The following is a 41,660-nucleotide window of genomic DNA, read 5'->3' on the forward strand; positions in this document are numbered from 1 at the left end:
ACTGGGACGACATCAGGATCTTTCGCGACAAGTGGCCGGGGATTCTGATGCTGAAGGGCATCAACCGGGTGGACGATGCGCTGAAGGCGATCAGCTACGGCGTGGACGGGCTCATCGTGTCCAACCATGGCGGCCGCAACATGGACAGCGCCGCCGCCACCCTGGACATGCTGCCCGAGATAGCCGAAGCGGTCGGCGACAAGGCCACCGTCATCCTGGATTCCGGCGTGCGGCGTGGGTCGGACATCGTCAAGGCACTGGCATTGGGGGCGAAATGCGTGCTGACCGGGCGCGCCACATTGTACGGCACCGCGGTCGGCGGCGAGGCCGGCGCCGGCAAGGCGATCGGCTTCATCCAGACCGAAATGGACAAGACGATGGCCTATACCGGCTGCAACGGTGTCGATGAGATCAGCACCGATATTTTCTTCCGCGACCGGGAAAGCAACCGGCTGATGGTGGAGTAATGCCAGGCCGGCAGCGATGCCGGCCAATCCGTGGTTCCTTCCGCGGCGGTTCCGTCCCATCATGGCGGGCGCAGGCCCGCTGCGGGCGTCAGTCCCGGTCCGCAATCCCCGCTCCGCAACCCCAGGCGAGCTCGACAAGGCGCGGGTGGTGCCGGCATGGCCCCCCTGCCGGGAACCGGCGAAAGTGCCTGCCGGGAACCGGCGAAAGCGACCGCCGGGAACCGGCGAAAGTGCCCGCCGCGCTGGCTCCCGCGCTCGCCCGCTGGCGCTGTTTCCGCCGCTGTGCCGATCAGTCGGCGTGGCGATCAGTCGGCGTGCCGATCAGTCCCTGGCCCGCGTCGGGAACTGCATGCAGATCAGGTCCGCGCCGCCGGGCCCGGCCAGCAGCGTGGCGGCTGCATCGTCCGGCGCCACGAACACCACCGACTGCGCCGGCAGCAGCGCCCCGCCCGGCAGGCCGGCGGACCCCGACGCCACCAGCCAGAACTGCCCCCCGCCGGTTGCCGGGTCCGGACCGACCACCGACCCGTCGGCGGGAACGGTATAGCGCCAGGTGCCGACACCATCAGGCGCTTCCGCGATCACCGCCATCATCGATGGCGCCGTCAAGGCAGCCAGCTCGGCGTCCGTCAGCGGCGGCAGCGGACCGCAAGTGGCCTCCCGGTGCTGATATTTCGCCCGCGCCTCCCGCAGCTGGCGGCGATGTTCGGGCATGTAGCGCGCGCCGGGGTCCCAGGCGTTGCGCAAGGTGAACCAAGCGACGCCCTCCTCGGCCGCCACGATCGGGCCGTAGGCGGAATAGGCATCCGTATAATGCACGGCGACGCTCGCGATATCATGGATGCCCAACCGGCCGGACCCTTGCACCACGACCTGATACTGGTCCGCCTGGTGGAAGTGCGGATGCACGACCGCGCCGGCCTCCTTCTCCACCAGGAAAGCCATCGGGTAGAGGCCGTCCGAGGACGGAACGGCATCGCCTTCCTTCAGCGTGTTGCGGTTCTGGCCGATATAGGTCGTGTGCCAGCCATTATGGGTTTTGCGCCGTGCCGTCCGGTGCGCGACAACGCTGTCTGCCGTCAGGATCATGCGGATATCTCCTTTGCGGAAAGTCTAGGCACAAAGCCGCCTGACCGCCAAATCCGGCCGCCGCGCCCATTGCCCCGGCCGCCGCAGGTGGTAGACAGCCGGGACGAAACGTCAAGCAGGAGATGCCATCATGGCCTACAGCCCCTTCGATCTGACCGGCAAGGTCGCGCTCGTCACCGGCGGCAACAGCGGCATCGGCCTGGGCATGGCCAAGGCGATGGCCGAGGCCGGCGCCGACATCGCCATCTGGGGCACCAATGCCACGAAGAATGCCACCGCCGCCGAGGCACTGAAACCGACCGGCCGCAAGGTGCTGACGCTGGTATGCGATGTCGGCGATGAAGCGGCGGTCGAGGCCTCCTTCGCGCGCACACTGGATCATTTCGGCCGCATCGATGGCTGCTTCGCCAATGCCGGCGTGTCGGGCCGCGGCGGTCATACCTTCCTGGAAATGACCAGCGACGAATGGCACCGCGTCACGCGCATCAACCTGGATGGTGCGTTTTATACCTTCCGCGCGGCGGCGAACCATATGGTGAAGCGTGGCGGCGGCGGAGTGCTGGTCGGCACCGCATCCCTCGCCGCGATCGAGGCGGCACCGCGGTCGGAGCATTATGCGGCCACGAAGGGCGGCCTGATCTCCATGGTCCGCGCCATGGCGGTGGAATTCGCCCGTTACGGTGTTCGATCGCACGCGATTTTGCCGGGCTGGATCGAAACGAACATGACGGCGAACGCGGTCAATACGGAAGGGTTCCAGAAAAAAGTGCTGCCGCGCGTGCCGATGCGCCGCTGGGGCGACGGCGACGATTTCGGCGGCATCGCAGTCTATCTCATGAGCTCGGCATCGAAATATCATACAGGTGATACCTTCGTGATCGACGGCGGGTATTCGCTGTTCTGATATTCTCTGTTCCGCTGGCGGACCGGTCGGCATGGGTGACTGGCGCCATCGCCACGGCCATGGCGGGCGCCAGCCCCACCGGTCCGCCAGCCGTTATCCCAACGGCGACATCCGGTACGCCGCCTCGACCAGCCGTACCGCCGCTGCATTATCCGACAGGTCGGCGATCGGCTTCCGTCCGTCCCGCAGCCGCCGCAGCGTGTCACGCACGAAGGTCGGATAGAAATACACGTTCGTCAGCTTCATTTCGCGCGTGCTGCGCGTCCGGTTGTTGGTGACGATCTCCAGCATGGAATCGTCCCGCGCCGCGAAATAGTGATTCTCGGTCCGGATGCTGTAGTGCAGGTCGAACACCGAGTTCGGCGCCGGATACAGGTATCCCGTCTCCACCATGCAACTCGCCCCGCCGCCCTGCATCAGCACCACGGCGTGGTCCTCGATCGACAGATGTGCCTGCCGGTTCGACATCATCGCGCCCGTGACAGCCAGGTCCGCGCCGCCCAGCAGCACACGGCTGAGATCCAGGAAATGCACACCCAGGTTCAACAGCGGCCCGCCGCCGGATCGGGCGCGGTCCGTGACCCACTCAACCCGTTGCTGCGCGTAACGATCCACCATGCCGCCGATGAACTTGAACGTCGCGTACTGCACCGGCTCGTTCCGAGCGACCTCGCGGATCGTTTCGAGAAGCGGGCTGTAGCGGATGACATACGGCACCGCCGCGAACACCCCCGCCGCCTCGGCACGCGTCGCGATATCCGCGGCCTCGGCGGCATTGATGGCACAGGGCTTCTCCATCGCGAACGGAATGCGCTGGTCGATCAGAAAGCGCGCGAGCTCCGCCATGTCGCAGTGCGGCGCCAGGGCAAAGGCGAAATCCGGTTTCAGGCGCAAGCACATTTCCCGGTAGTCGCTGAACGCCGGGCAGCGCGCCTTGGCCGCGGCCGCCTGCGTCCGGCTGATATCCGGATCGCTGACGCCCACCACCGATACATCGGGCAGCGCCAGGCTCGGGTCCAGAAAGAACGGTGTGTGCCAGTGCGATACACCGATCATGACGATGCGCATGATGTTTTCCTCCTGCTGCCCCACTGGTGCTTGCCCCACTGGCGCTTGCCCCACTGGCGCTGCCCCATTGCGTGGCGCATCCTGGGCGGGGGCGCAAGCAGCGGGACCAGCATGATCATCTTGTCGGAAAATTTCAGGGCGCTGTTCTATACCCCATTCTATGCCGCCCACGCGATCGGCGCCTACCGGGCCGAGGGCGTCGATGTCCGGCTGCGCGAATCCAGCAGCCCGGAACGCACCGCCGCGGCGCTGAACGCGGGCGATGTGGACGTGATGTGGGGCGGGCCGCTGCGGGTGCTGCTGCAGCATGATGCCGACCCGGCCAGCGACATCGTCTGCTTCTGCGATGTCGTCGCCCGCGACCCGTTCTTCGTCATTGGCCGTGCGCCGCGTCCCGATTTCCGCCCCGCGGACCTGACCAAGGTCCGCCTGGCGACGGTCTCCGAAGTCCCCACGCCGTGGCTGTGCCTGCAGGACGATATCCGGCGCGACGGCGCCGATCCCGCCCTGGTGCCGCGCATTGCCGGCGGCACGATGGCCGGGAACGCCCAGGCGCTGCGTGACGGCGCGGTTGACGCGGTGCAGCTTTTCCAGCCTTACGCCGAGGAACTGCTGGCCTCCGGCGCCGGTCATCTGTGGTACGCCGCGGCGTCGCGCGGCCTGACCGCCTATACCACGCTGAACACCCGCCGGTCCGTCATCGCGACGCGGCGCGACGAGTTGCTGGCGATGGTGCGCGGCATGCGCCGCACGCTACGCTGGATCCGTGCCACGCCGGGGGCCGGGATCGCGCGTACGCTGCACGGATACTTCCCCGACCTGTCCCCCGCCCTGTTTGCGGCCGCCATTGACCGCTACAAGGCGCTGGACCTGTACGGTCCCGATCCCCTGATCCGCCGGGAAGGGTTCGACCGGCTCGTCGCCGCGATGCGGTCCGGCGGCGCGCTGAAGCGGGACATCCCCTTCAGCGCATGCGTCGATACCAGCCTGGCCGAAGAAGCGCTCGCGTCCGGCGGATGAGCCGCCGCCGGGCCCGACGCCTGCTACCGTTCGATGATCGTCGCCTGCTCGATGAACCGCCTGGCACCGGCCGCCATCACCGCGCCGTCGGCCACCGCCTTCAAGGTTCGCTCTTCCGCCGCCCGGATGGCGGCCAGGCGCTGTAGTACCCGTTCCGCCTGCGCGACGGGTACCACCACCACGCCATCGGCGTCGCCGACCACGATATCGCCCGGCTCGACATGCACGTCGCTCAAGGTGATCGGGGCGCCGACCACGCCCGGTCCGTTCATGGCCGGCGAATTCGGCTGGATGCCCTGGCAGAACACCGGCAACCCCGTGGCGATGATGCCGGCCTTGTCCCGCGCCAGGCCATCGGTGACAAAGGCCGCGACGCCCTTGTTCTTCATCATGCCGGCGGCGATGTCCCCCAGCACCGCGGTGCGGGTGAATGCGTCATTGGCGACGATGATCACGTCACCCGGCTCCGCTTCCGCCAGCGCGCCGAACACCGCCATGACATCCGCCGGATAGGCGAAGGCCGTGATGGCAGGGCCGGCGAAGATCGCGGTCGACGGGTCCAGCGGCTTGATGCGGTAGTCCAGCGCGCCGCGCCCGTCCATCGCATCGGCCAGATGCGAGGTCTGCGCGCCATGAAACCGATCGATCAGCTGCTTGTCCGCGCGGCGAAAGCCGCGATGGATCGTCAGGACGGGTGGGTTTTCCAGCATGGTCCGTTCCCCTTGGATCGCGCATCGCCGGCGCGCGATGCGCGGCTTTGCGACTGTGCGGTTTCTGAGTCACGCCAATCTGGTTCATGCAAAGAAGCGCGGCCCCATCCGGCGCGCGCTCCTTCGAAATCGAATACTGGCGTGTGTTGAGCGGAAAGTGTCGCGGTCGGGGGACCGCGGCAGATGCCTCAGCTCTTGTCGGCCTTCTCGGCCAGCGACTTGACCTCATCCATCGCCTCGGTGAAGCGGTGGTGCAGCAATTGCAGCGCCTCTTCGTTCGACTTCTGGATTATATCGCTGAGTTCCTTGATGTTCGCGACCGACCGCTCATAGGCCTGTTTCAGCAGCTCCGCCTGCCGCGATGCGCGTGCCTGCGGGCTTTCGGACACGGCGAAGGACCGCACCGCGTCGCTGATGTCGGACATGCTTTGCTGCACGATCTCCATGTGCCGCCGAGCGACCGCCTGGGCGCCTTCGAGGGCGACCTTGTTGGCGGCGGTAAGGGTCTCGATGTTCCGGCGGCTGGCCGCAACGAAGGCATCCATGTCGGGCATGGCAGGAAATTTCAGATCGGCGAAGATTTTGGTAAAGTCGCCGAAGTCGGACATCTTGGGCGGGAACGCCATTCTAGCCTCCTGTTGCTGGACCGGTGCAGCAATGTCAGTCAGGGTAGTGCGTCCAGACTGGAAAACCAAGTTGTCCCATGCCGGCGGCTCCGTGGCTTTCCATTAATTTTTAGGGAGGCGATCCGATGGATGACAGCATGCCCAACGGCGACATTCGTCAGGGTGGAGACACTCGTCAGGGTGAAGTCTGCGGCCCCGACGGATGCGCGGTGCCGGCGGCCGAGGCGGCGCCACGGCCCGCCGTCGCCACGGCCGGCACGCGGATCGACATCGTCTCCGACGCGGTCTGCCCATGGTGCTATATCGGCAAGCGGCAGTTGGAGCGTGCGTTGGCACAACTGGCGCAGGAAGGCCTGACATTCAGTGTCCATTGGAATCCATTCCAGCTCAATCCCGACATGCCGAAGGAAGGCCGCGACCGCACCGCCTATCGCATCTGGAAGTTCGGCAGCGCCGAACAGGCCGCCGCCCTCGACGCCCGGATCACCGAAGCGGCGGCCGGCGTCGGCCTGGACTTCCGCACCGACTTGATGACCCGCACGCCGAACACGATCGACGCACACCGGCTGGTCTGGTTCGGCGGCCGGAAGGGCGTGCAGGACGCGGTGATGGAAGCCGTGTTCAAGGCCTATTTCACCCAGGGCCGCGATATCGGGGACCGGGAGGTCCTGGCCGATTGCGCCGCCGAGGCCGGCCTGGACCGCGCGGAAGCGGCCACCTTCCTCGCCTCCGGCCTGGCGGATCGGGAGATGCGCGCCGCCGATCAGGCCGCGCGAGAGGCCGGCGTGAACGGCGTTCCCGCTTTCTTCCTGGACGGCTACGGCCTGTTTTCGGGCGCCATGCCGGCCGAAACGATCGCCAGCGCGCTGCGCCGCGGCCGCACGGCGCTGCGGCAGAAGGAGGCAGCCGAATAGCGGCCGGCGGATAGCGCAAGCCGGCGCGGCGGCGGATTTTCTCTGGCGCGCCGGCGCAGGAGACGGAGTTTACGTCGCCACGGTCGGCACGGATCAGAAAATTTCGCTGCCGCACCGGAGATTTACGTCAGCCCTGCTTTGCCTATAGTGCGCCCCCCATCCCGGTCAGGAGGCCAACGAGATGACCATCAGCAAGCACCCGGAGACACTCGCCCTGCACGCAGGCTGGCGCCGCGACAGCGCGACCAACTCGGTCGCCGTGCCGATCTACCAGACCACGTCCTACCAGTTCGACAGCGCGGAGCACGCGGCGAACCTGTTCGCGCTGAAGGAGCTGGGGAACATCTACACCCGCATCATGAACCCGACCACCGATGCGCTGGAGCAGCGCCTGGCGGCCATCGAGGGCGGCGTGGCGGCGCTGGCGGTGGCGTCCGGACAGGCGGCCTCGGCGTTCTGCGTGCAGAACCTGGCCCGCGCGGGAGACAATGTGGTCGCCTCCACCGACCTGTATGGCGGCACCTGGAACCTGTTCGCCAACACGCTGAAGGACCAGGGGATCGAGGTGCGGTTCGTCGATCCGAAGGACCCGGAAGCCTTCGCCAACGCCACCGACGACAAGACCCGCGTGTATTACGCCGAGACGCTGCCAAACCCGAAGCTGATCCCGTTCCCGATCGCCGAAGTGGCCGCCATCGGCCGCAAGCAAGGCATTCCGCTGGTCATCGACAACACCGCCGCCCCGCTGCTGGTGCGCCCGTTCGAGCATGGGGCGGCCGTGGTGATGTATTCGACGACGAAATATATCGGCGGCCATGGCACCTCGATCGGCGGCGCGATAATCGATGGCGGCAATTTCGACTGGGAGGCCTTCCCGCAGCGCCAGCCGGCCCTGAACACGCCAGACCCGTCCTATCACGGCGCCGTCTGGTCGCAGGCGGTGAAGCCGCTGGGGCCGATCGCCTATATCCTGAAGATGCGCGTCACCCTGCTGCGCGACCTGGGCGCCGCGATGTCGCCGTTCAACGCCTTCCTGTTCCTGCAAGGCATCGAGACCCTGCCGCTGCGCATGCGCGAACACAGCCGCAATGGGCTGGCTGTCGCCAATTTCCTGGCCGGGCGCAAGGACGTCAGGCGCGTCATCCATCCGGCGCACCACCAGGGGTGGGCCGCTGAACGCTCGGCCAAATACATGCCGAAAGGCCAGAGCGGACTGGTCGGGTTCGAGCTGGCCGGCGGTCTGGACGCCGGACGGCGTTTCATCGACGCGCTGAAGCTGTTCTACCACGTGGCCAATATCGGCGACGCGCGCAGCCTGGCGATCCATCCGGCCAGCACCACCCACTCGCAGCTGACGGAATCCGAGCAGGCGGCGACCGGGGTGACGCCGGGCTATGTGCGGCTGTCGATCGGGCTGGAGCATATCGACGATATCCTGGGCGACCTGGCCCAGGCGCTGGACGCCGCCGGCCGGTAACGCGCGCCCGGTGATCAGGACAGCAGCATGACCGGTGCGTCCGGCCGCGTCGCCCTGGTCACTGGCGGTGCCCGGGGCATCGGCGCCGGCATCGCCTCCCGGCTTGCCGCGGATGGCTGGCGCGTGGTGGTGGCGGACCGCGACCCGGCCGGTGCCGCCCCGATTGGCACCGCTCCGATTGGCACCGCTCCGGCTGGCGGCCGTTTCGTCCTCTGCGACGTCGGCGATGAGGCGGCGGTGGCGCGTCTCGTCGCCGATGTGGATGGGACGGAGCAGCGGCTGGACGCGCTGATCTGCAATGCCGGCTTCATGATCCGTAAACCGGTCCGCGACCTGAGCTTGGCGGAATGGTCCTCGGTGCTGGCGACCAACCTGACCAGCATCTTCCTGCTGGTTCGCGGCTTCGAGACGATGCTGCGCACCGCCCGCGGCGCGGTGGTCACCATCGCGTCGACCCGCGCACATATGTCGGAGCCCGATACGGAGTCCTACAGCGCGTCGAAAGGCGGCGTCGTGGCGCTGACCCATGCGCTGGCGGTCAGCCTGGGGCCGGAGGTACGGGTAAACTGTATCAGCCCCGGATGGATCTTCACCAAGGGCCCGCAACCGACACCGGAAGAGCATGCGTTTCATCCCGCCGGGCGGGTGGGGACGGTGGAGGATATCGCCGGTCTCGCCGCTTTCCTGATCGGGCCGGAGAGCCATTTCATCACCGGCGCCGAGTTCGTCGTCGACGGCGGCGTCACGCGGAAGATGATCTATCCGGAATAACATCGGCGGCGGCGCTTGCCGCCCCTTGCCCACGGCGCCCGCTCACGGAATCGTGAATGGCCCGCGCGCCTCTTTATGCGCCTCCCGAACGTTCCGGTAGAAGCCGCAGTTCCCTGCGAGCCGAACAACAAGCACGAAGCGCCAAGGGGGCACGTTCATGAGCCAGGCAAGCCAGCCAGCAACAGCGGTTGTCGTTGATCCCGTCAGCAACGTCCTGAAGTGGGTCCTGCTTGGCACCGCAGTGGTGTGCTTCGCGCTGTTCGCCTGGGCAACCGTCCTGACTTATGAGCGTGCCCCGCCGGAGCCGGAGCGGCTGGTCTCCGCCGCGGGTACGACATTGATGACGGACGGGGATATCCTGGCCGGCAAGGGCGCCTTTCAGAAGGCCGACCTGATGGATTACGGCAGCCTTTACGGAATGGGGTCGTACTACGGGCAGGATTACACCGCATGGACGCTCGTGCGCCTGGCGGGGCTGGTGGAGGACGGTGTCGCCACCGCCACCTATGGCAAGCCATACCGCGCCCTGCCGCCCGACCAGCAGGCGGCGGTCAAGGACGCGATGCGGTCCCAGCTCCAGGGCATCGACCTGACGCAGTCCACGGTGACGGTCTCCGACGCCGTCGCGGCCGCCATTCCACAACTGCGGGACACCATCGCCAGGGAACTCGGCACCGCGGATGTTGAAACCGGCTGGACCCCGGCCTTCAGCCTCACACCGGATGAGAAGCTGCAAACCGCCAACTTCCTGATCTACAGCGCGATTACCACCGTGGCGCGCCGGCCGAACGTGGCATGGTCGTGGACGGAGAACTGGCCCTATGAACCCGAGGTCGGCAACACGCCGACGGCCAACACCTTTATCTGGACCTGGGCCAGCTTCTGTTTCACCTTCCTGGCCTTCGGCATGGTCCTGTTCGTTTACGAAGCGTGGCTGAACCATCCCGACGACGCGCCGATGGACCCGGTGCTGGCCAATTTCGGGCCGCTGACGCCGAGCCAGTGCAGGATCGGCAAGTATTTCCTCGTGGTCGCCATCGTGCTGCTGCTGCAGATCGCCGCCGGCACGATCATGGCGCATGCCTACTACGACCGGCGCTCCTTCTACGGCATCGAGTTGCAAAACTGGCTGCCGTTCAATTTCCTCCGCGACGTGCACATCCAGTCGCCGATCATCTGGATCGGCGTCTCGTGGATCGGCTCCGGCCTGTTCCTGGCGCCGGCCATCGCCGGCGGGCGTGAGGCAAAGGGCCAGGCGTTCCTGGTCGACGCCCTGTTCTACGTCACCCTGCTCATCGTCGCCGGCGCCCTGATCGGCAACTGGCTCGGCATCATGGGCTATATCGACAGAGCGTGGTTCTGGTTCGGCAACCAGGGCCTGTCCTATATCCAGCTCGGCCGAGCCTGGCAGATCGGCTTCTTCCTCGGCCTGATCATCTGGAGCGGCCTGATGTTCAGGGCGCTGTGGCCGACCTGGCCGATGCTGCGGCAGGCGACATGGCAGTTCTGGACCGGCCGCATCCGGCTGGAGAACCTGATCTGGGCGGCCACGATCAACATCGCCGTCCTGTACGTGTTCGGCATGATCCCGCTGACCGGCGTCGGCCGGTCGTTCACCATCACCGACTTCTGGCGCTGGTGGGTCGTTCATCTCTGGGTCGAGCAGTCGTTCGAATTCTTTGCTGCCAGCATGAGCGCCTATCTGCTGATGGCGGTCGGCCTGGTCTCCCGCAAGCTGGCGGAACGGGCCGTCTATTTCGAGCTGATCCTGATCTTTCTGGGCGGCGTGCTGGGCACCGGCCACCACCTCTACTGGGCCGGTGGGCCGAGCATGTGGGTGCCGCTGGGCAGCATGTTCTCGTTCATCGAGGTGCTGCCGCTGGTGCTGCTGATCATCGAGGCGATCGGCCAGTACCGGCTCATTCGCGCGCATCGGACCTTCAACTACCGGCTCGCCTACACCTACATCATCGGCGCGGCGTTCTGGAACTTCGTCGGCGCCGGCGTGTTCGGCGGCGGCACGCTGAACGCGCCGTTGATCAACTACTATGAGCACGGGACGTTCCTGACGCTGAACCACGCACACACCGCGCTGTTCGGTGCGTTCGGCCTGCTCGCGATCGGCCTGGTCTACTTCTGCCTGCGCTACGTCGCGGCGGAGCGGGATCCCTTCAATGAGCGGGTGGGGATGTGGGCCTTCTGGCTCTACAATGCCGGCCTGGTGCTGTGGATCCTGCTGAACTTCTTCCCGATCGGCTGGCCGCAGCTGAACGCGGTGTTTCAGCATGGCCTCGCCTATGCCCGCAGCGTGGCGTTCTACAACACGACGCTGGTCTGGCAGTGGCTGCGCCTGCCGGGCGACGTGCTGTTCGCCATCGCCGCGCTGCTGATGGCGTGGGACTTCATCGTCAAGCTGCGCCGGTTCTACCCGGGCCTGGCGTCGCGGATCGGCCGGGTTCCCCCGGTGGCGCAGCCAGGGGAGTGATGCCAGGACCCGTCGCGCCGGAGCCGGGAGCGCCCGTCACCGCCATGGTGGCCGAAAGGCCACCATCCATGCCTTTGCGATGGCAAGCTGGTTGTAGCCCGCCGGGGTTGGGGGCAAAGACGTGGACGGCGGGCCGGCGCCCGCCATGACGTGGGCGCAACACCCATGGGTCGGACTCACGCGCGGCCTGGTGGGTGTAAGCCCGCTCAGCCGCGCGCCGCCTGCACTTTTGCCCCCGCTTGCACCTTTGCCCCCGCTTGTACTTTGGCCCACGTATCCCGCAGCGCGACCGTCCGGTTGAATACCGGTTTCCCCGGCGCCGAATCCGGATCGGCGGCGAAATAACCGGTGCGCTCGAACTGCACCGCCTCGCCCGGCTTCGCGTCCGCCAGCGCCGGTTCGACCAGGCAGCCGTTCAACACGTCCAACGAATCCGGATTCAAATCCGCCAGCGCATCGCCATCGGCTCCCGGATCTGGGCGGTTGAAGAGGTGCGCATATAGCCGCACCTCGGCCGGCACCGCGTCCACCGCCGACACCCAATGGATCGTCGCCTGCACCTTCCGCCCATCCGGCGAGTTGCCGCCACGCGAGGCCGGATCATACGTGCAGCGCAGTTCGACCACCTCACCGGCCGCGTCCTTCACCACGGATTGGCAGGTGACGAAATAGCCGTAGCGCAGACGCACCTCTTGGCCAGGCGCCAGGCGGTAGAATTTCCTTGGCGGATTCTCCATGAAATCGTCACGCTCGACAAACAACTCGCGGCTGAACGTGATCGGACGCGTGCCGGCGGCTGGATTGTCGGGGTGGTTCTGCGCTTCCAGTGTCTCCGACCCGCCTTCCGGATAGTTCTCGATCACCAGCTTCAGCGGCCGCAGCACCGCCATCCGCCGCTCGGCGATCGGGTTCAAGGTGTCGCGGATGGCCGCGTCGAACATCGCCACATCCACCACGCTGTAGGCACGCGCGACACCGACGCGGCGGATGAATTCCCGCAAGGCCGCGGCGGGGACGCCACGGCGACGCACGCCGGCCAGGGTCGGCATGCGCGGATCGTCCCAGCCGCGCACATGTTTGTCGGCCACCAGCCGGGTCAGGTGGCGCTTCGACAGCACCGTGTAGGTCAGGTTGAGCCGAGCGAACTCATACTGGTGCGGACGAGACGGCACCGGCAGGTTTTCGAGCAGCCAGTCGTATAGCGGCCGGTGGTCCTCGAACTCCAGGGTGCAGATCGAGTGGGTGATGTGCTCGATCGCGTCCGACTGGCCATGCGCGAAATCGTAAGTGGGGTAGATGCACCAGGCATCACCGGTACGCGGATGGGTGGCATGCAGGATGCGATACAGCACCGGATCACGCAGGTTCATGTTGCCCGATGCCATGTCGATCTTCGCCCGCAGCACCCGCGCGCCGTTCGGGAACTCGCCCGCGCGCATGCGCCGGAACAGGTCGAGGTTCTCCTCCACGCCGCGTGTCCGGAACCGGCTGTTCTGGCCCGGTTCCGTCAGCGTGCCGCGCTGCTGGCGCATCTGATCCGGCGGCGTGTCGTCCACATAGGCCTTGCCCGCTCGGATCAGGTGCTCCGCCCAGTCATAAAGCTGCTCGAAGTAATCCGAGGCGTGATGCAAATGCACGCCCCAGTCGAAGCCCAGCCAGCGGACATCGCGCTGGATGGCGTCGATGAAGGCCTGCTCCTCCTTCGTCGGGTTGGTGTCGTCGAAGCGCAGATGGCAGCGGCCGCCGAATTCCTGGGCGACGCCGAAGTTCAGGCAGATCGCCTTGGCGTGGCCGAGGTGCAGAAAACCGTTCGGTTCCGGCGGAAAACGGGTCACCACGCCTTGCACGCGGCCGGCATCGACATCCGCCTGGACGATATCGCGGATGAAGTCGCGTCCGGGTTCAACGGCAGGCGTTACGGTATCCACCATTCTCGGCTCCAGAGGTCCGGTCCTTCCCTACACAACGAGCGGGCCGGTGTCATGGCCGCGCTGTGGCGCGGCAGGCTGGGGAATCGCCTATTCCAGCGCCCGCAGCGCATCCGCCACGCCCAGATCGCCGGGCAGCGCGCCACGCGGGAACAGGCGCGTCACATGACCCATCTTCCGCCCAGGCGTGGCGGCATCCTTGCCATACAGGTGGGGGATCAGCCCCGGCTGCGCCACGGCCTTGGGCCAGAGAGCCATACCCTCCGGGCCGATCAGGTTCTTCATCACCGCATCGGAATGGCGCACCGCCGGCGGCAGCGGCAGGCCGGCGATCGAGCGGATATGCAGCTCGAACTGGCTGGCCGGGCAGGCATCGATCGTCCAATGACCGGAATTGTGCGGGCGCGGCGCGATCTCGTTGACGAGCACCTGGCCCCGGGGATCGACGAACATCTCGACCGCCAGCAGGCCGACAAGGTCCAGTGCCTCGGCGACGCGGCGGGCAATCGCCTGCGCGGCCTGATCGACCGGCGGCATGATCCGGGCGGGGGCGAGAGTGAGGTCGAGGATGTGGTGGCTGTGGCGGTTCTCGACGGTATCGAAGGCCGACAGGCCGCCGTCGGCGCCACGGGCGATGACCACGCTGATCTCGCGGGCGAAATCGACGAAGCCTTCCAGCACCAGCGGCTTCGGCGACAGACGCTCGAAAGCCGGCGCGAGATCCTCCGGCGCGCGCAGCATTGCCTGGCCCTTGCCGTCATAGCCCAGCCGCGTGGTCTTCAGCACCGCCGGCAGGCCCAGCCGCCGCGCCGCCGCCTCCAGGTCGGCCAACGTCTCCACCGGCGCCCAGGGTGCGGTCGCCACCCCGGCCCCATTCAGAAACGACTTTTCGGCGATCCGGTCCTGGCTGATCCGCAGCACGCTCGGCGCCGGCCGCACCGGCTTCATCGAGGCCAACAGGTCCAGCCCCTCGGCGGAGACGTTCTCGAACTCGAAACTGACCACGTCCACGGCGCTGGCGAAGGCGCGCAGGGATGCCGGCTCACTGTAATCGGAGATCGTCACGGCGTGGGAGACCTGGGCGGCCGGGCTGTCGACTTCCCGCGTCAGGATATGGCAGCGATAGCCCAGGCGGGCGGCGGCCAGGGCGGACATACGGCCCAGCTGGCCGCCGCCGACCAGGCCGATCGTGGCGTTGGGCAGTAGCGGAAACGTTGTCATCCGGCGGTTGACGCCCCATCGGGTTCGTCGGCCACCGCCTGGGTCTGCTCGGCGCGCCAGGCATCCAGGCGGTCCGCCAGCAGCGGATCGGTGACCGCCAGGATGGATGTGGCCAGCAGCGCCGCGTTGATGGCGCCGGACCGGCCAATCGCCAGGGTGCCCACCGGAATGCCGGCCGGCATCTGGACGATCGACAACAGGCTGTCCATGCCCTTCAGCGCGTGGGACTCCACCGGGACGCCCAGCACCGGCAGCGGCGTCCAGGCGGCACACATGCCCGGCAGGTGCGCCGCCCCGCCGGCGCCGGCGATGATCACCCGCAAGCCGCGTGAGCGGGCGGAACCGGCATAGGCGCGGAGCCGATCCGGCGTGCGGTGGGCGGAGACGATCCGCGCCTCATAGGGCACCGCCAGTTTCCGCAATGTCTCGGCGGCATGCGTCAGGGTCGGCCAGTCCGACTGGCTGCCCATGATGATGCCGACCAGGGCCCGCCCCTGCTCCTCGGGGGATGTGCGGATGCGGGTGTCGTTGGATCCGGTCGTGGCCATGGGTCAGGCGATGCTGTCGGGAATCAGGCGGCTTTCCAGCCAGGCAATCTCATCGCGCAGCATCAGCTTGCGCTTTTTCAGGCGCTGCAGGTGCAACTGGTCTCCGGCCCCCTGCTCCGCCAGCCGCGCGATCACGGTGTCCAGATCGCGATGCTCGCTGCGCAGCCCATGCAGTTTACGGAGCAGGGTGTCGCGGTCGCTCAACATGGAGGCAGCCTGTCATGAAGGGAGCGCGTCGGTCCAGCGCCCCGCCGAGTCACCGCGCAGCCTGGCGCGGTTCGGGTCCCGGCGACACGATCCGGGGCCACGCGGTCCGATGCGGTACGGCCCGATGAGACATCGGCCAACGAGACATCGGCCAATGAGACATCGCCGCATGAAACCTCGGCTCGGGCGTGAACCAGGCATGCGTGCTCCGCCGGTCCCGGCACGCGGCGGTAGGCTTCGCCGGGGCTGCGAAACAGCATGACATCGCGACGCGCGGCGTGTTGCAAACCAACACTGGCGTCGCTGGTGAAAACGGCGTTACAGTTCATTGCCGTGCTCGCCGCGGCGGGCATTGGCAGCCAACCGGTTGAAAACGGAGGTACCAAGTCCATGCAGGATAGTCCGCGCCTCGCCGCTCTGAAAGAGCGGCATGATATGCTTGAGGGCAGGATTTTCGACGAAGACCACCGTCCACGACCCGATTCCGACGCCTTGACGCGACTGAAACTGGAAAAGTTGCGGGTGAAGGAAGAAATGGAGCGGCTAAGGGCCGCCATGACCTGACGGAGTAGCCCATGCGACCCCGCCACGCCGGTCAGGCAGCTTCGTCTGCTTCCGGCGGTGGCGGAAGCGGAACCGTCCGGCCTTCCCGTTCCAGACGCTCATTTGCCTGGGCGACCGCCGCATTCAGGTCGGTCTGGCTGCACAGGCCCAGAATGACCGGATCGCGCGGCTTGATGTTCTGGCTGTTCCAGTGCGTGCGCTCCCGCACCTTCTGGATCGTGTCCTTCGTGGTGCCCAGCAGCTTGCCGACCTGTGCTTCCGACAGTTGCGGATAGTTCCGCAGCAGAAACGCGATCGCGTCCGGCCGGTCATTGCGCTTGGCCACCGGCGTATAGCGGGCGCCGCGCAGGCGCTTCGGCGCCGGCAGCGAGGTAGGCGCCAGCTTCAGCCGCGCGTTGGGATCGGCCTCGCAAGCGCGGATGCTTTCCAGCGTGGTCTGGCCGTTGGCGACCGGGTCGTAGCCGACGATCCCCTGCGCCACCTCGCCGTCCGCGATCGCCTGCACCTCCAGCGGGTGCATGCCGCAGAACTCGGCGATCTGGGTGAAGGTCAGCGCCGTTTTTTCGATCAGCCACACCGCGGTGGCCTTGGGCATCAATGGCAGCGTCATGTGCTCAGTTATCTCTCTCAGCCGGCGCCCGGCGCGTGTCAGGCTTGCTTGCCGCAAGCAGGCCCAGAACCGATGACCGTGGACCGATGACCGTGAACCGATGACCGTTCCCGTGAGCAAACGCCGGCGACAGGATTATATGGCAGCCGAAGCGGGGGATATGACAAGCCCAATCCGATGGGTCAAGCTATGGTTCACGGTCACAACCCATGCGCGGGACGCACCGCGGCAGCAGACAGGGAACAGACATGGCGCAGGACGAGGATCTGCCGCTCCGCAAGCGGCACCGGCTGGAACCGCTGCCGCTGGACAGCCTCGGCGTCGAGGAATTGCACGAGTACATCCAGGAACTCCGCAACGAGATCGCCCGGGTCGAGGCCGATATCACGCGCAAGCAAAGCCACCGCAGCGCCGCCGACGCCTTCTTCAAGCCTCGTTGAAGGCGCGGACCGAGGACCGGAGACAAAAGGGGCCGGATCGACCGGCCCCTCATCATCTGCTCCCGATATGTCCGCCCCCGATATCTCCGCCATCGATCCGCGGAACCAGGGATCCCGGCCGGGATCAAGCCGCCTGGGCGGCGTCCCGGGGATCGTTCGCGATCACCTGCGGTGCTTGTGCCGCGGTGCCGATCGCGATCTTCCGCGGCTTCAGCGCCTCGGGGACGACCCGCTTCAGACCGACATGCAGCAAGCCATTCTGCAGGTCGGCACCCTCGACCACGATGTGGTCGGCGAGGACGAACCGACGCTCAAACGCGCGGGCGGCAATGCCGCGATAGAGGACTTCGGAGCGCTGCCCCTCCTCCTTCACGCGACCGCTGACGATCAGGCTGTTGTCCTGCACCGTCATATCGAGCTCCTCCGGCCGGAAGCCGGCCACCGCCATGGTCAGACGATAGGTGTCCTCACCGGTCTTCTCGATATTGTACGGGGGATAGGACTGGGCTTCGGACGCCGCCGCCGCATTGTCCACCAGCCGGGCGAGCCGATCGAACCCGATGGCGGTACGGAACAGAGGCGCGAAATCAACACGAGTCATTGTACCAAACCTCCTGCAAAGCAAGGTTATCGCATGGGCCGCCCGAACGAGCCGGCCCGAACCACATGCCGAAGACCCCAAAAAGAGGGCGCCCACGGCACTGCTGGAGTTGGTCAATCCGCGCCGCCGGTTCAAGAGACCGGCGGCAACAGCCTATTTCTTTTTCAGGCCAAGGCCGGCGAACTTCTTGTTGAACTTCGCGACCTGGCCGCCGGTATCCACGATGCGCTGGACGCCGGTCCAGGCCGGATGCGACTTCGGGTCGATGTCCAGGCGCAGCGTGTCACCCTCCTTGCCCATGCAGGAGCGGGTGGTGAACTCGGTGCCATCCGTCATCACGATCTTGATCTCGTGGTACTCGGGGTGAATTCCGGCCTTCATCTCTCTTGTCCCTGTCAGGCGCCGCCGATACCGACCGGCCGCGCGAAACGGCGCGTATAGCGGGGTCACCAGCCGGGCTCAAGCACCAACGCGATGGATCACCCGCCGGCTGGCCTCACGACAAGGTCATACAGCCATGCCGGCACCGCCGGGCCGGAATCGTGGACCCGGTTCCCGCCAGCCTGTATCCGGGTGCGGCCCACTCCGCCCCAGCGCTCACTCAGCCCCAGCGCTCACTCAGAAAGACACCCCGACGCAATGCTGCTGCGCCTGCTGATTGGACTCGTCGATTCCAGCCGCCGCCATGCGCTGGCCTTCTTCCTGGGCGGCATCCTGCTCGCCGCCTTCGCCGGCTGGTACGCCTCCGGCCATCTGGGGGTCAGCACCGATACCGACCTGCTGTTCTCCCCCTCCCTGCCCTGGCGCAAGCAGGCGGCGGAGATGAACAAGGCGTTTCCGCAGTACCGCGACCTGCTGGTCGCCGTGGTGCAGGCCCGCATGCCCGAGGAGGCGGATGCCACCGCCAACGCGCTGGCGCTGCAACTGAGCCAGGACAAACAGCATTTCCTGACGGTGCGGCGGCCGGATGCCTCCCCCTTCCTGCAGAAGGAGGGGCTGCTGTTCCTGTCGCCCGCCAAGCTCTCCGCGTTGATGGACCAGACCATCGACGCACAGCCCTTTACCGGCCAGCTGGTCGCGGACCCGACGGCGCGCGGCCTGTTCTCGGCGCTGTCGCTGCTGGGGATGGGCGTCACGAAAGGCGACGCCGACCTGACCCCGTACCTGACCTCGATCGAGAATTTCCACAAGGCGATGGATGCCGCGCTGTCCGGCCATCCGCAGCCGCTGTCCTGGCAGAGCCTGCTGGGCGGCGGGGTCGCCGACCTGGCAGGACCGTATCGCTTCGTCCTGGTGCAGCCGAAGCAGGACTACGGCGCGCTGGAACCCGGCGGCGCAGCGACCGAGGCGATGCGCAAGGTCATCGCCGGGCTGGACTTCGTGAAGTCGGGCGACGCGCAGGTGCGGATCACCGGCCAGATCGCCCTGGCGGATGAGGAGTTCGCCACTGTCGCGGAAGGCGCGGTGGAAGGACTGATCGGCAGCGTCATCCTGATCACGCTGTGGCTGTTCCTGGCGGTGCGCTCCTGGCGGCTGATCGTTCCCATCCTGCTGACCCTGTTCCTGGGACTGCTGCTGACCGGCCTGTTCGCCGCCATCGCCGTCGGCACCCTCAACCTGGTCTCGGTTGGCTTCGCGGTGCTGTTCGTCGGCATCGCGGTGGACTTCGCCATCCAGTTCTCGGTCCGCTATCGGGAATACCGGTTCGAGACGGGCAATCCCGCCGCCGCGATGACGGAAACCGCACGCCGGGTCGGCGTGCAGATCCTGATCGCGTCGCTGGCCACCGCGGCCGGCTTCCTGGCCTTCGTACCGACCGATTTCTCGGGGGTGGCGGAGCTGGGCCTGATCGCCGGCGGCGGCATGATCCTGGCCTTCATCTGCACCATGGCGTTCCTGCCGGCCGCCATCACCCTGTTCCGGCCACGCGGTGAAAGCGTCGAGGTCGGCTTCGCCTGGGCCGCTCGGTTGGACCCGGTGATCGTGCGGCGCCGGCTGCCGATCCTGGCGGTGTTCGGCGTGCTGGCGGTGGCCGCCGTCGCATCCGCCCCGTTCCTGGTGTTCGATTCCGATCCGCTGGCAACGAAGAACCCGAACACCGAGGCCATGCGCACCTTGCGGGACCTGATCAACAACCCGCTGACCAATCCATACACGATCGACATCCTGGCGCCGAACGCGGCGGATGCGGCCGCGATCGCGGAAAAGGTGGAGAAGCTGCCCTCGGTCGCCAGCGTACTGAGCATCAATACCTTCGTGCCGGCGGAGCAGACGCAGAAGCTGGCGGTGATCGCCGACGCCAACAACCTGCTGGCCGCCACCCTGGCACCGCGCAGCCCGGCGGCGCCGATCACCGCCGCCGATATCCGGCTGGCCGCGAAAACCGCGCTGGCGCAGATCGAGCCGGCGCTGGCGAAGCTGCCGCCGGACCATCCGCTGGCGGGGATCGCACAGGACCTGCGGCGCGTGGAGACCGCGCCGGACGCCGTGCTGATGGCGATGAACGCCGCCCTGACGCGCTTCCTGCCCGATCAGCTGGATCGCCTGCGCACCGCGCTCGGTGCCGAACCGGTCACCCTGTCCAGCATCCCCGCCGACTTCGCCCGCGACTGGGTCCTGCCCGACGGGCGCGCGCGGGTGCAGGTGAACCCGAAGCCGGCCTACCACACGCCGGAAGGGTTGCGGGACTTCGTCCGGCAGGTGCGCGGCGTGGCCCCGGATGCCGGTGGATCGGCCGTCACCATCGAGGCGACCAGCGACACCATCATCGGGGCATTCGAGTCCGCCGCGATCTATGCCGTAATCGCCATCGCCGTCCTGTTGTTCCTGCTGCTGCGCCGGCCGCTGGACGTCGCGCTGGTGATGGCGCCGCTGCTGCTGTCGGGGCTGCTGACGCTCCTGGTCGCGGTGTGGCTGCCGCTGCACCTGAACTTCGCCAACATCATCGCCCTGCCGCTGCTGCTGGGCGTCGGCGTATCGTTCAACATCTATTTCGTGATGAACTGGCGTGCCGGCGCCGATGAGCCGCTGGGCAGCGCCACCGCTCGCGCGGTTTTGTTTTCAGCGCTGACGACCGGGACTGCCTTCGGTTCCCTCTGGCTGTCGGCCCATCCCGGCACCGCCAGCATGGGCGAATTGCTGCTGATCAGCCTCGGCTGCACGCTGCTGGCGACGCTGGTATTCGTTCCGGCCCTGCTGGCGACCGTGCGAGTCCCGGCGCGGGAGGTTGAACACACAGGCATTTGAAGCATCCTGTCCTTCTCGATCCTGCAACGACACCCCATCAAACACAGGGTGACTTTGGAAAGGATCGACTAGATGCGCGTGCTTCTGCTTCTGCTTGCCCTGCCGCTTGGCGGCTGTCTGAGCTTCAGTTCGGCGCCGCCGCCCAGGACGACGGTCGTGGTGCCGCCCGGTTCGGCGGTGACCTGCGCCAACGGCCTGGCGCCACCCTGCTGATGTCGCGGCTGAACCGATCATTCCGGGGCGGGAGCATGCGCTTCCGCCCCTTCCCTCGCCCCGCCCCTGCGTCCCCCCTGCCTGCCCTCCGCGTGATCGATGGCCGGCCGGCACGGCATGGGGTCAGGTCGACCCGGCTCTATCACCTCCTTGATTCAAGAGCGCGATTCACGCTCTCTCACCGCCGGCTTCAGGCGATCTTTGGTCCCTCGTCCGCTGCTGAAATGCCTCGGCCAGCAGGCACAGGATTTCGAACAGGATGGACGCGCCGTTGAAGGCGGTCAGCGTGCCGACATCGAAGGACGGCGCCACCTCCACCAGATCGCCGCCCACAAGGTCCAGGCCTTGCAACGATCGCAACAGACGCAGCGCCTCATGCACCCCGATCCCGCCGGCCTCGGGAGTCCCCGTTCCCGGCGCCTGGCTGGGGTCCAGGCTGTCGATGTCATAGGTCAGATAAACCTTGCCGGTGCCGGCGATCCGCCGAGCCTCCTCGGCCACGGCGCGCCAGCCCAGATCGGCGAACTCGTCCATCGAAACGACCCGCATGCCGCTGCGCTGGCTGAACCCCCACATGTCGGGATCGTTGGTGGTGCCACGGATGCCGATCTGGATCACCCGCTGCGGGTCGATCAGGTTTTCCTCGGCGGCGCGGCGGAACGGGGCGCCGTGGTGGAAGCGCGAGCCCAGGTAGTCATCGCCGGTGTCCGAATGCGCATCGATATGGATCATCCCGACCGGCCCGTGCATGGCCGCCACGGCGCGCAGGATCGGCAGGCTGATCGAATGGTCGCCGCCGACCGACAGCGGCACGATGCCGGCCGCGGTGACGATGCGGTAGAAGGCTTCGATCTCCGACAATGCGGTGATCAGGTCATAGGGCCGCTCGATCCAGCAATCGCCCAGGTCGCGCACACGGGCGGCGGCGAAGGGCTGCACCCGGGTGGCGGCATTGATCCGCCGCAGCAACGTCGACTGCTCGCGCACCGCCCGCGGACCATGCCGCGCGCCGGAGCGGTTGGTGACGCCGCCGTCGAAAGGCACGCCGATCAGGCCGATATCGGTGTCGGTCAGGTCCTGCGATGGCGGCGCGCGGAAGAAGCTGGCGATCCCGGCATAGCGCGGGCGCGCCTGCGGGTCCTGGAGATCCTGATACGCGGTCGGCTGCTTGATCATGCACCCCCCTGTCCGTGCGTCCGGCGGGACTATACGCGCGGGAGCGGAGTCTGTCGCAGCGCCCGTCGCGGCCGGCATGCGGATCGGGCCAGGCCCTTGACCATCGACGCCGGCGTGGCCGCGCAGGGCGCCGATGCCGGCGCGACGGTATGGAAACCGGGATCCTGACGGGATCGGCGTCTGCAATCGCACAAAATGTCCTCGAGGCATGTCCTTGAGGCGTTCTGTTCATGGCTCCGCCGCGCATCGCGTCGCGGAAAGCCGTTCCTATCCGGATCACCGCGGTCGAATGCCTGCCGATCACGCGGCTTGCTGATCGGTTCTCCCTGCCACGCGGGCAACATCAGATGGTCCAGGACAGCCCGGCCGTTCGGCGGGCACGGCATTTCATGTCCGCGACGCTCCCGTCCGCAGCCCGCGGTAGTAGTCGTCCAGCGCATCCCGAATCGCCCGCACCAGCACCCGACGGTGCGCCGGCTGCTTCAGCAGCGCCTCGTCCCGCCGGTTGGAGATGAACCCCGTCTCCAGCAGCACGCTGGGGATGTCGCGCGCGCCCAGCACATACAGATGCGCGGCCCGCGCCGGAGCGCCGACCATTTTGATGTCGTCGGCCAGTTGCTCGATCATGCTGTATTGCAGCCAGGCCGATCCCGGCGCCGGATGCGGTTCCGCGGCACTCAGCGCCGCCGCGATGCCGCCGGGATCCTGCGCATTGGCGGTCAGGCCGCCGCCACGGGAACGCCGCACATAGACGCTGGCGCCGCGCGCGTGCCGGTCGGGCGAGGCATCGGCATGGATCGCGATCAGCATGTCGGCATCGTGTCGCCGCGCGAAGGCCAGACGATCGCCCAGCGATACGGTGCGGTCCGTGGATCGGGTCAGCGCCGTGCGATACCGGCCCGTCGCGTCGAGGGATCGTTTCAACTCCTGCGCGATGGCCAGGGTGATGTCCTTCTCCCGCGTGCCGCCCGCGCCGATCGCCCCCGGATCAGTGCCGCCATGACCCGGATCGATGACGATCAGCGGCCGGTCGGCGGCAACCGCGGGCGAATGCCGGCCGGGACGTGAAGCCGGCGGACGCCGGAGCGGATGGCTCGCCGACGACGCCATCTGCAGCTTGCGTACCCCCGCCGGACGCCTGGCCGGCGTCGATACGGCCCGGCCCTTGGAGCGCGCCGATGCGGCGGACGCCATGTGCCTGCCATGCGGCCTGGACGCCGTCACCGGCCGCCCCGCGGCCGGGCGCGTCTTGGCGTGCGTCGGCCGCGCCGGCCTCGCGGCGGCGGCCGTCGCCTGGCGATGCGCCGCCGCGCCGGAACGGGCCTTCGCCGTCGCCTGACTGCGCGTCTTGCCGGGCGCGGTTTTCACCGCCGAGGTCGTCGGGTGGGCCGTCTTGGCCGCCGCCTCGGTCAGCGGTGCCACCAGCAGCCCGCCACCCACCACCGCCGCCAGCACGCCCCGACACAGCCTCGCCGCATGCCGCATCCGTTTCCCCCGGTCCGAACGCCAATCGAGGGGGTTCTAGCGGGCACGGAAGTTCTTTCAAAGAGTTGAAAAGGTTTCCTAATTTTTCATATCAGGTTTGACGGAAGGCATTCAACCGAGCGGGGACATCGGCGATGGCGTCGAGATCGACATTGGCGAAGGCCAGCCGCAGATACCGGTCCTGGCCCGGACCGAAGAACGGGCCGACCAGGGACAGCAGGCCGCATTCCGTGGCCAGGGCCTCACCCACCGCCATCGCGTCCCGCGCGCCCTCGGGGATGCGGATATAGGCGAAATAGGTGCCCAGCGCGTCGATCCGCCAGTCGGGCAACTGGCCGACACCCGCCCGGAACACGCGGGCCCGTTCGGCGATGATGGCGCGGTTGCCGGCCTTCCAGTCGTGCAGGTTGTCGATCGCCCAGGCCAGGCCCGGCAGCGGGCCGCGCGGTGGGCAGATCTGCATGGTGTCCAGCACCTTGTTCAGCTCGGCCCGCACCCCCTGGCCGCAGGCGACGGCGCCCACGCGGTGCCCGGCGATGCAGTAGGATTTCGAGAACGAATACAAGTGCACGACGTAGTCGCCCCAATCCGGGTCCTGGAACAGCGTGTGCGGCGGCAACGCCGCCTCCGGCAGGAAGTCTCGGTAGGATTCATCGACGATCAGCCAGACGCCGCGCTCGCGGCACAGCGCGGCAAAGCGGGCGATCACCTCGGGCGGATAGATCGCGCCGGTCGGGTTGTTGGGGCTGATCAGCACGATCGCCCGGGTGCGCGGAGTCAGCAACGCCGCCGCCTGCTCCGGGTCCGGAACGAAACCGGCTGCCGCCGGGCAGGGCAGCGGCAGCACCTCCAGCCCCTGCATGGTCAGCGCCATGGCATTGTTGAAATACCACGGCACCGGCAGCATCACCTGGTCGCCGGCGCCGCACAGCACGGTGATCACCATGGTGAAGGCGAGGTTCGCACCGGCGGTGATGGCCACATCGCCCGCAGCGAGGCCGGCGCCGTAGACACGGTTGATGTCGGCCGCCAGCGCCGCGCGCAGCGCCTCATCCCCATCGATGGTGCCATAGCGGGCCTGCACCGGAGAGGCCGCGCCCTCGGCCAGCCGCGCGGCGAGGTCGGGATGGGTCGGATAGCCCGGCACCGCTTGCGTCAGATCAATGGTGGGGCCGGCTCTGCCATCATAGCGTGTGGCCCAGGCCTTGGCGGTGGGAATCGGCGCGGCGAATGTGTCGCGGATGCGGGCGGAGAGCGGCGGACGGATCATGGACGTCTTATTGCCGGGATATGTCCGGGAGGTGAAGCGTCGCTCGGCCGGTCCAGCGGTTTCGTCTGCCCGCGCGGCTGACAGAGCCGGCGGGAGACACTACATCGCCGCTGCAACGCACCAGGAGTGACACCGTGACGTTGGACGATCTGACCCCGCCGCCGGGCCTGAAACTGGCCGAGGCCCTGCCACCGAACGAGGCGCGCATCGCCGCCGCCGACGCCGCCGCCCGCCATTGGGACGGCAGCGAGCCCGGCAGCGTCGCGATCGGCGGGGACGCCCACAAGCGTCTGACCGCGGCGATGTTCCGGGAGACGTTCAACCCGTACAAGCCATCCATCATCGACTGGCCGAAAATGACACCGGAGGCGACGGAGCGGCTGGTCAACCTGCCGATCTGGGACATCGCCGTGCAGACCGAGGACAAGGCGATGATGCGCATGGCCGCCTATGCGCGCTCACTGACGGATCCGGACTGGCATGATGCCATCACGCTGAACGGGTGGGAGGAGGGCCGGCACCGGGTGGTGCTGTCGAACCTGGTACAGGCGTATGGCATCCCGCTGGAAAAGCCGCCGGTCTACAAACCGCCGCGGGACACCGAATGGGCCTATCTGGTCACCGGGTTTTCCGAATGCATCGACAGCTTCTTCGCCTTCGGCTTGTTCGCCCTGGCCAAGCGGTCGGCATTCTTCCCGCCGGAACTCGTCGATACCTTCGAGCCCGTCATCCAGGAGGAAGCCAGGCATATCCTGCTGTTCGCCAACTGGCTGGCCTGGCATCGCCGCAACCTGCCCATCTGGCGTCGCCCATGGTTCGAGTTGCGGGTCTGGGCCGTCTGGGTGTTCCTGGCGTGGGAGCGGATGGGGATCGCCCGCGGCATGGATGAGGGCGGCAAGCCGGCCAAGGGGCAGGACAACAACTTCACCGTCACCGGCAGCAAGGCGGTCAGCGACGTGGAGATCAGCGTCCCCGACCTTATGGCGCTGTGCCTGGCCGAGAACGACCGCCGCTTCGCCGGCTATGACATGCGCTTGCTGCGCCCCACCACGACCCCGTTCCTGGTCGCCACCGGGCTACGGGTGCTGAATGCCTGGCGGCGCCTGCGGGGGCGGCAGCCGGCGGTGGCATGAGGCCCGCCACTCCGGTTGGTCCGTGATTCGGCCTGGAGGCTCATTTTACCCCTTCCGGTCACCTCATCTGGCCGCCCGCCTCAGGCGACCGTACTCGGCCGCCGCTGATAGGCCAGAAGGTCGAAGGACTGTGGCTCGCGGACCCCGAGGATGGTCAAGCCGGCATGCGCCTGGCCACGGTGATGCGCCTGGTGGTTGAACAAATGCGTCAACGCCGGACCCAGCGCCTGCTGGAACAGCATCCCGGTGGAATTGCGGTATTCCAGCAGGCGATTGTAATCCCTCTCTGTCAGGCCGATGACGAAGCCATGGATCCGCTCGTCCTCGGCCACCCGCGCCGCCCGCAGCTCGGAGAAATCCTCATACAGGATCTGATCGAGCCGAGCGGGCTGCGGCCCTGTGCCGGTCATCCGCCGCAACCAGATATAGTCGGCGACCAACAGGTGGTTCAGTGTGCCATGCAGGCTCTTGAAGAACAGGCCGATCGGGCGCTTGCGGGCCTCGTCCGCCAGGCTGGCGGCATCCTCGTAGAGCCGCGCATTGACAAAGCGGTTGTATGCCGCCAGCTCATCGAAACGGTCCTTCAACATGGCATGGCTCCCTGGCAACATGGCGTGGCTCCCTGGCAACATGGCGTGGCTCCCTGGCTGGTGCTGCGGGTGACGGATTCTGGCCCGGACAGCGCGGCGATGCTACTGAGAAGGCGGCCCGTGATCATGAGGTTCTCTCAATAGCCGCTCCATCCCTGCGCGCGCTGAAGGCATTTGCCGAGACGGTCAGAGCCGGCAGCCTGACCGGCGCGGCCGCGGTGCTGCACATCACGCCCTCGGCCGTCTCACACCTGCTGCGGCAGCTGGAGGATACGCTGGGTGTCACGCTGTTTGCGGAACGCGCGCCGCGTATCCGGCTGACCGAGGGTGGAGAAACGCTGGGACGCCGCCTCGCCGCGGCGTTCGATACGATCGACGGCGCCATCGCCGAGGTCCGGCACCGCGCCAGCGACATCCGCGTCTCGACCCTGTCCAGCTTCCTGTCGTTGTGGCTGCTGCCGCGGTTTGGCAGGTTCCAGGCGCGGCATCCGAACACCCGCCTGCTGTTCAGCACCGGCATGCGGCCGGTGGACCTGGCAACGGAACCATTCGAATGCGCGATCCGCTGGGGCACCGGCGGATGGGCCGGGCTGGACTGCACACTGCTGTTCCGCGATCGGCCGGTGCTGGTCGCCAATCCGCGGCTGCTGGACTCCATCGCGACTGTGCCGCGCCTGGCCGCCGGCAGCAGACCGGAGGACTGGCCGCTGGTCGCCGCCGCGCTGGGCCTGCCCGACACGCCGCCGGCATTGACGTTCGAGACACGGGCCCAGGCGGTGCAAGCAGCGGTGGCCGGCATGGGCGCGGCGGTGGTGGACCGCAACCTGGTCACCGGGCTGCTGGCCGACGGTCTGCTGGCGGAACTGGCCCCCGAGCCGCCGGTGCTGGCACCGCAGGGACATTGGTTCGTCTGCCCGCCGAACCGGCTGCGCATCCCGCAGGTGCGTGCACTGCGGGACTGGCTGGTGTCGGAGGCAAGCGTTCTCCCCGTTCAGGCAAGACCCGCGATCGGCTGAGCCTCGCCAGCGACACCTGTCCGGCTCGCGCCGGCCACCGCCCGATCTGAAATCCCGTCTTTGCTTGTTCGAACCCGGCTGCCTCGTGGAAGGCGATCGTCGAGGGTCTTTTCGATCCGGTCATGAGCGTCACCTTGTAACAGTCCCGATCCCATGCCCGCGCCACCGCCGCCGCCAGACAGGTGGCGTGCCGGACAGGCGTACCGGACAGGGGTGATCCCATCGGACGCCCAATGGCGCGGATACCGCTCCCGCCGATTCCGAGGGCGGCTTGCAGCGCCCGAAAAATCCCCCGCTTCCAGCCGCCGCAAACCACGCTATACCGGAGGCCGATGTTCGGCTTCATCGCCTCCAGGATCCTGCAAGCCATCCCGGTGCTGCTGGTCGTCGGCTTCCTGGCCTTCGCCCTGTTCACCTATGTCGGCGATCCGATCGCCATCATGCTGCCGCAGGACCATACCGAGGCGCAGCGGCTGCAGCTGATCCACGACCTGGGCCTGGATCAGCCCTTCATCGTCCAATACTGGCATTTCCTGCTGAACGCCTTGCACGGCAATTTCGGCAATTCCTACCGCATGGCGCAGCCGGTGCTGACCCTGATCGGGGAGCGGCTGCCGGCCACCCTGGAGCTGGCGGTCACCGCAACGATCCTGGCCTTCGCCATTGGCGTGCCGATGGGCGTCTACACCGGCATCAACCGCACCGGCTGGCTGTCCCGCCTGTTCATGATCGTCTCCCTGATCGGTGTATCCCTGCCCACCTTCCTGCTGGGCATCCTGCTGATCCTGTGCTTCGCCGTGTGGCTCGGCTGGCTGCCCAGCTTCGGGCGCGGCACGGTCAGCCATATCGGCGGCTGGTGGACCACCGGCTTCACGTCCTGGAGCGGTATTCGATCCCTGATCCTGCCGGCCATCACGCTGGGGATGTTCCAGATGACGCTGATCATGCGCCTGGTCCGCGCCGAGATGCTGGAGGTCCTCCGTGCCGACTACATCAAGTTCGCCCGCGCGCGCGGGCTGACGAACCGGTCGATTTATTTCGGACATGCGCTGAAGAACACGCTGGTGCCGGTGATCACCGTCATCGGGCTGCAGTTTGGCGGGATCGTCGCCTTCTCCCTGGTGACCGAAACGGTGTTCCAGTGGCCGGGCATGGGATTGTTGCTTGTGCAGTCCGTCTCCTCGGCGGACATTCCGGTCATGTCGGCCTATCTGCTGCTGATCGCCCTGGTGTTCGTGATCATCAACCTGATCGTCGACCTGCTGTACTATGCGGTCGATCCGCGCCTGCGGGTGCGCCGATGAGGGTGCACCGATGAGGCTCCGCCGATGAAGGCGCGGCTGGCCAGAGCCTGGGATTCGGACCTGTTCTACGGGTTTCGGACCTCACCCGTCGCCCTGGCGGCGGGGCTGGTGCTGCTGGTGCTGATCGTCGCCGCCGCCTTCGCACCGTTCCTGGCGCCGCACAACCCGATGGATGTGGCGTCCCTGTCGCTGCTGGACAGCTTCAAGCCGCCGGTCGGCATGGCGGACGCCGATTGGTCCAACCCGCTGGGCACCGACAACCAGGGACGCGACGTGCTGTCGGCGATCATGTACGGGCTGCGCATCAGCCTGGCGGTGGGCATCAGCGCCGTCGTGCTGGCGGTGATCGTCGGCATCGCCATCGGCCTGGCCAGCGGCTATGCCGGCGGCACGCTGGACGCCGTGCTGATGCGCATCGCCGATGTGCAGCTCACCTTCCCCTCCATCCTGACCGCGCTGCTGGTCGACGGTGTCATCACCGTCGCCCTGCCCCGCACCATGCGCGACGCGGTGCAGATCTACGTGATGATCTTCGCCATCGGCATCAGCCTGTGGCCCGGCTTCGCGCGCACCGTCCGCGGCTCCACCCTGGTGGAGCGCAACAAGGACTATGTGCTGGCCGCCCGCGTCATCGGCGTGCGGCCCTGGCGGATCATGCTGTTCCACGTCATGCCCAACGTGATCGGGCCGGTGCTGGTGATCGGCACGCTGGGCCTGGGCCTGGCGGTGATCGCCGAGGCCACCCTGTCCTTCCTGGGCGTCGGCCTGCCGCCGACCCAACCCTCCCTCGGCACGCTGATCCGGTTCGGCAACGACTTCCTGTTCAGCGGGCAGTGGTGGGTCAGCGTCTTTCCGGGCCTGACCCTGATCCTGATGGTGCTGGCGATCAACCTGCTGGGCGACTGGATGCGCGACGCGCTGAACCCGAAGCTGCGCTGATGGCGCTGCTGGACGTCATCGACCTGTCGGTCGAGTTTCCTACCCGCCGCGGCACGCTGCGCGCGCTGGAACGTGTGTCCTTCAGCATCGAACCCGGGGAGGTGCTGGGCGTGGTGGGCGAATCCGGCGCCGGCAAGTCGCTGACCGGCGCCGCCATCGTCGGGCTGCTGGAACGCCCCGGCCGGATCGCCGGCGGCGAGATCCGCCTGAACGGGGAACGTATCGACACGATGCCGCCCGAGGCGATGCGCCGCATCCGCGGCCGGCGCATCGGCACCATCTTCCAGGACCCGCTGACCACGCTGAACCCGCTCTACACGATCGGCCGGCAACTGACCGAAACGATGCAGACCCACTTGCCGCTGTCCGACAAGGCGGCGCGGACCAAGGCGATCGAATGGCTGGACCGCGTCGGCATCCCCGCCGCCGGACAGCGGATCGATGCCTACCCGCACCAGTTCTCCGGCGGGCAGCGACAACGCGTGGTCATCGCCCTGGCGCTGTGCGCCGAACCGGCGCTGGTGGTCGCCGACGAGCCGACCACCGCGCTGGACGTTTCGATCCAGGCGCAGATCATCACCCTGCTGAAGGACCTGACCCGGGACCACGGCACCGCGGTGATGCTGGTGACGCACGACATGGGCGTGATCGCCGAAACCGCCGACCGCGTCGCCGTGATGTATGCCGGCCGCATCGCCGAGATTGGCCCGGTCGCCCAGGTGATCCGCCACCCGGCCCACCCCTATACCGAAGGACTGATGGCAAGCATCCCCACCCTGACCCACCGCGCCAACCGCCTGCGCCAGATCGACGGCGCCATGCCGCGCCTGGACGCCATGCCTCCGGGCTGCCGCTTCCACCCACGCTGCCCCATCGCCATCCCCCGCTGCACGGCCGAGCAACCGGAGCTGATGGACGCCGACGGCACCCGGGCGGCCTGCTGGGTGCAGGCGCATGGATAAGCTGATGCGGGACTCTGCCCCGCGCCCCGCCAAGGGCTTAACGCCCCGGGAACCCAATCCCCCATGGACGGGGATCCAAAGGGGCGCGCCCCTTTGCGGGGGTGCGGGGGCAGCGCCCCCGGGTCACCGGACCCCACCCGCATGAGCACCGGCAAGACCGTTCTGGAAGCCGTCCGTGTCTCCCATGGCTTCGATGTGTCGCGGCCATGGCTGCAGCGGGTGGTGGCGGGGGAGAAGCGGCGGTGGCTGCAGGCGGTGGATGAGGTATCGTTCGCGGTAGCGGCGGGGACGACGTTCGCGTTGGTGGGAGAGTCGGGGTGCGGCAAGTCCACCATCGCTCGGCTGGCAGTGGGTTTGTATGACCCGAAGCAAGGAGAGATACGGTTCGAGGGTGTCTCCTTGTCGGCCGCGCGCGCGCAGGCATCGTTGCGCCGCCGGATGAACATGATTTTCCAGGACCCGTATGCCTCGTTGAACCCGCGCTGGCGGGTATCGGATATTGTTGCGGAGCCAATTCGGACGTTCGGGCTGGCGGCGGGGGCGGAGGAGGTACGGGGCCGGGTTGGCCTGTTGCTGGCGCAGGTCGGGCTGGCGGTGGCGGATGGGCAGCGTTATCCGCACGAATTCTCGGGCGGGCAGCGCCAGCGCATCTCCATCGCGCGGGCGCTGGCGAGCGAGCCGGATTTCCTGGTCTGCGATGAGCCGACCAGCGCGCTGGACGTATCGGTGCAGGCGCAGATTCTGAACCTGATGCGGGATTTGCAGCAGCGCCTGGGGCTGACCTACCTGTTCATCAGCCACAACCTGGCGGTGGTGCGTCACATGGCGGACCGGTTGGGGGTGATGTATCTGGGCCGGATCGTGGAGCAGGGTCCGGCCGATGCGGTGTTTGGCCGCCCGCGCCATCCGTATACGCGGATGCTGCTGGAATCGGTGCCCGACTTGGAGAGGATCGGCCAGCGGCGGACGCCGGTGCGGGGGGAAGTGCCCAGCCCGATCGCCCCGCCGTCGGGATGCACGTTCCATCCCAGGTGTCCGCTGGCGAATGACCGGTGCCGCATGGAGAAGCCGGCGCACACGCGCGTGGATGGAGTCGAGGTGGCGTGTCACGCCGTGGAGGAAGGCCGTGGATGAGGATGATGACCGCGGGGGTTCCGGCTCACCGTGGCGGGCACTGGTGGGGCTGCTGGTGCTGATCGTGGTGGGGATCGGGGTGTGGTTCGTGATGCAGCAGTTGCGGCAGTCGGCGGCGATGCAGGATTGCCTGGCGTCGGGGCGGACGAACTGCGCGCCGGTGGTGGGACGGTAGGGGTGCGGTCCACACGCGCGGGCTGAAGGCCGCGGTCACCGCGCATTGGCGCCGGCCGGCACGCCCTGGCGCGGTCCGCCGAGCGGGTTGTCGGGTGGCCGGATCTGCACCGGGCGCAAGCCCGCCGCGCGCAACCTGCCGCGCCGCCTCACACGGTCCCCGCTCGTGACTCGACCCGTGCCGCTGCCTGTCAGGCCCTCCGGCGCCCAATTCAACGGACACGCGCGACCGGATCCTGCCGCAACCCCCGCCCCCACAGCACCGTGACCGGCCGCAACACCCGCCCATCCAGCCGCACCGACGCGCCCGGCAGCACCGAAACGCCATCGAACCACCGTGCGGCCGCCGCCAGCGCGCGCTCCGGCGGGTCCACCGACAGCACCAGCATGTCCGTCCCGGCAAACGCCGCCAGCGGATGCGCGAACCCGAACTGCCGGCTATCCCGGTCCAGCACCAGCACCGTCACCCCCGGCCCCAGCGCGTAGCCGAACTTGCCGCCGTCCCGCCAGTTCATCACCGCAACGACCGCGCCGTCCCGCAGCAACCCCCGCGCCCGCAGGTCGTCGCGCACCGAGGTCCAGTCCAGCCCCTCATCCGTCGGGTCCTTCCGCAGCACGGAAGCCGCCGCCCCGCCCAGCCAGTCGAGCTGCATCTGCGTGGAGATCACCGCCACCACCGCCACAACCAGACAACCCGTCGCCGCGATCGTCCGGCGCACCCACCGCGCGGCCACCGCGCCCCCGATCGCCTGCCCCAGCAGCGGGAACAGCATCAGGTAGCCCGGCGCCGCCCAGTGAAACAGAATCCGCTGCCCCGACCACGCCGAGATCAGCGCGAACGCCACGATCGGCGGCGCCGCCAGCCAGGCCAGCAGCCGGTGGGTCCAGGGCGCGCCGCGGCGGAATGCGTCCACCCATAGCAGCATCATCGGCACCCAGATCCAGGGCAGCACGAACAGCGCCTCGCCCCCCAGCACCGTCAGCGGCATCCAGGGCTGGAAGCGCAGCCCCACCGCCCGGTCCCCCTGGAACGCGAAGGACGCCCAGCCGTGCGCGGCATTCCACAGCGGCACGGGTGAGAACACCGCCAGCGCCAGCACCGCCGCCATGTACGGCCCGGGCCGCGCCAGCCACACCCGGTCCCGCGGGCTGAAGACCAGGTACAGCCCTGCCCCGCCGATGGTCAGCACCGCCGTGTATTTGGAGAACAGGGCCAGGCCGGCACACATGCCGGCCCCCACCCACCAGCCCAGCCCGGACCGCCGGCCCCGCCGGTGCGCGTCCGGCGCGGACGCGGGCGTCCCATTGGGTGTCCCATTGGGCGTCCCACCGGACGCCCCGCCGGACGCCCCATCGGGCACTCCGTCGGGCGCCCCATCCGGCCCGTCCGCCAGCGCGCGCAGCAGGCACAGCGCCGCACCCAGCAGCGCCGCGTCCAGCGGCCCGTCCGGCAGCACCCAGGTTCCGGTCGTCACCCCGAACACCGGCGACAGGTTCAGCGCCACCACCGCCCAGAACCCCGCCCGCCGATCGGCCACCAGGCACCCGATCCGGTACATCAGTCCTTGCGACAGCGCGAACAGCAGGATGAAGGGCAGCCGCACCACCACGGGCGATTCGGACCCGAACAGATGCGCCGCCCCCCAGGACAGCCACCACGACGCCGGCGGGTGGTCGAAATACCCCAGGCCAGGCACGCGCCCGGCCGCGACCATGTAGCTTTCGTCCACCCCCAGGCCGGTGGTGGCGGCGAAGGCCAGCCGCAGCAGCGTGGTGCCCGCGATCACCAACGTGATTGGCAGCGGCACGATTGGCGGCGCGCGCATAGGTCTCGCGGTCAGGCGCTGACCGTCTTCGCCACGCCCAGCCGCCCCGCCATCTCCTGGATGAACTGCCACGCCACGCGGCCGGAGCGCGAGCCGCGCGTGACCGACCACTCCACCGCCTCGGCATGCAGCGTCTCGGGGTCGATCGGCAGGTCCAGATCGGCGGCATAGCCGTCGATCATCGCCATGAAGGTCGGCTGGTCGCAGTTATGGAAGCCCAGCCACAGGCCGAAGCGGTCGGACAGCGACACCTTCTCCTCAATGGACTCGTTCGGATTGATCGCGGTGGAACGCTCATTGTCGATCATGTCGCGCGGCATCAGGTGCCGCCGGTTCGATGTGGCATAGAACAGCACGTTGTCCGGCCGCCCCTCGATGCCCCCGTCCAGCACGGATTTCAGCGCCTTGTAGTCGGCATCCTCCTTCTCGAAGGACAGGTCGTCGCACAGGATCAGGCAGCGGCGAGCCTGTCCGCGCAGCTGGTTCAGCAGTTCCGGCAGGGTGCGGATATCCTCGCGGTGGATTTCGATCAGCGCCAGGCAGCCGGGCGTTTCCTGGTTCGCCGCCGCGTGGGCGGCCTTTACCAGCGAGGATTTGCCCATCCCCCGCGCGCCCCACAGCATCGCGTTGTTGGCCGGCAGGCCGCGGGCGAAGCGCAGCGTGTTCTCCAGCAGGATGTCGCGCTGGCGATCCACGCCCTTCAGCAGCGCGATCGCCACGCGCGACACGCGGGGCACCGGCGCCAGCGTCCCGCCCTCCCCCGCGCGGGGCGCCGGATGCCAGACGAACGCGTCCGCATCGCCGAGGTCCACCGGTGCCGGTGGGGGCGGCGCCAGGCGGTCCAGGGCGGCCGCGATGCGGGTCAGAAGAAGCAGCGTCGGTTGGTCGGTCACGGGGTCATCCAGGAAAGCTTGACGAAAGAGGGCCGGAAACTATGGTCCGCCCGGTTTCACCGCAAGGACGCCCTCGCCCTCATGAACCCTTTCGTTCTGATCTCCCCGGCTTATGCGCAGGACATCACCGGCGGCCTGCTGGGCAATGCCACGCAGTTTGCCCCGCTGATCCTGATCTTCGCGGTGTTCTACTTCCTGCTGATCCGCCCCCAGCAGCAGAAGCAGAAGGAAATGCGCTCCATGATCGCGTCGCTGAAGCGCGGCGACCGCGTGGTGACCGGCGGCGGCATCCTGGGCACCGTGCAGCGCGTGCCGATGGTGCAGGACAAGGACGGCAAGCAGGTTCCGTCCAATGAGATCGAGGTGGAGATCGCGCCGAACCTGAAGGTGACCGTGCTGCGCGACACCATCACCAGCGTGGTCAAGCCGGTCGCGGCGAACGACACCGGCGCTGTGAAAGGCAAGGCCTCCTGATCCGGCCGCGGCCGCCTGATCAGCCGTTTCTTCAAGACCTCCGGACCAGCAAGAACCTCTGGACCAGCAAGACCTCCGGACCGGGGGGCGGTGCGCATCGCCGGGACCGGCCCGCGCCGTCCGTCCGGTCAATCCGCCGTTACCGCCTCTGCCGCCCGGCCCGCCGCCAGTGCCACAACCGCCGGATAGTCGGTCTTGCCGCTGCCCAGCAGCGGCAGCTTCGCCACCACCAGGACCTCGCGCGCGACCATGATCTCGGCGATCCCCGACGCGCGCGCCTTGGCCAGCATGGCCCGCGGTGCGGCGTCGGGCTGGGTCGTCACCAGCACCAGGCGCTCGCCCTTGCGCGCATCCGGCAGCGCCACGACGGCCTGGGCGGCATCCGGCCAGACGCTATGGGCCAGCGCCTCGGCCGCGCCCAGCGACACCATCTCACCCGCGATTTTCGCAAACCGTTTCGCCCGGCCCAGGATCGTCACGAAGCCCTGCGCGTCGACCGATACGATGTCGCCGGTGTCGTACCAGCCGTCCGGCGGCGCCTGCGGCACGCCGGGGCGATCGGCCTTCAAATAGCCCAGCATCACATTGGGGCCCTTGACCAGCAGCCGCCCGCCGCCCTCGATCCCCGGCACCGGCTCCAGCCGATGCAAGATGCCCGGGAGGAACTGGCCGACCGACCCCTCCTTCGCCGCCGCCAGCGTGTTCAGCGCCAGCACCGGTCCGGTCTCGGTCGCGCCATATCCCTCGAAGATCGGTTTTCCGAAACGCGCCATATAGGCCTGCCGCGTCTCCGGCCGCACCTTCTCGGCGCCGGCGAAGATGTAGCGCAGCGACTGAAAGTCCATCGGCTCGCCTCGCCGCGCATAGCCGCCGAGGAAACTGTCGGTGCCGAACAGGATGGTGGACTGGTCGTCGTAGACCATCTCCGGCACCGCCTTGTAGTGCAGCGGCGAGGGATACAGGAAGGTGCGCACCCCGTACAGCAGCGGCAGCAAGGTGCCGGCGGTCAAGCCGAAGGCGTGGAACATCGGCAGCGCGTTGAACACCCGGTCGGCGGGATTGAAGTCGATGATCGCCGCCGCCTGGGCGCAGTTGGCCAACAGCGCCCGGTGGCTCAGCGCGACGCCCTTGGGCGCCCCCTCCGACCCGGAGGTGAACAGCACCACCGCCATCCCCTGCCCGTCCCCCGTCGCACCCGGCAGGCGCTGCGGCCGCCATGCCGCCACCATGCCGCGCAGCCTGCCGCCCAGGCCGATCGCGGCGCGCACATCCTCCAGCCACACGAAGCGCAGCCGCGTGCTCAGGGCGTCGACCAGCCGGTGCAGCCTGCCCTTCTCGATGAAGCGGCGGGAGCTGACGATGCTGCCGACCCCGGCGGCGGCGCAGCAGCTCAGGACCGCTTCGGCGCCGGACGCGACATTCAGCATCGCGACGGTGCGGCCCTGGGCTTGCAGGCCGAAAAAGGTGACGGCAAGGCCCGCTGAATTCGGCAGCAGCACGCCCACGACCGGTTCAGTCACCAGGGCAACCAGGGCTCGGCCCAGCACCGTCGAGGCCAGGATCAGCCGGTCATACGTCAACGCCGTCCGGGTGGTGCCGCCGCCATCGCCGGGGGCGATATCGGCCACGACCGGCCTGCCCAGGTCGTACAGCGACCGGGCACGCAGAAGGTTGCCGAACAGGGTGCCGTGGATGGTTTCGGGGCGGAAGGCGGCCGCCACCATGATCCCGTGCAGCACCCGTCCCAATTCCATCCGGCGCGCCCTGCCGACCACCGCCGCGGGGATCTCTGGCCGGCAGGGCGGCAGCACCGTCAGCCGGACGCGCGGGAACCAGCGCAACGGCAGCTTGCCCCGCATGTGCGACGTCTTGTGGAAGACCAGCCCGTCGATCCGCACCGGCACGATCGCCGCGTCCGCCTTGTCGGCGATCAGCGCCGGGCCGGCATAGATTTTCATCAGCGCACCGGTGCGGGTGATGCGGCCCTCGGGGAAAATCGCCAGCCGGCGTCCGTCCCGCACCGCCTTGACCATCGCCCTGGTCGCCATCGGATTGGCCGGATCGACCGGAAACAGCTCCAGGAAGGCCGACAGGAACCGGAACCGCCGCGCCTGCTCCGTATCGATCGCGAAGACCAGCTCACCGGGCAGGAACGCGGCGACAAGGCAGCCGTCCAGGAAGGATTGATGGTTGACGACCACCACGGCCCGCTGGTCGGGCGGCGGCAAGTTCTCCAGCCCGCGCACGGCGACGCGGTGGAACAGGCGAAAATACCCGCGCATCAGGGACCGCAGCACGTCACGCGGCAGCAGGCGGACGATCCACAGCGCCACCAGCAGGTTGGCGGCCGCGGCGACCTTCAGCGCACCCGGCGCCGAGACGCCGGCCGCCGCCAGCCCCGCCACCACCCCGGCGCCCGCCACCATGAACACCGCGTTCACCACGTTGTTCGCCGCGATGGTGCGGGCGCGATGGGCGGGTTCGGACTGCTCCTGCACGATCGCGTACAGCGGCACCGAGTACAGCCCGCCGCAGACCGCCAGCAACAGCAGGTTCAGCATCATCCGCCAGCCCTGCACCGAGGCCAGCACCGCCGGCACGTCCGCCAGCCGCCCGGCCGCATTGGCGGCGCTGCCGCAATCCCAGATGAATACGGTGATGGCCAGCGCCGCGAACGGCACGTAGCGCGCGCTGACCTCGCCGCGCAGCAGGCGGGCGCACAGGATGGAGCCGGTGCCCACCCCGACCGAGAACACCGTCAGCAGCAGGGTCACGACATGCCCGTCGGCGCCCAGGGTATCGCGGGCCAACGAGGGAAACTCCGACAGCAGCAGCGCTCCCAGCGCCCAGAACCAGGACAGGCCGAGGATCGACAGCCACACCGGGCGCGTGCCGCGGGCGAGGCGCACCACCCCAGCGGTCTCACCCAGGATGTTCCAGCCGATGCGCAGGCCGGGATCGGCGGCCGGCGCCGGCGGCACCGCGAAGGCGGCCAGCAGGCCGATCGCGGAGATCGCCAGGCCGGTGCCGGCGACGATGGCAGGCCCCGACTCCAGCAGCACGAGGGCCCCGCCCGCGACGGTGCCGGCCAGGATGGCGACGAAGGTGGCGGCCTCGATCAAGCCATTGCCGGCGACGATCTCCGTCGTGTCCAGATGATCCGGCAGGATGCCGTATTTGACCGGCCCGAACAGCGCCGCCTGCACGCCCAGGCCGAACAGCACCGCCAGCAGCAGCGGCGTACTGCCCAGCAGGAACCCCGCCGCCGATACCGCCATCAGCGCCACCTCCAGCGCCTTCACCGCCTGGATCACGCGCGACTTGTCGAACCGGTCGGCGATCTGGCCGGCGGTGGCCGACAGCAGCGCATAGGGTGCGATGAACAGCGCGCCGGCCAGCGCCACCAGACCGGCGCCGCCGGTGCCGAACCGGAACAGCGCCAGCACGACCAGCGCGTTCTTCACCAGGTTGTCGTTCAGCGCGCCACAGGCCTGCGACAGGCACAGCGGCCCCAGCCGGCGCGTGGCAAGCAGCGCCAGCGACGAGGCCGGCGCCCCGCTCGAGGCCGGCGCGGTGCCCGAGGCCGGGGCGCTGCTCATGACACCACCCGCATCGCCAGGGCGACGATCTGGTCCTGCATCGCCGACAGGTTGCCGGCCAGCCGCCCGTACAGCAGGAACGTGGCCGGCTGCAGGATCACCCCCATCACCGCCGCGGCGATCAGCACGGGGTCACGCGGCGGGATGTCTCCCGCCGCCATGCCGGCGGCGACCGCGTCGCACAGAATCCGCACCGGATTGTCCGCCTCCTCGATCGGGATGCTCCGCAAGCCGGCATGCTGGGTCAGCAGCAGGAAGCCGAACAGGATGTCGTCCTCGGCCTGCAACCGGCACACGGTGCGGACCATCGCGTCGAGCTTCGCCGGAAACCGTCCCTCGGTCGCCGCCGCCGCTGCCAGCCGCCGTCCATAGGCGGCATAGCCGGTCTGAAACATCTCCTGCACCAGCGCGTCCCGGCTCCTGAAATGGGCATATAATGAGGGCGCCTTGATGCCGACCGCGTCAGCGATGTCGCGCAGGGAGACGGCGTCGATGCCGTGGGCCACGAACAGGCGCATGGCCGCGCGCATGATCCGGTCGCGGGTGGAGAGGTCCTGCATGGCGCGGCCCCGTTGCTAACGAACGTTCGTTAGAATAATGGAAGGCGCGCGGCCCGCCGTCAATGCCGGACCATCCGGGCCGGACCATCCGGGCCGGACCATCCGGGACACAGCTCCGCGCCTTTCCGCCTTGCCCTTTGCGTCCCGTTCGGATACACGCCCGCCGCGCCGGCACCCCTGGAGGCCGGCGTTTGTCATTCAGGAGCGAACCATGGCCAATGTTGTGACCATCGAGGCCGAGGTCCGTACGCGTAGCGGTAAGGGGGCGGCGCGGGCGACCCGGCGTGCAGGCAAGGTGCCTGCGGTAATTTATGGCGGCAAGCAGGAACCCAACCTGATTGCCCTCGACCCCCGCGTCGTCATGCGCGAGCTGCACCGGGCCGGCTGGCAGTCCCGCGTGTATGAGATCCAGGGCGGCGACGCGCCGATCAAGGCCCTGATCCGCGGCGTGCAGTTCCATCCGGTGTCCGACCAGCCGGAACATGTGGATTTCCAGCGCCTTGTACCCGGGGAGCGGATCAAGGTCGCGGTCCCGGTGCATTTCGAAAATGACGGCATCAGCCCCGGGCTGAAGCGCGGCGCGGTGCTGAACGTCGTGCGCCACGCGGTGGAGGTCTGGACCGACGCGGAGCACATCCCCGATCAGTTCACCGCCGACCTGGGTCCGCTGGACTTCAACGACAATGTCCGCTGGCACGATCTGAAGGGCACCGAGGGCATCAGCCCGGTGATCGCCCGCGACTTCGTCGTCGCCACCGTGGTGCCGCCGACCAAGGTCGAGGTCGCCGCCGAACCGACCGCCGCCGCCGCCGCGCCGGCCGCCAAGGCGCCCGCCAAGAAGGGCTGACAGCCGATGGCCCTGTCCCAGTGACCCAACTCTGGGTCGGCCTCGGCAATCCGGAGCCCGGGATGGCGGCCAACCGCCATAATATCGGCTTCATGGCCGTTGACGTGATTGCGTCCCGCCACGGCTTCTCGCCGTGGCGGCGCCGCTTCAAGGGCGTCACGGCCGAGGGGTCCATCGCCGGGCAGAAGATCCTGGCGCTGAAACCGCTGACCTATATGAACGCGTCGGGTGAGTCGGTGCAGGAGGCCGCCGCCTTCTACAAGCTGGCCCCCGCCGCGATCACCGCCTTCCATGATGAACTGGACCTCGTGCCCGGAAAGGTCCGGGTGAAAAAGGGCGGCGGCGCCGCGGGGCATAACGGGCTGCGCTCGATGGACCGCATGCTGGGCTCGCAGGACTATTGGCGGGTGCGGCTGGGCATCGGCCATCCCGGCTCGAGGGAGCGGGTGCTGGGCCATGTCCTCGGCAATTTCGCCAAGGACGATGCCGGCTGGCTGACCACGATGCTGGACGCGGTGGCGGAGGCCGCGCCGCTGCTGGCGCAGGGCAAGCCCGAGGATTTCATGACGCGCGTCGCGCTGCTGACACAGGACATTCGATAATGGGCTTCAACTGCGGCATCGTTGGCCTGCCGAACGTGGGAAAATCCACGCTGTTCAATGCGCTGACCGCGACCGCGGCGGCGCAGGCGGCGAACTACCCGTTCTGCACGATCGAGCCGAATGTCGGCCGCGTCGCCGTCCCCGACAAGCGGCTGCAGGTGCTGTCCGATATCGGCAAGTCGCAGAAGATCGTGCCCACCTCGCTGGAGTTCGTCGACATCGCCGGGCTGGTGCGCGGTGCGTCCAAGGGCGAGGGCCTGGGCAACCAGTTCCTGGCCAACATCCGGGATTGTGACGCGGTGGCCTTCGTCGCCCGCTGCTTCGTCGACGACGACATCACTCACGTCGAGGGGCGGATCGACCCGATCTCCGACCTCGACATCATCGACACCGAACTGATGCTGGCCGACCTGGAGAGCCTGGAAAAACGGGTGGTGAACCTGGAGAAGCGGGCCAAGGGCGGCGACAAGGAAAGCGCCAACACCCTGCGCCTGGTGCGCCTGGCGCTGGACCAGCTTAACGCCGGCCGGCCCGCGCGCACCGCCGAAGTGGCCAAGGACGACGAGA

The 41,660-nt window shown here is 68.2% G+C and carries 41 protein-coding genes (1 of these 41 only partly in view); 22 read left to right on the plus strand and 19 right to left on the minus strand.

The window, feature by feature from the left end:
* Nucleotides 1-467: the 3' end of an alpha-hydroxy acid oxidase gene (locus VHC04_RS05855; RefSeq protein ID WP_325678967.1), read on the plus strand. It extends 718 nt beyond the left edge of the window; the window shows 467 of its 1,185 coding nt (coding positions 719-1,185); its start codon lies beyond the left edge, outside the window; it ends in the stop codon at nt 465-467.
* Between the two features lie 321 nt (nt 468-788).
* Here the strand turns inward: VHC04_RS05855 and VHC04_RS05860 are convergent, their stop codons facing one another.
* On the minus strand, nt 789-1,556 hold the full coding sequence (locus tag VHC04_RS05860; RefSeq protein ID WP_325678968.1) for a hypothetical protein: 768 nt from the start codon (nt 1,554-1,556) through the stop codon (nt 789-791).
* A 130-nt stretch (nt 1,557-1,686) separates the two neighbouring features.
* On the opposite strand from VHC04_RS05860, the gene VHC04_RS05865 reads away from it, so the two are divergent.
* Entirely contained in the window at nt 1,687-2,460 is a 774-nt protein-coding gene (locus VHC04_RS05865) for an SDR family NAD(P)-dependent oxidoreductase (protein WP_325678970.1), read from the plus strand.
* 93 nt (nt 2,461-2,553) lie between these two features.
* Here the strand turns inward: VHC04_RS05865 and VHC04_RS05870 are convergent, their stop codons facing one another.
* Nucleotides 2,554-3,528, minus strand: a complete 975-nt coding sequence (locus tag VHC04_RS05870) for a Gfo/Idh/MocA family protein (RefSeq protein WP_325678972.1) — start codon at nt 3,526-3,528, stop codon at nt 2,554-2,556.
* Nucleotides 3,529-3,639: 111 nt separating this feature from the next.
* On the opposite strand from VHC04_RS05870, the gene VHC04_RS05875 reads away from it, so the two are divergent.
* Nucleotides 3,640-4,548, plus strand: coding sequence for an ABC transporter substrate-binding protein (locus tag VHC04_RS05875; RefSeq protein ID WP_325678974.1), 909 nt, complete (start codon nt 3,640-3,642; stop codon nt 4,546-4,548).
* Nucleotides 4,549-4,571: 23 nt separating this feature from the next.
* On the opposite strand, the gene VHC04_RS05880 is transcribed toward VHC04_RS05875, so the two are convergent.
* The gene (locus VHC04_RS05880; RefSeq protein ID WP_325678976.1) at nt 4,572-5,258 is read right to left on the minus strand and encodes an RraA family protein; all 687 of its coding nucleotides are present in this window, start codon (nt 5,256-5,258) and stop codon (nt 4,572-4,574) included.
* Nucleotides 5,259-5,446: 188 nt separating this feature from the next.
* Nucleotides 5,447-5,884, minus strand: coding sequence for a phasin family protein (locus VHC04_RS05885; RefSeq protein ID WP_325678978.1), 438 nt, complete (start codon nt 5,882-5,884; stop codon nt 5,447-5,449).
* 125 nt (nt 5,885-6,009) lie between these two features.
* Between VHC04_RS05885 and VHC04_RS05890 the strand changes: the two genes are divergently transcribed.
* The 4 genes from VHC04_RS05890 (at nt 6,010) to VHC04_RS05905 (ending at nt 11,531) form a co-directional block, all read left to right on the plus strand.
* Nucleotides 6,010-6,798, plus strand: a complete 789-nt coding sequence (locus VHC04_RS05890) for a DsbA family oxidoreductase (protein WP_325678980.1) — start codon at nt 6,010-6,012, stop codon at nt 6,796-6,798.
* A gap of 181 nt (nt 6,799-6,979) precedes the next feature.
* On the plus strand, nt 6,980-8,275 hold the full coding sequence (locus VHC04_RS05895; RefSeq protein WP_325678982.1) for an O-acetylhomoserine aminocarboxypropyltransferase/cysteine synthase family protein: 1,296 nt from the start codon (nt 6,980-6,982) through the stop codon (nt 8,273-8,275).
* A gap of 27 nt (nt 8,276-8,302) precedes the next feature.
* A complete protein-coding gene (locus VHC04_RS05900) occupies nt 8,303-9,046 on the plus strand; it encodes an SDR family oxidoreductase (RefSeq protein WP_325678984.1) in 744 nt (247 codons plus the stop codon).
* Nucleotides 9,047-9,203: 157 nt separating this feature from the next.
* Entirely contained in the window at nt 9,204-11,531 is a 2,328-nt protein-coding gene (locus tag VHC04_RS05905) for a nitric-oxide reductase large subunit (RefSeq protein ID WP_325678986.1), read from the plus strand.
* A gap of 206 nt (nt 11,532-11,737) precedes the next feature.
* Here the strand turns inward: VHC04_RS05905 and VHC04_RS05910 are convergent, their stop codons facing one another.
* From VHC04_RS05910 to VHC04_RS05925, 4 genes are all read right to left on the minus strand, one after another.
* Nucleotides 11,738-13,462 carry a glutamine--tRNA ligase/YqeY domain fusion protein gene (locus tag VHC04_RS05910; RefSeq protein WP_325678988.1) on the minus strand — a complete coding sequence of 575 codons (1,725 nt, stop codon included), beginning with the start codon at nt 13,460-13,462 and terminating at the stop codon, nt 11,738-11,740.
* Nucleotides 13,463-13,549: 87 nt separating this feature from the next.
* Complete coding sequence (locus tag VHC04_RS05915; protein ID WP_325678989.1) at nt 13,550-14,680, minus strand: 5-(carboxyamino)imidazole ribonucleotide synthase; 1,131 nt, start codon at nt 14,678-14,680, stop codon at nt 13,550-13,552.
* Nucleotides 14,677-15,150, minus strand: coding sequence for a 5-(carboxyamino)imidazole ribonucleotide mutase (gene purE / locus VHC04_RS05920; protein WP_325679061.1), 474 nt, complete (start codon nt 15,148-15,150; stop codon nt 14,677-14,679). The genes VHC04_RS05915 and purE overlap by 4 nt, the downstream gene beginning before the upstream one ends.
* A gap of 81 nt (nt 15,151-15,231) precedes the next feature.
* Nucleotides 15,232-15,435, minus strand: a complete 204-nt coding sequence (locus VHC04_RS05925) for a YdcH family protein (RefSeq protein ID WP_325678991.1) — start codon at nt 15,433-15,435, stop codon at nt 15,232-15,234.
* A 390-nt stretch (nt 15,436-15,825) separates the two neighbouring features.
* Between VHC04_RS05925 and VHC04_RS05930 the strand changes: the two genes are divergently transcribed.
* Nucleotides 15,826-15,999 carry a YdcH family protein gene (locus tag VHC04_RS05930; RefSeq protein ID WP_325679063.1) on the plus strand — a complete coding sequence of 58 codons (174 nt, stop codon included), beginning with the start codon at nt 15,826-15,828 and terminating at the stop codon, nt 15,997-15,999.
* Nucleotides 16,000-16,030: 31 nt separating this feature from the next.
* Here the strand turns inward: VHC04_RS05930 and VHC04_RS05935 are convergent, their stop codons facing one another.
* Nucleotides 16,031-16,609 (minus strand): DUF1013 domain-containing protein, encoded by a 579-nt coding sequence (locus tag VHC04_RS05935; protein ID WP_325678993.1) that lies wholly within the window; start codon nt 16,607-16,609, stop codon nt 16,031-16,033.
* A 248-nt stretch (nt 16,610-16,857) separates the two neighbouring features.
* Between VHC04_RS05935 and VHC04_RS05940 the strand changes: the two genes are divergently transcribed.
* Nucleotides 16,858-17,049 carry a DUF1192 domain-containing protein gene (locus tag VHC04_RS05940; protein ID WP_325678995.1) on the plus strand — a complete coding sequence of 64 codons (192 nt, stop codon included), beginning with the start codon at nt 16,858-16,860 and terminating at the stop codon, nt 17,047-17,049.
* Nucleotides 17,050-17,173: 124 nt separating this feature from the next.
* On the opposite strand, the gene VHC04_RS05945 is transcribed toward VHC04_RS05940, so the two are convergent.
* On the minus strand, nt 17,174-17,650 hold the full coding sequence (locus VHC04_RS05945; protein WP_325678997.1) for an Hsp20 family protein: 477 nt from the start codon (nt 17,648-17,650) through the stop codon (nt 17,174-17,176).
* Between the two features lie 153 nt (nt 17,651-17,803).
* Complete coding sequence (rpmE, locus tag VHC04_RS05950) at nt 17,804-18,031, minus strand: 50S ribosomal protein L31 (RefSeq protein WP_325678998.1); 228 nt, start codon at nt 18,029-18,031, stop codon at nt 17,804-17,806.
* A 258-nt stretch (nt 18,032-18,289) separates the two neighbouring features.
* Here rpmE and VHC04_RS05955 point away from each other — a divergent pair, with 258 nt between their 5' ends.
* Nucleotides 18,290-20,896 (plus strand): MMPL family transporter, encoded by a 2,607-nt coding sequence (locus tag VHC04_RS05955; protein ID WP_325679000.1) that lies wholly within the window; start codon nt 18,290-18,292, stop codon nt 20,894-20,896.
* Nucleotides 20,897-20,968: 72 nt separating this feature from the next.
* Nucleotides 20,969-21,109: a hypothetical protein gene (locus VHC04_RS05960; protein ID WP_325679002.1), complete on the plus strand. Its 141-nt coding sequence runs from the start codon at nt 20,969-20,971 to the stop codon at nt 21,107-21,109.
* 168 nt (nt 21,110-21,277) lie between these two features.
* Here VHC04_RS05960 and speB read toward each other — a convergent pair whose 3' ends face one another.
* The 3 genes from speB to VHC04_RS05975 all read right to left on the minus strand — a co-directional run bounded on the left by speB (nt 21,278) and on the right by VHC04_RS05975 (nt 25,040).
* A complete protein-coding gene (gene speB, locus VHC04_RS05965) occupies nt 21,278-22,285 on the minus strand; it encodes an agmatinase (RefSeq protein WP_325679004.1) in 1,008 nt (335 codons plus the stop codon).
* Between the two features lie 387 nt (nt 22,286-22,672).
* Nucleotides 22,673-23,770 carry an N-acetylmuramoyl-L-alanine amidase family protein gene (locus tag VHC04_RS05970; RefSeq protein WP_325679006.1) on the minus strand — a complete coding sequence of 366 codons (1,098 nt, stop codon included), beginning with the start codon at nt 23,768-23,770 and terminating at the stop codon, nt 22,673-22,675.
* A gap of 91 nt (nt 23,771-23,861) precedes the next feature.
* Complete coding sequence (locus VHC04_RS05975; protein WP_325679008.1) at nt 23,862-25,040, minus strand: aminotransferase; 1,179 nt, start codon at nt 25,038-25,040, stop codon at nt 23,862-23,864.
* 134 nt (nt 25,041-25,174) lie between these two features.
* Here VHC04_RS05975 and VHC04_RS05980 point away from each other — a divergent pair, with 134 nt between their 5' ends.
* On the plus strand, nt 25,175-26,173 hold the full coding sequence (locus VHC04_RS05980) for a ferritin-like domain-containing protein (RefSeq protein WP_325679010.1): 999 nt from the start codon (nt 25,175-25,177) through the stop codon (nt 26,171-26,173).
* Nucleotides 26,174-26,253: 80 nt separating this feature from the next.
* Here the strand turns inward: VHC04_RS05980 and VHC04_RS05985 are convergent, their stop codons facing one another.
* Nucleotides 26,254-26,763, minus strand: a complete 510-nt coding sequence (locus VHC04_RS05985) for a DinB family protein (RefSeq protein ID WP_325679012.1) — start codon at nt 26,761-26,763, stop codon at nt 26,254-26,256.
* Here VHC04_RS05985 and VHC04_RS05990 point away from each other — a divergent pair.
* The 6 genes from VHC04_RS05990 to VHC04_RS06015 all read left to right on the plus strand — a co-directional run bounded on the left by VHC04_RS05990 (nt 26,730) and on the right by VHC04_RS06015 (nt 32,293).
* Nucleotides 26,730-27,779 carry a LysR substrate-binding domain-containing protein gene (locus tag VHC04_RS05990; protein ID WP_325679014.1) on the plus strand — a complete coding sequence of 350 codons (1,050 nt, stop codon included), beginning with the start codon at nt 26,730-26,732 and terminating at the stop codon, nt 27,777-27,779. The genes VHC04_RS05985 and VHC04_RS05990 overlap by 34 nt on opposite strands.
* Nucleotides 27,780-28,111: 332 nt before the next feature.
* On the plus strand, nt 28,112-29,083 hold the full coding sequence (locus VHC04_RS05995; protein ID WP_325679016.1) for an ABC transporter permease: 972 nt from the start codon (nt 28,112-28,114) through the stop codon (nt 29,081-29,083).
* A 24-nt stretch (nt 29,084-29,107) separates the two neighbouring features.
* Complete coding sequence (locus VHC04_RS06000) at nt 29,108-30,022, plus strand: ABC transporter permease (protein WP_325679018.1); 915 nt, start codon at nt 29,108-29,110, stop codon at nt 30,020-30,022.
* On the plus strand, nt 30,022-30,984 hold the full coding sequence (locus tag VHC04_RS06005) for an ABC transporter ATP-binding protein (protein WP_325679020.1): 963 nt from the start codon (nt 30,022-30,024) through the stop codon (nt 30,982-30,984). The genes VHC04_RS06000 and VHC04_RS06005 overlap by 1 nt, the downstream gene beginning before the upstream one ends.
* Nucleotides 30,985-31,125: 141 nt before the next feature.
* Complete coding sequence (locus VHC04_RS06010) at nt 31,126-32,118, plus strand: ABC transporter ATP-binding protein (protein WP_325679022.1); 993 nt, start codon at nt 31,126-31,128, stop codon at nt 32,116-32,118.
* Nucleotides 32,111-32,293 (plus strand): hypothetical protein, encoded by a 183-nt coding sequence (locus VHC04_RS06015; RefSeq protein ID WP_325679024.1) that lies wholly within the window; start codon nt 32,111-32,113, stop codon nt 32,291-32,293. The genes VHC04_RS06010 and VHC04_RS06015 overlap by 8 nt, the downstream gene beginning before the upstream one ends.
* A gap of 211 nt (nt 32,294-32,504) precedes the next feature.
* On the opposite strand, the gene VHC04_RS06020 is transcribed toward VHC04_RS06015, so the two are convergent.
* Nucleotides 32,505-34,118 carry a glycosyltransferase family 39 protein gene (locus tag VHC04_RS06020; RefSeq protein ID WP_325679026.1) on the minus strand — a complete coding sequence of 538 codons (1,614 nt, stop codon included), beginning with the start codon at nt 34,116-34,118 and terminating at the stop codon, nt 32,505-32,507.
* 11 nt (nt 34,119-34,129) lie between these two features.
* A complete protein-coding gene (locus VHC04_RS06025; RefSeq protein WP_325679028.1) occupies nt 34,130-35,011 on the minus strand; it encodes an ATP-binding protein in 882 nt (293 codons plus the stop codon).
* Nucleotides 35,012-35,092: 81 nt separating this feature from the next.
* Between VHC04_RS06025 and yajC the strand changes: the two genes are divergently transcribed.
* Nucleotides 35,093-35,485 carry a preprotein translocase subunit YajC gene (yajC, locus tag VHC04_RS06030; RefSeq protein ID WP_325679030.1) on the plus strand — a complete coding sequence of 131 codons (393 nt, stop codon included), beginning with the start codon at nt 35,093-35,095 and terminating at the stop codon, nt 35,483-35,485.
* A gap of 128 nt (nt 35,486-35,613) precedes the next feature.
* Here yajC and VHC04_RS06035 read toward each other — a convergent pair whose 3' ends face one another.
* Complete coding sequence (locus tag VHC04_RS06035; RefSeq protein WP_325679032.1) at nt 35,614-39,084, minus strand: acyl-[ACP]--phospholipid O-acyltransferase; 3,471 nt, start codon at nt 39,082-39,084, stop codon at nt 35,614-35,616.
* Nucleotides 39,081-39,644, minus strand: a complete 564-nt coding sequence (locus tag VHC04_RS06040) for a TetR/AcrR family transcriptional regulator (RefSeq protein WP_325679034.1) — start codon at nt 39,642-39,644, stop codon at nt 39,081-39,083. The genes VHC04_RS06035 and VHC04_RS06040 overlap by 4 nt, the downstream gene beginning before the upstream one ends.
* 211 nt (nt 39,645-39,855) lie before the next feature.
* Between VHC04_RS06040 and VHC04_RS06045 the strand changes: the two genes are divergently transcribed.
* From VHC04_RS06045 to VHC04_RS06055, 3 genes are all read left to right on the plus strand, one after another.
* Complete coding sequence (locus tag VHC04_RS06045; RefSeq protein ID WP_325679035.1) at nt 39,856-40,491, plus strand: 50S ribosomal protein L25/general stress protein Ctc; 636 nt, start codon at nt 39,856-39,858, stop codon at nt 40,489-40,491.
* Between the two features lie 20 nt (nt 40,492-40,511).
* Nucleotides 40,512-41,093 (plus strand): aminoacyl-tRNA hydrolase, encoded by a 582-nt coding sequence (pth, locus tag VHC04_RS06050; RefSeq protein WP_325679037.1) that lies wholly within the window; start codon nt 40,512-40,514, stop codon nt 41,091-41,093.
* Nucleotides 41,093-41,660, plus strand: a 568-nt coding sequence (locus VHC04_RS06055; RefSeq protein WP_325679040.1) for a GTPase, incomplete at its 3' end; no start/stop codon positions are given. The genes pth and VHC04_RS06055, both read left to right, overlap by 1 nt.

Source organism: Rhodopila sp., assembly GCF_035548095.1.
Taxonomy (GTDB): domain Bacteria; phylum Pseudomonadota; class Alphaproteobacteria; order Acetobacterales; family Acetobacteraceae; genus Rhodopila.

Bases quoted from the DNA above. Each gene is read 5' to 3' on its own strand.
- VHC04_RS06045 (WP_325679035.1), top strand. From the start codon at position 39,856: ATGGCCAATGTTGTGACCATCGAGGCCGAGGTCCGTACGCGTAGCGGT.
- VHC04_RS05960 (WP_325679002.1), top strand. From the start codon at position 20,969: ATGCGCGTGCTTCTGCTTCTGCTTGCCCTGCCGCTTGGCGGCTGTCTG.
- VHC04_RS05885 (WP_325678978.1), bottom strand. From the start codon at position 5,884: ATGGCGTTCCCGCCCAAGATGTCCGACTTCGGCGACTTTACCAAAATC.
- VHC04_RS05975 (WP_325679008.1), bottom strand. From the start codon at position 25,040: ATGATCCGTCCGCCGCTCTCCGCCCGCATCCGCGACACATTCGCCGCG.
- VHC04_RS06040 (WP_325679034.1), bottom strand. From the start codon at position 39,644: ATGCAGGACCTCTCCACCCGCGACCGGATCATGCGCGCGGCCATGCGC.
- purE (WP_325679061.1), bottom strand. From the start codon at position 15,150: ATGGGCAGCCAGTCGGACTGGCCGACCCTGACGCATGCCGCCGAGACA.
- VHC04_RS05875 (WP_325678974.1), top strand. From the start codon at position 3,640: ATGATCATCTTGTCGGAAAATTTCAGGGCGCTGTTCTATACCCCATTC.
- VHC04_RS05895 (WP_325678982.1), top strand. From the start codon at position 6,980: ATGACCATCAGCAAGCACCCGGAGACACTCGCCCTGCACGCAGGCTGG.
- VHC04_RS05900 (WP_325678984.1), top strand. From the start codon at position 8,303: ATGACCGGTGCGTCCGGCCGCGTCGCCCTGGTCACTGGCGGTGCCCGG.
- VHC04_RS05925 (WP_325678991.1), bottom strand. From the start codon at position 15,435: ATGTTGAGCGACCGCGACACCCTGCTCCGTAAACTGCATGGGCTGCGC.
- VHC04_RS05890 (WP_325678980.1), top strand. From the start codon at position 6,010: ATGGATGACAGCATGCCCAACGGCGACATTCGTCAGGGTGGAGACACT.
- VHC04_RS06010 (WP_325679022.1), top strand. From the start codon at position 31,126: ATGAGCACCGGCAAGACCGTTCTGGAAGCCGTCCGTGTCTCCCATGGC.
- VHC04_RS06035 (WP_325679032.1), bottom strand. From the start codon at position 39,084: ATGAGCAGCGCCCCGGCCTCGGGCACCGCGCCGGCCTCGAGCGGGGCG.
- VHC04_RS05990 (WP_325679014.1), top strand. From the start codon at position 26,730: ATGCCGCCAGCTCATCGAAACGGTCCTTCAACATGGCATGGCTCCCTG.
- VHC04_RS05880 (WP_325678976.1), bottom strand. From the start codon at position 5,258: ATGCTGGAAAACCCACCCGTCCTGACGATCCATCGCGGCTTTCGCCGC.
- VHC04_RS05915 (WP_325678989.1), bottom strand. From the start codon at position 14,680: ATGACAACGTTTCCGCTACTGCCCAACGCCACGATCGGCCTGGTCGGC.
- yajC (WP_325679030.1), top strand. From the start codon at position 35,093: ATGAACCCTTTCGTTCTGATCTCCCCGGCTTATGCGCAGGACATCACC.
- VHC04_RS06000 (WP_325679018.1), top strand. From the start codon at position 29,108: ATGAAGGCGCGGCTGGCCAGAGCCTGGGATTCGGACCTGTTCTACGGG.
- VHC04_RS05970 (WP_325679006.1), bottom strand. From the start codon at position 23,770: ATGCGGCATGCGGCGAGGCTGTGTCGGGGCGTGCTGGCGGCGGTGGTG.
- VHC04_RS06020 (WP_325679026.1), bottom strand. From the start codon at position 34,118: ATGCGCGCGCCGCCAATCGTGCCGCTGCCAATCACGTTGGTGATCGCG.
- VHC04_RS05930 (WP_325679063.1), top strand. From the start codon at position 15,826: ATGCAGGATAGTCCGCGCCTCGCCGCTCTGAAAGAGCGGCATGATATG.
- VHC04_RS06005 (WP_325679020.1), top strand. From the start codon at position 30,022: ATGGCGCTGCTGGACGTCATCGACCTGTCGGTCGAGTTTCCTACCCGC.
- speB (WP_325679004.1), bottom strand. From the start codon at position 22,285: ATGATCAAGCAGCCGACCGCGTATCAGGATCTCCAGGACCCGCAGGCG.
- rpmE (WP_325678998.1), bottom strand. From the start codon at position 18,031: ATGAAGGCCGGAATTCACCCCGAGTACCACGAGATCAAGATCGTGATG.
- VHC04_RS05870 (WP_325678972.1), bottom strand. From the start codon at position 3,528: ATGCGCATCGTCATGATCGGTGTATCGCACTGGCACACACCGTTCTTT.
- VHC04_RS05905 (WP_325678986.1), top strand. From the start codon at position 9,204: ATGAGCCAGGCAAGCCAGCCAGCAACAGCGGTTGTCGTTGATCCCGTC.
- VHC04_RS05860 (WP_325678968.1), bottom strand. From the start codon at position 1,556: ATGATCCTGACGGCAGACAGCGTTGTCGCGCACCGGACGGCACGGCGC.
- VHC04_RS05955 (WP_325679000.1), top strand. From the start codon at position 18,290: ATGCTGCTGCGCCTGCTGATTGGACTCGTCGATTCCAGCCGCCGCCAT.
- VHC04_RS05945 (WP_325678997.1), bottom strand. From the start codon at position 17,650: ATGACTCGTGTTGATTTCGCGCCTCTGTTCCGTACCGCCATCGGGTTC.
- VHC04_RS05910 (WP_325678988.1), bottom strand. From the start codon at position 13,462: ATGGTGGATACCGTAACGCCTGCCGTTGAACCCGGACGCGACTTCATC.
- VHC04_RS05940 (WP_325678995.1), top strand. From the start codon at position 16,858: ATGGCGCAGGACGAGGATCTGCCGCTCCGCAAGCGGCACCGGCTGGAA.
- VHC04_RS05995 (WP_325679016.1), top strand. From the start codon at position 28,112: ATGTTCGGCTTCATCGCCTCCAGGATCCTGCAAGCCATCCCGGTGCTG.
- VHC04_RS05985 (WP_325679012.1), bottom strand. From the start codon at position 26,763: ATGTTGAAGGACCGTTTCGATGAGCTGGCGGCATACAACCGCTTTGTC.
- VHC04_RS05935 (WP_325678993.1), bottom strand. From the start codon at position 16,609: ATGACGCTGCCATTGATGCCCAAGGCCACCGCGGTGTGGCTGATCGAA.
- VHC04_RS05865 (WP_325678970.1), top strand. From the start codon at position 1,687: ATGGCCTACAGCCCCTTCGATCTGACCGGCAAGGTCGCGCTCGTCACC.